53 protein-coding genes (1 of these 53 running past the window's edge) are annotated in these 57,671 nt (G+C 62.3%); 31 read left to right on the plus strand and 22 right to left on the minus strand.

Going from position 1 to position 57,671, the window contains the following annotated elements:
* The 5 genes from HPY64_15970 to HPY64_15990 all read left to right on the plus strand — a co-directional run.
* Positions 1-1,787: ABC transporter substrate-binding protein (locus HPY64_15970; GenBank protein NPV68634.1), on the plus strand; the 1,787-nt coding region annotated here is incomplete at its 5' end.
* A 183-nt stretch (positions 1,788-1,970) separates the two neighbouring features.
* On the plus strand, positions 1,971-3,056 hold the full coding sequence (locus tag HPY64_15975; protein NPV68635.1) for a branched-chain amino acid ABC transporter permease: 1,086 nt from the start codon (positions 1,971-1,973) through the stop codon (positions 3,054-3,056).
* A gap of 9 nt (positions 3,057-3,065) precedes the next feature.
* Positions 3,066-5,498 carry a transporter substrate-binding domain-containing protein gene (locus tag HPY64_15980; protein ID NPV68636.1) on the plus strand — a complete coding sequence of 811 codons (2,433 nt, stop codon included), beginning with the start codon at positions 3,066-3,068 and terminating at the stop codon, positions 5,496-5,498.
* A 3-nt stretch (positions 5,499-5,501) separates the two neighbouring features.
* Entirely contained in the window at positions 5,502-6,302 is an 801-nt protein-coding gene (locus HPY64_15985) for an ABC transporter ATP-binding protein (GenBank protein ID NPV68637.1), read from the plus strand.
* Between the two features lie 65 nt (positions 6,303-6,367).
* On the plus strand, positions 6,368-7,084 hold the full coding sequence (locus tag HPY64_15990) for an ABC transporter ATP-binding protein (protein ID NPV68638.1): 717 nt from the start codon (positions 6,368-6,370) through the stop codon (positions 7,082-7,084).
* Positions 7,085-7,173: 89 nt separating this feature from the next.
* Here HPY64_15990 and HPY64_15995 read toward each other — a convergent pair whose 3' ends face one another.
* Complete coding sequence (locus tag HPY64_15995; protein NPV68639.1) at positions 7,174-7,650, minus strand: hypothetical protein; 477 nt, start codon at positions 7,648-7,650, stop codon at positions 7,174-7,176.
* Between the two features lie 233 nt (positions 7,651-7,883).
* Here HPY64_15995 and HPY64_16000 point away from each other — a divergent pair, with 233 nt between their 5' ends.
* Positions 7,884-8,372 (plus strand): DUF456 domain-containing protein, encoded by a 489-nt coding sequence (locus tag HPY64_16000; GenBank protein ID NPV68640.1) that lies wholly within the window; start codon positions 7,884-7,886, stop codon positions 8,370-8,372.
* 239 nt (positions 8,373-8,611) lie between these two features.
* Positions 8,612-9,235, plus strand: coding sequence for a sulfite oxidase-like oxidoreductase (locus HPY64_16005; protein ID NPV68641.1), 624 nt, complete (start codon positions 8,612-8,614; stop codon positions 9,233-9,235).
* Between the two features lie 47 nt (positions 9,236-9,282).
* Here HPY64_16005 and HPY64_16010 read toward each other — a convergent pair whose 3' ends face one another.
* Entirely contained in the window at positions 9,283-10,272 is a 990-nt protein-coding gene (locus HPY64_16010) for an FAD-dependent oxidoreductase (protein NPV68642.1), read from the minus strand.
* A gap of 426 nt (positions 10,273-10,698) precedes the next feature.
* On the opposite strand from HPY64_16010, the gene HPY64_16015 reads away from it, so the two are divergent.
* On the plus strand, positions 10,699-11,655 hold the full coding sequence (locus tag HPY64_16015; protein NPV68643.1) for a PLP-dependent cysteine synthase family protein: 957 nt from the start codon (positions 10,699-10,701) through the stop codon (positions 11,653-11,655).
* An 85-nt stretch (positions 11,656-11,740) separates the two neighbouring features.
* Here the strand turns inward: HPY64_16015 and HPY64_16020 are convergent, their stop codons facing one another.
* The 3 genes from HPY64_16020 to HPY64_16030 are packed head-to-tail and all read right to left on the minus strand — an operon-like array spanning position 11,741 to position 14,834.
* Entirely contained in the window at positions 11,741-12,928 is a 1,188-nt protein-coding gene (locus HPY64_16020) for a hypothetical protein (GenBank protein NPV68644.1), read from the minus strand.
* Positions 12,929-12,972: 44 nt separating this feature from the next.
* A complete protein-coding gene (locus HPY64_16025; protein NPV68645.1) occupies positions 12,973-14,082 on the minus strand; it encodes a hypothetical protein in 1,110 nt (369 codons plus the stop codon).
* Entirely contained in the window at positions 14,079-14,834 is a 756-nt protein-coding gene (locus HPY64_16030; protein NPV68646.1) for an NAD-dependent deacylase, read from the minus strand. Before HPY64_16030 ends, HPY64_16025 begins: the two co-directional genes overlap by 4 nt.
* Before the next feature lie 255 nt (positions 14,835-15,089).
* Between HPY64_16030 and HPY64_16035 the strand changes: the two genes are divergently transcribed.
* A complete protein-coding gene (locus HPY64_16035; GenBank protein ID NPV68647.1) occupies positions 15,090-16,082 on the plus strand; it encodes a PDZ domain-containing protein in 993 nt (330 codons plus the stop codon).
* 148 nt (positions 16,083-16,230) lie between these two features.
* Positions 16,231-17,010 carry an SDR family oxidoreductase gene (locus tag HPY64_16040; GenBank protein NPV68648.1) on the plus strand — a complete coding sequence of 260 codons (780 nt, stop codon included), beginning with the start codon at positions 16,231-16,233 and terminating at the stop codon, positions 17,008-17,010.
* 148 nt (positions 17,011-17,158) lie between these two features.
* Here the strand turns inward: HPY64_16040 and HPY64_16045 are convergent, their stop codons facing one another.
* The gene (locus HPY64_16045) at positions 17,159-17,806 is read right to left on the minus strand and encodes a protein-L-isoaspartate(D-aspartate) O-methyltransferase (protein NPV68649.1); all 648 of its coding nucleotides are present in this window, start codon (positions 17,804-17,806) and stop codon (positions 17,159-17,161) included.
* A 320-nt stretch (positions 17,807-18,126) separates the two neighbouring features.
* Between HPY64_16045 and HPY64_16050 the strand changes: the two genes are divergently transcribed.
* The 9 genes from HPY64_16050 (at position 18,127) to HPY64_16090 (ending at position 25,851) form a co-directional block, all read left to right on the plus strand.
* Positions 18,127-18,942 (plus strand): class I SAM-dependent methyltransferase, encoded by an 816-nt coding sequence (locus HPY64_16050; protein NPV68650.1) that lies wholly within the window; start codon positions 18,127-18,129, stop codon positions 18,940-18,942.
* A gap of 2 nt (positions 18,943-18,944) precedes the next feature.
* The gene (locus tag HPY64_16055) at positions 18,945-20,027 is read left to right on the plus strand and encodes a class D sortase (GenBank protein ID NPV68651.1); all 1,083 of its coding nucleotides are present in this window, start codon (positions 18,945-18,947) and stop codon (positions 20,025-20,027) included.
* A 40-nt stretch (positions 20,028-20,067) separates the two neighbouring features.
* Positions 20,068-20,343: a hypothetical protein gene (locus HPY64_16060; GenBank protein ID NPV68652.1), complete on the plus strand. Its 276-nt coding sequence runs from the start codon at positions 20,068-20,070 to the stop codon at positions 20,341-20,343.
* A gap of 208 nt (positions 20,344-20,551) precedes the next feature.
* Positions 20,552-21,394: an MBL fold metallo-hydrolase gene (locus tag HPY64_16065; protein ID NPV68653.1), complete on the plus strand. Its 843-nt coding sequence runs from the start codon at positions 20,552-20,554 to the stop codon at positions 21,392-21,394.
* 135 nt (positions 21,395-21,529) lie between these two features.
* Positions 21,530-22,378 (plus strand): DegV family protein, encoded by an 849-nt coding sequence (locus tag HPY64_16070; GenBank protein NPV68654.1) that lies wholly within the window; start codon positions 21,530-21,532, stop codon positions 22,376-22,378.
* 155 nt (positions 22,379-22,533) lie between these two features.
* The gene (locus tag HPY64_16075) at positions 22,534-23,385 is read left to right on the plus strand and encodes a DegV family protein (GenBank protein ID NPV68655.1); all 852 of its coding nucleotides are present in this window, start codon (positions 22,534-22,536) and stop codon (positions 23,383-23,385) included.
* 83 nt (positions 23,386-23,468) lie between these two features.
* Entirely contained in the window at positions 23,469-24,320 is an 852-nt protein-coding gene (locus HPY64_16080) for a DegV family protein (protein NPV68656.1), read from the plus strand.
* Between the two features lie 163 nt (positions 24,321-24,483).
* Positions 24,484-25,332 (plus strand): DegV family protein, encoded by an 849-nt coding sequence (locus HPY64_16085; protein ID NPV68657.1) that lies wholly within the window; start codon positions 24,484-24,486, stop codon positions 25,330-25,332.
* 33 nt (positions 25,333-25,365) lie between these two features.
* Positions 25,366-25,851: a YbaK/EbsC family protein gene (locus HPY64_16090; GenBank protein ID NPV68658.1), complete on the plus strand. Its 486-nt coding sequence runs from the start codon at positions 25,366-25,368 to the stop codon at positions 25,849-25,851.
* 107 nt (positions 25,852-25,958) lie between these two features.
* On the opposite strand, the gene HPY64_16095 is transcribed toward HPY64_16090, so the two are convergent.
* The 4 genes from HPY64_16095 to asnB form a co-directional block, all read right to left on the minus strand.
* Entirely contained in the window at positions 25,959-26,579 is a 621-nt protein-coding gene (locus HPY64_16095) for a threonylcarbamoyl-AMP synthase (GenBank protein ID NPV68659.1), read from the minus strand.
* Positions 26,576-27,436 carry a peptide chain release factor N(5)-glutamine methyltransferase gene (gene prmC / locus HPY64_16100; GenBank protein ID NPV68660.1) on the minus strand — a complete coding sequence of 287 codons (861 nt, stop codon included), beginning with the start codon at positions 27,434-27,436 and terminating at the stop codon, positions 26,576-26,578. Before prmC ends, HPY64_16095 begins: the two co-directional genes overlap by 4 nt.
* Positions 27,433-28,500, minus strand: coding sequence for a peptide chain release factor 1 (gene prfA, locus HPY64_16105; GenBank protein NPV68661.1), 1,068 nt, complete (start codon positions 28,498-28,500; stop codon positions 27,433-27,435). Before prfA ends, prmC begins: the two co-directional genes overlap by 4 nt.
* Positions 28,501-28,651: 151 nt before the next feature.
* A complete protein-coding gene (asnB, locus tag HPY64_16110) occupies positions 28,652-30,631 on the minus strand; it encodes an asparagine synthase (glutamine-hydrolyzing) (protein NPV68662.1) in 1,980 nt (659 codons plus the stop codon).
* Positions 30,632-30,765: 134 nt separating this feature from the next.
* Between asnB and HPY64_16115 the strand changes: the two genes are divergently transcribed.
* The 3 genes from HPY64_16115 to rpsT all read left to right on the plus strand — a co-directional run bounded on the left by HPY64_16115 (position 30,766) and on the right by rpsT (position 32,471).
* Entirely contained in the window at positions 30,766-31,149 is a 384-nt protein-coding gene (locus HPY64_16115) for a hypothetical protein (GenBank protein ID NPV68663.1), read from the plus strand.
* Between the two features lie 67 nt (positions 31,150-31,216).
* Positions 31,217-32,044, plus strand: coding sequence for a hypothetical protein (locus HPY64_16120; protein ID NPV68664.1), 828 nt, complete (start codon positions 31,217-31,219; stop codon positions 32,042-32,044).
* Between the two features lie 160 nt (positions 32,045-32,204).
* Positions 32,205-32,471: a 30S ribosomal protein S20 gene (gene rpsT, locus HPY64_16125; protein NPV68665.1), complete on the plus strand. Its 267-nt coding sequence runs from the start codon at positions 32,205-32,207 to the stop codon at positions 32,469-32,471.
* 89 nt (positions 32,472-32,560) lie between these two features.
* Here the strand turns inward: rpsT and HPY64_16130 are convergent, their stop codons facing one another.
* Entirely contained in the window at positions 32,561-33,250 is a 690-nt protein-coding gene (locus HPY64_16130; protein ID NPV68666.1) for a response regulator transcription factor, read from the minus strand.
* Between the two features lie 506 nt (positions 33,251-33,756).
* On the opposite strand from HPY64_16130, the gene HPY64_16135 reads away from it, so the two are divergent.
* Together HPY64_16135 and HPY64_16140 are read left to right on the plus strand one after the other, a co-directional pair.
* Positions 33,757-34,950 (plus strand): M20/M25/M40 family metallo-hydrolase, encoded by a 1,194-nt coding sequence (locus HPY64_16135; protein ID NPV68667.1) that lies wholly within the window; start codon positions 33,757-33,759, stop codon positions 34,948-34,950.
* A gap of 223 nt (positions 34,951-35,173) precedes the next feature.
* Entirely contained in the window at positions 35,174-36,301 is a 1,128-nt protein-coding gene (locus HPY64_16140; GenBank protein NPV68668.1) for a deacylase, read from the plus strand.
* Positions 36,302-36,410: 109 nt separating this feature from the next.
* Here HPY64_16140 and HPY64_16145 read toward each other — a convergent pair whose 3' ends face one another.
* The 4 genes from HPY64_16145 to HPY64_16160 all read right to left on the minus strand — a co-directional run bounded on the left by HPY64_16145 (position 36,411) and on the right by HPY64_16160 (position 43,096).
* Positions 36,411-36,686, minus strand: coding sequence for a hypothetical protein (locus HPY64_16145; GenBank protein NPV68669.1), 276 nt, complete (start codon positions 36,684-36,686; stop codon positions 36,411-36,413).
* 134 nt (positions 36,687-36,820) lie between these two features.
* A complete protein-coding gene (locus tag HPY64_16150; GenBank protein ID NPV68670.1) occupies positions 36,821-37,975 on the minus strand; it encodes an SH3 domain-containing protein in 1,155 nt (384 codons plus the stop codon).
* Positions 37,976-38,087: 112 nt separating this feature from the next.
* On the minus strand, positions 38,088-40,022 hold the full coding sequence (locus tag HPY64_16155; protein ID NPV68671.1) for an ABC transporter ATP-binding protein: 1,935 nt from the start codon (positions 40,020-40,022) through the stop codon (positions 38,088-38,090).
* A 152-nt stretch (positions 40,023-40,174) separates the two neighbouring features.
* Positions 40,175-43,096 (minus strand): cation-translocating P-type ATPase, encoded by a 2,922-nt coding sequence (locus HPY64_16160; protein NPV68672.1) that lies wholly within the window; start codon positions 43,094-43,096, stop codon positions 40,175-40,177.
* A gap of 188 nt (positions 43,097-43,284) precedes the next feature.
* Between HPY64_16160 and HPY64_16165 the strand changes: the two genes are divergently transcribed.
* The gene (locus tag HPY64_16165; protein ID NPV68673.1) at positions 43,285-44,550 is read left to right on the plus strand and encodes a molybdopterin molybdotransferase MoeA; all 1,266 of its coding nucleotides are present in this window, start codon (positions 43,285-43,287) and stop codon (positions 44,548-44,550) included.
* Here HPY64_16165 and fabL read toward each other — a convergent pair.
* From fabL to HPY64_16190, 5 genes are all read right to left on the minus strand, one after another.
* Positions 44,547-45,314 (minus strand): enoyl-[acyl-carrier-protein] reductase FabL, encoded by a 768-nt coding sequence (gene fabL, locus HPY64_16170; GenBank protein ID NPV68674.1) that lies wholly within the window; start codon positions 45,312-45,314, stop codon positions 44,547-44,549. The genes HPY64_16165 and fabL overlap by 4 nt on opposite strands.
* Positions 45,315-45,319: 5 nt before the next feature.
* Entirely contained in the window at positions 45,320-46,120 is an 801-nt protein-coding gene (locus HPY64_16175; protein ID NPV68675.1) for a hypothetical protein, read from the minus strand.
* A gap of 65 nt (positions 46,121-46,185) precedes the next feature.
* Positions 46,186-47,229 carry a 2-oxoacid:ferredoxin oxidoreductase subunit beta gene (locus HPY64_16180; protein ID NPV68676.1) on the minus strand — a complete coding sequence of 348 codons (1,044 nt, stop codon included), beginning with the start codon at positions 47,227-47,229 and terminating at the stop codon, positions 46,186-46,188.
* 2 nt (positions 47,230-47,231) lie between these two features.
* Positions 47,232-49,061, minus strand: coding sequence for a 2-oxoacid:acceptor oxidoreductase subunit alpha (locus HPY64_16185; protein NPV68677.1), 1,830 nt, complete (start codon positions 49,059-49,061; stop codon positions 47,232-47,234).
* Between the two features lie 10 nt (positions 49,062-49,071).
* On the minus strand, positions 49,072-49,851 hold the full coding sequence (locus HPY64_16190) for a FadR family transcriptional regulator (GenBank protein NPV68678.1): 780 nt from the start codon (positions 49,849-49,851) through the stop codon (positions 49,072-49,074).
* Between the two features lie 213 nt (positions 49,852-50,064).
* Between HPY64_16190 and HPY64_16195 the strand changes: the two genes are divergently transcribed.
* The 3 genes from HPY64_16195 to HPY64_16205 all read left to right on the plus strand — a co-directional run bounded on the left by HPY64_16195 (position 50,065) and on the right by HPY64_16205 (position 53,245).
* Entirely contained in the window at positions 50,065-50,802 is a 738-nt protein-coding gene (locus HPY64_16195; GenBank protein NPV68679.1) for a hypothetical protein, read from the plus strand.
* Between the two features lie 182 nt (positions 50,803-50,984).
* On the plus strand, positions 50,985-52,001 hold the full coding sequence (locus HPY64_16200; GenBank protein NPV68680.1) for an iron-containing alcohol dehydrogenase: 1,017 nt from the start codon (positions 50,985-50,987) through the stop codon (positions 51,999-52,001).
* Positions 52,002-52,120: 119 nt separating this feature from the next.
* Positions 52,121-53,245 carry a hybrid sensor histidine kinase/response regulator gene (locus tag HPY64_16205; GenBank protein ID NPV68681.1) on the plus strand — a complete coding sequence of 375 codons (1,125 nt, stop codon included), beginning with the start codon at positions 52,121-52,123 and terminating at the stop codon, positions 53,243-53,245.
* A gap of 30 nt (positions 53,246-53,275) precedes the next feature.
* Here HPY64_16205 and HPY64_16210 read toward each other — a convergent pair whose 3' ends face one another.
* The gene (locus HPY64_16210) at positions 53,276-54,082 is read right to left on the minus strand and encodes a fumarylacetoacetate hydrolase family protein (GenBank protein ID NPV68682.1); all 807 of its coding nucleotides are present in this window, start codon (positions 54,080-54,082) and stop codon (positions 53,276-53,278) included.
* A 74-nt stretch (positions 54,083-54,156) separates the two neighbouring features.
* On the opposite strand from HPY64_16210, the gene rnhA reads away from it, so the two are divergent.
* The 3 genes from rnhA to HPY64_16225 all read left to right on the plus strand — a co-directional run bounded on the left by rnhA (position 54,157) and on the right by HPY64_16225 (position 57,263).
* The gene (gene rnhA / locus HPY64_16215; protein ID NPV68683.1) at positions 54,157-55,062 is read left to right on the plus strand and encodes a ribonuclease HI; all 906 of its coding nucleotides are present in this window, start codon (positions 54,157-54,159) and stop codon (positions 55,060-55,062) included.
* A gap of 266 nt (positions 55,063-55,328) precedes the next feature.
* Entirely contained in the window at positions 55,329-56,504 is a 1,176-nt protein-coding gene (locus tag HPY64_16220; protein NPV68684.1) for a hypothetical protein, read from the plus strand.
* Positions 56,505-56,621: 117 nt separating this feature from the next.
* Positions 56,622-57,263, plus strand: a complete 642-nt coding sequence (locus tag HPY64_16225) for a deoxynucleoside kinase (protein NPV68685.1) — start codon at positions 56,622-56,624, stop codon at positions 57,261-57,263.
* Positions 57,264-57,325: 62 nt separating this feature from the next.
* On the opposite strand, the gene HPY64_16230 is transcribed toward HPY64_16225, so the two are convergent.
* Positions 57,326-57,671: the 3' portion of an extracellular solute-binding protein gene (locus tag HPY64_16230; protein NPV68686.1), read on the minus strand. Its footprint extends 1,028 nt past the window's final position; 346 of the gene's 1,374 nt are visible here — the last part of the coding sequence; its start codon lies off the right edge, out of view — the gene reads right to left on this strand; its stop codon occupies positions 57,326-57,328.

Below are 57,671 nucleotides of genomic sequence, written 5' to 3' on the forward strand. Positions count from 1 at the left end.
TCCACGAAGATCAGGCCGGGTACCTGGCGGGTGTGCTGGCGGCGCGGCTGAGCCAGAGCGGGACGGTCGCCGGGGTGTATGGCACTGACCTGGTGCCACCGGTGGTGCTGTTCGCCCGTGGCTTTGAAGCCGGGGCGAAGGCGACCAACCCGGACATCAACGTGATCACGACCTTCCATCCGGGCGGGCTGGATGTGGCCTTCACCGACCCGGAGTGGGGTGCGACGACAGCGGCCCAGGCGATTGACCAGGGCGCGGACGTGATCTTCTCGGCGGGCGGGAAGACCGGCAACGGCGGTCTGACCGAGGTAGCCAACCGGACGACGGCGGAGAAGCCGCTGTATTGCATCGGGGTGGATACCGACCAGTGGGAGACGCTGCCGGAAGCACACGCCTGCCTGGTCTCCAGCGCGATGAAGCTGATCCCGGTCGGCATTGAGGAGATTGTCAATCAGTATGTGGCAGGCAACCCGCCGACGGGCAACTTCTACGGCCCGGTGGGACTGGCGGACTTCCATGACTTTGCCGATGTGGTGCCGGACGCGGTCAAGGAAGAGCTGGCGACCATCGCTGAGCAACTGACCAGCGGCGAACTGCAGACCGGCGTGACCCTTGGCGAAGCCCCAGCGGAAGAGGAAGCTCCGGCGGAGGAAGAGGCTGAAGCGGCAGCGGGCGGCCCGCTGGTGGTCGTCGCCCCCGGCGAGTCGGTCCTGCTCGGCTTTGCCGCCGGTCTATCTGGTGACGGTATCGAGCCGCTTGGCGTCGACGAACTGCGCGGCGCTCAGCTGGCCCTGGCCGACAAGCCCACCGTCACCGTCGGCGGCGTCGAGTTCCCCGTCACCCTCGACCCCCAGGATGAACTGTGCTCCGGCGAAGGCGGCCAGACCGTCGCCAACCGCTTCTCCTCCAACGAGGATATCGTCGCCGTCGTCGGCCACATGTGCTCCTCCTCCTGCATCGCCGCCAAGAGCGTCTACGAGGCCGCTGGCCTGACCATGGTCAGCCCCTCCTGCACCGCCCCCACCCTGGCTGACGGCTCCCTGGCCTTCAACCGTACTGTCTCCACCGACGCCATCCAGGGCCCCGTCGCTGCAGACTTCATCTACAACACCCTCGGCGTCCGCCGTATCGCCACCATCCATGACGGCTCCCCCTACGGCGAAGGCCTCGTCAATGCCACCGGCGACGCTTTCCTCGCCCTCGGTGGCGAGATCGTCGCCGCTCAGGCCATCAACGTCGGCGAAACAGACTTCCGCGCTGTCCTCGAAAACATCGCCGCCGCCGACCCCGAACTGATCTACTTCGTTGGCTTCGTCGCCGAAGGCGCCCGCCTCGCCGAACAACGCGCCGATGTCGGCCTCGAGGACGTCTACTTCATGGGCGCGGACGGCATCTACGCCCCTGAGTTCATCGCCCTCGCTGGCCAGGCCGCTGAAGGCGTCTTCGCCTCCGCCCCCATCCCCGTCAGCTCCGCCGCCTTCGACGCCTTCCGCGCCAAGTACGAGGAAACCTACGGCGAAGCCCCCATCGCCCCCTTCCATGGCCAGGCCTATGACGCCGTCAACGTCATCCTCGCCGCCATCGAAAAGGTCGGCCAGCTCGACGCCGATGGAAACCTCGTCATCGACCGCCTCGCCCTCGCCCAGGCCATCCGCGCTACCAAGGACTTCCCCGGCCTCACCGGTACCCTCTCCTGCGACGAAATGGGAGAGTGCGGTGGCGCTGTCATCGATGTCTATAAGGTCGTCGATGGTAAGTGGGTCTCCCAGGGCGTGGCTACGGAGTAACATGCTATGCAATTTGGGCAGAGGAGAGTATGATCTCCTCTGCCCTTCTTTTTGCAGCACAACCACAACACAACGGCTTTGCAACCCGGATGGGAGTGGCACATGGCATCACAGACTCGCGTGCAAACCAGAACCGAATTTGGCGCTCGTGTCACTGAACTATTCAGTATCGTCCGCAGCCCGATGACTGTGGTCGGGCTGATCATGATCGCCGCCATTGTTTACCAGGCGCTGGCCACCATCCTGGCCGGTCAATACACCCTGGAAACGTTCGTCCGCCAGTTGATCTTCGGGCTGGCGCAGGGCAGCATCTACGCCCTGGTTGCGCTGGGGTATACCCTGGTGTACGGCATCCTCTTTATGATTAACTTCGCGCATGGCGAAGTTTTTATGGCCGGTACCTATATTGGCTTTTTTGTCATAGATGCTTTGGATAAAACAGGCTTTCTGCTAGCGCACCCTTTCATCTCGCTGTTTATCGTCTTCGTGGTCTCCATTCTGACATCTGTCATGGTAGCCATCACCCTGGAGCGCATTGCCTACCGCCCGCTGCGCCGGGCGCCGCGCCTGGTCCCCCTGATCACTGCCATCGGCGCCAGCATCTTTTTGCAGCGGGCGTTCGCCGGCCTGTTCGGCTCCAGCCCCAAGGTCTACCCTAACGTTAGTGCTTATGTGTTGCCCGGCGTCTTCCATCTGGAGTGCGAAGTTGTCGACGCCGTTGAGGTCTGCAAAGGTCTGGATGTCATCAGCGGACGCTACCCGCTGCAGATCTTCGGCGTCGAAGTGCTCTTCCGGCCTATCTACCTGCTGGTGTTCCTGGCGGCTATCCTGCTAATGTGGGGGCTGTGGTTCTTTGTGCAGCGTACCAAAACCGGCAAGGCCATGCGCGCTGTGGCCGAGGACAAATCTACCGCCGCTCTGATGGGTATCAATGTCGACAGCGTGATCGTCTCAACCTTTGTGCTGGGGGCGGCGCTGGCCGGCGCGGCGGGTATCTTGTTCGCCCTTTATAACCGGCAGGTGACGTTCATGATGGGCTTTTTGCCCGGCCTGAAGGCGTTCACTGCCGCTGTGCTGGGCGGCATCGGCAACATCCCTGGCGCGGCGCTGGGTGGGTTCTTCCTGGGGATCATCGAGTCGGTAGCGCCTTCATTGCTCGGCCTGCCCACCCAGCTCAAAGACGTGATCGCGTTTGGCATGCTGGTGCTGGTCCTGATCTTCCGGCCAAGCGGCATCCTCGGCGAAGTCCTGACCGAAAAGAAGGCATAAGACGCAATCATGACCCTATCACGCAACTCCCTCCGCAGTGGCTTGTATGTTGGGATTGGCGCCACTTTTCTGGCCATGATCGGGATGGTAACGGCGCTGGCCGGACGTTACATCATTACTGACGTCCTGACCCTGGGCGACACCATCCTGTACGGCCTCTTCCTTGGTGCGGGTGTCCTGGCAGCTTCCCGGACAGGAAGCCGCCGGTGGGGTGATCTGCTGGCCAACGGTACGCTGGCGGCTGTCATTGCCGTTGCCATCCTGGTATCGGCGGTGCTGCTAGCCACCCAGTTGAATCAAGCCGCCACCGGCATCGGTATGGAAACCATCTTTCCCAATGTAACCGATGCGTTGCTGCAAAAGCTGACTTTTACCCAGGAGTCGGCGTTGGCGGGCTATATCCTGCTGGCGCTGGCAGCAGCGCTGCTGGGCGCGCTGGGCAGCCTGGTCCCGATCCTGCCAGTGCGGGTCCGGCGCATCGGGATCACCACGATTATGCTGGTGCTGGTGCTGGGCGTGCTGCAGGATCAGATCAATCGCATCTTTGCCCTGGTGGACGCCCTGTGGATCACTCTGCTGGTGGCAGCGGGGTATGCTAGTGCCGTGTGGCGGCATCAACGCCGGCTGGAAGCCCGTCTGCTGCTGCCCATCGGAATTGGCGCGGTGCTTGGGCTGGGGCTGGCGCTGGCGTTTAGCGCGCTGGGCGCCAACGAGAGCAGGTTACCTCCCGTCCTGGGGACGCCATCCCCGGCGATCTTGGGGTTCTTCTTTGTAGGGCGCAGCCTGGCGCTGACGCTGGCGCTGTTCGCTGTAGTCGGCGCGACTCTGGGAGCGGCAGGCGCGGCACTGAGTTCAACCTCCCGCGGCATTCACCGGGTCGGCGTAACCATTGTCGCGGCATTGCTGATGCTGGGCATCCTCTCCAGCTTCGGGCGGATCACCCTCCCCGCCGCCCTGCTGATCAGCCTGGTGATTGCCGCCAGCCAGGCGCTAGCAGAGCGAACTGCCGGGCAGGCTGAGTCCGTGTATGCAGCGCTCAACCGCGCTGAGAAGCGCACCAGCCGGCTCACCATTGGCCTGGTTGGCCTGCTGTTCGCTCTGGTTATCCCCCATCTGCTCAGCGGCTACATCAACAACGTGGTCGATCTGATCGGCCTGTATGTAATGATGGGCCTGGGGTTGAACATCGTTGTCGGCTTTGCTGGGTTGCTTGACCTGGGTTATGTGGCCTTCTTCACCATCGGGGCTTATACCGTCGGCATCCTGACCACGCCCAACGTCATTACCTGTCCGGTGCCCGCCGATAATGTTGTCATCACCCAGCAGGCCACCGTACAGGATACCGGCTTCACCTTCCTGCAAGGCCAACCGGTAGGGGTAGTGAGTGGCACGCGAGCCGCTTATGCAGCGACGGCGTTGCCGCGCCCAACCCTGGTCACCTTTGACACCCTCGATGAAGCCGTCAACGCCCTGCAGGCAGGTGAAGTCGTGGCGGTGGTGGAAAGCCAGGCCGCCTTGCAGCCTTACTTGAACGACGGCAGGTTTGCCGCCAGTCCACCCTTCCGGCCCCGGGATGATCAGTGGCCGGCTCGCAGTTTCAATGCCAGGGAGCAGGCCGCCTGGTGTCATACGCTGACCTTCTGGACCGCCTGGCCGATAGCTGTCCTGGCCAGCGGGCTGGCCGGTGTGCTGCTGGGCATCCCGGTGCTGCGCCTGCGCGGGGACTACCTGGCAATTGTGACTCTGGGTTTCGGGGAGATCATCCGCCTGATCGCCCTGTCTGACCTGGGCAAGCCGTACTTCGGCGGCGCACAGGGCATCATTGCCATCCCCTCGCCGGTGATTGATCTCACCGGCCTGGCCCAGACTCTTGTCAACACTGACCTGCCGATCCTTAAATCGCTGGGACAGGCGTTCGCCAGGCCGATCGCGCTCTCCCAGCCGCACGAGATTTATTACCTCATCCTGGGAGGCGTGCTGATTACCGCTTTTGTCTCCTATCGTCTGGCGCACTCGCGGCTGGGCCGGGCCTGGCGTGCCATGAAGGAAGATGAAGCAGTCGCGCAGGCGGTGGGCGTCAACCTTGTCCGGACAAAGCTGCTGGCGTTCTCGATTGGCGCGGCATTCTCCGGCATCGGCGGCGCGATCTTCGGGGCCTATATCAAGTCCATCTTCCCCAACAGCTTCACGCTGCTGGTTTCAATCAATGTGCTGAGCCTGATCATCATCGGCGGCATGGGCAACATCCCCGGCGTGATGATCGGCGCGCTGGTGATCTTTGGCCTGCCGGAAGCCCTGCGCGAATTTCAGGATTACCGGCTGCTGATGTTCGGCGCGCTGCTGGTCATCATGATGCTGCTGCGTCCGGAGGGCATCATCCCGCCAACCCCGGCCCGCCTGGAAGAAGAAGCGCAGCGGGCCGCCGCGGAAGAAGGAGCCTGATCGATGGCCGCCAACCAGGAAATCATTCTTGAAACACGCGGGGTTACCAAACGCTTTGGCGGCCTGACGGCCGTCTCGCGGGTAGACTTGCAGATCAGGCGGGAAACCATCGCCAGCCTGATCGGCCCGAATGGCGCGGGCAAGACCACGCTCTTTAATTGCGTCACTGGCTTCTACACCCCTGAGGAAGGCGCCATCCTCTTCCAGGGGAAGCCGATCACCGGCCTGCGCCCTGATCAGATCGTCAAAGCGGGCGTTGCCCGCACCTACCAGAACATCCGCCTGTTCGGGGCGCTGACCGTACTGGAAAATCTGCTGGTCGGCATGCATCCGCACCTGAAGTCCGGCCCGGTAGGCGCCATCCTGCACGACCCGCTCACCCGCCATGAAGAGAAGCGGGCCCTGGCGCAAGCCCACCAGTTGCTCAACTTCATGGGGTTGGCTGGCCAGGGCGATGTGCAGGCAGCCAACCTGCCCTATGGCCTGCAACGTCGTCTGGAGATCGGTCGGGCGCTGGCCAGTGAACCGCAGCTTCTGCTGCTGGACGAACCAACAGCAGGGATGAATCCGCAGGAAACGGAGGAGTTGATGATCTTTATCCGTCGCCTGCGCGATGAACGCGGCCTGACCATCTTCCTGATTGAGCATGACATGAATGTGGTGATGAGCATCTCCGATCAGGTCAGTGTGCTGGATTACGGCCGCAAGATCAGCGAAGGCACGCCAGCTCAGGTGCAAGCCGACCCGCACGTGATTGCCGCCTACCTGGGCACAGCTATGGATGACGACGAGATTGCCGTCTGAGACGCGCGTTTGGAGCCAACGGATGGGGCAACCGTCCCCGCCGCCAGAACACACAGGATAACACCATGACGCTGCTGGAACTCAATGAGGTTCACACCTATTACGGCAAGATTCACGCCCTCAAAGGCATTTCGCTGGCCGTTGAGGAAGGCGAGATCGTCACCCTGATCGGCGGCAACGGCGCAGGCAAGACCACCACCCTCAACACCATTTGCGGCATCACCCCTGCTGCGCGCGGCGCAATCACACTGGACGGGACGGACATCACCCGCAAACGCTCCCATGAGATCGTCGCTATGGGCGTTGGCCAGGCCCCTGAGGGCCGCAAAATCTTCACCCGCCTGACCGTCCGCGAGAACCTGGAAATGGGCGCCTATGCCCGAACGGATGCCTCTGGCGTCGCCAGAGATATGGAGTTCGTCTTTCACACGTTTCCACGGCTCAAGGAACGGGAAAAACAACTCGGCGGTACGCTCTCCGGCGGCGAACAGCAAATGCTGGCTATTGGCCGCGCCCTGATGGGGCATCCGCGTATTCTGTTGCTGGACGAACCAAGCATGGGGCTGGCCCCGCTGCTTGTACGGGAGATCTTCAACATCATCACCCACCTGAACCGCGAGCAGCGCACGACCATCTTGCTGGTGGAACAGAACGCGCACATGGCGCTGGCGATCGCCAGTCGGGGATATGTTCTGCAGACCGGCCAGATCATGCTATCGGATTCAGCCAAAGCCCTCCAGCAAAACGAAATGGTGCGCCGGGCCTACCTTGGCGAACATTAGGCAAACCGGCGGGCTTACCATCCTGATCGCACAAGAACGCCCCGGCTGCTCACCGGGGCGCCCTGCTTGTGCGATCTGACGGGGATAGCCTAAGTGCTGCCCGGCAAATCCGGGTTAGCGCCGGTTTCGTCACCGGCATCCGGCGATTCTCTATCCTCCCAGTAGCTCTTCCACAGCAGATCGCGGGGGATCTCGCCAGTAAAGAAGAAGTCCAGCAACGCCCGGAGCGCCACGTCTCTGGTCACGGTCTTGTATAGCGCGATCTCCAGCGGTTCAGGATGTACACTGATCGGCACGGTCACCGCCGGGTTGGCCGGGATGGCGGGATCGATGAGGTATAGCGGCGGCTCGCGCATATTGTCCGGCAGGTAGGAGACTGTGACCCGCTGGCTGCGTGTTGCACCAACCTCCATCGAGCCAGCGCCGCACAGTTCCAGCCGGACATCTGGAAACAGGTTATCCTCCAGTTGCTCGATCACCGTCTCCAGCACCTCATAGGTGAAGAAATCGATCAACACAGAGGCAAGTTCCTGACCCTGTTGTTCACTCAGACGCAGAATCCACATGGTTTGTCTCAACCGTCTATGGTGGCAGGCCATACCTATTTGCCACTGTGCCCTGTACTCCCTGCTTACACCCGCTTGGCCCGCCTGTCAAGCGAGCGCGATCGCCTGCTCATCCCGACCTATCCAGTGTACGCCACCTGGCCTGCCCTGGCGCCTTCACCCCGGCACACAACTTTGCGGCGCAGCCAGCGTAGACTCTTGTGGTACGGCTGTTGTCACCGACAGGTTGAAGCATGACTGACGCTCTCTTCCCGATCGTCATCCTGATCCTGATGCTGCTGGCGACGGCAGCATCGCTGCTGCCGGTCATCCCCGGCCCGGCCCTAGTCTGGGCAATCGGCATGTTCTATGCCACCCTGACCCGCTTTGAGCAGGTGTCTCCTCTTGCCGCAGTACTGATGACCCTTCTGATGATCCTCGGCTCAACCGCTGGCTGGTGGATGCAGGCCGCCGGGATGAAGGCCCAGGGTGGAAGCCGGGCCGCCATCCTGGGCGGGCTGATCGGCGGACTGGCGGGCACCCTCCTCATCCCCGTCCCCGTGCTGGGGACGCTGGCCGGGGTAGTCGGCGGCACGCTGGTGATCGAATTGTTACGCCTGGGCGAAGCCAGCAAAGCGATTCATTCCAGCCAGATTGCCCTCAAAGCCTATCTGCTGACCCTGCTGACCGAGACCGGCGCCTGTGTGCTCATCGTGATCATCTTCATCATCGCCGTTTTCTAACAGCAGCCGGTCTGGCGGCGCTGACCTCATACCCCAGCAAGCCGGTTGCAGCGCTCCCGCAGATGCGGTTATGCCCCACGCCGCGCAGCCGCCCGATATCCTGCGTTACAACCGGCGCCGCCGATTGTAGCTGCAGCCAGGCGGTGCGCCACAGTCATGAATCCCTCGACTCTGGCAGCCTGAGAGGGCCTATTGTATACTCGCCACCACATTCGGACCCAGCCAGTGAGGGACTCGCCATGCCCACCGATGCCATGAGCCGACGCGAAGACGAGCAGATCATGAAAGATGCCGGCCGCCTGCCGCCCGGCCAGGCGCTGACCCGCAAGTTCCCCGTGCTACACTATGGCCCGATTCCGCCGTTTGACCCGGCCACCTGGACGCTGCGCGTCTTTGGCGAAGTCGAAGCGGAAACACAGTGGACCTGGGCGGAATTCATCCAGCTCCCGACAGTCACCATCACTGCTGACATCCACTGTGTGACCGGTTGGAGCAAGTTCGATACCACCTGGGAGGGGCCGCGCTTCCGCGATTTTCTGCAACTATTCACCCTCAAACCCACCGCGCGGTACGTCATCGCCCACGCCGAGTATGGCTTTACCGCCAACCTGCCGCTGGAGATCATGCTGGATGATGACGTCCTACTGGCCTGGAAATACGACGGCCAGCCGCTGACGCCGGAGCATGGCTGTCCATTACGGCTGGTCGTCCCCAGGCGCTATTTCTGGAAAAGCGCCAAGTGGCTGCGCGGGCTGGAATTCAGCGCGGAAGATAAACCAGGCTTCTGGGAACGGGCTGGCTACCACAACAACGGCGATCCTTTCAAAGAGGAACGCACCCAGCCGCGTATTGGCCGTCTATAGGCGCAGACCGCCCTGGTCGGGCAGCCTGCGCCCGTACACGCCAGGCGCTATGACCAGTCCGGGCGCAACGCGCCCCGCCCACTGAGCAGGCGGTCAATTGCCATCGCAGCGATCACGCCGTCAGCCGCAGCGACCACCGCCTGTTTGATGTGATTGCACAGCAGATCGCCCACCGCAAACACACCCGGCACGCTGGTCTGATAGTGCTGATCGACAACCAGGCAGCCCGTCTCGGTGCTTTGCAGCTCGCCCTGGAGATAATCCGTAATCGGCTTGCTGCCCTGCAGGTAAACGAATGCCCCCGCCACCGGCAGGATTTCCTCCCCGCCTTCACGCGGTGCGATACGCACACTGTGTACCACCCGATCGCCCATGATCTCGCGCAGGCGGGTAGCGTAACGCACCTCGATAGCCGGCGTCGCCTCAACCTCGCGGAGCAGTTCCTCACTCACCTTGAGGTCGGGCGTCTGCACCAGCAAGATAACCCGGCGGGCGAACTTGGCCAGATGTAGCGCTTCTTCCACGGCTTCGTCATTGTTCCCGGCCACGACCACATCCTTGCCCTGGAAGAAAGCCGCGTCACAGGTGGCGCAGTAGCTCACACCCCGGCCCAGGAATTCCTCCTCACCTTTGACGCCTTTGGCCCGGCCCATCGAACCGGTTGCCAGCACCACAGCGCGGGCAGTGTACGTGCCCTCCCCGGCAAAGATCACCTTGGGATCGCTGCGCAGATCAACCGACAGCACCTTATCCTGCACGAACTCCGCGCCAAAGGCGCGCGCCTGATCGCGCATGGTCTGTAGCAACTGGGCACCGCTCACCTCGCCCGCCACACCAGGATAGTTGGCGATCTTGTGGGTCAGACCCAGCGCGCCCGCGGTAAGCCCTTTATCGATCACCAGGGTGCGGTATTTGGCGCGGGCAGTATAGATTGCGGCAGAGGCCCCCGCCGGGCCGCCGCCGATGATGATCACATCGTAGTCTCTGTTCTGGTCGCTGGCATCTTTGCCGCCCAGCGGTAGATTGAAGCTGACCATAGTTTCTCACTCCATCCGGGATATCGACACTACTTCCTGGGGTTGTTCGATGCAGGACAGGGAAAGATCGTCACACCCGCCGCCGATTTCTAACGTGTTTTCTATATGACCTGCCAGTGCCTGCGACTGTTTTTCTAGCCCTGCTCATTGACTTTTGGCGACAAAGACAGTATAGTTTTTGCAGATGTTCATTGGAGAAATTGCCATGTATGCACAATTGACCTGCTTGTGTCTGAGGCGGGGCCGCTAGCCACCTCTTCAGACCAGGTCATCCCGCAGGTGAAAACTGAGGCCAACGGCTGAGAGAGTGGCAGCGTCCCCGCGGCGGTGGAGTTGCGCCCATCGCCAGCAATCCGGCGTGTACTGGGAACGCGACCGCTCTTTTGTTTTGTCCGTTGGACTTTTGTTTTCATCACAGGGATGATCATGACCGTTCAAGTATATGACCCACGCATCACCGTCCGCCCGGAAGCCCGTTCACTGGAGCAACTGGTCGGGAACACGCCCCTGATTGGCTTCCAGCGAATCACCCGTCACCTGCCAGAAACGATCGCCATCTACGCCAAAGCGGAATGGTACAACCCTGGCGGCAGTATTAAAGACCGCGCCGCGCTCAACATCATCCTCCAGGCTGAAGCCGACGGGCAGCTCTACCCCGGCAAGATCATCCTGGAAAGCACCAGCGGCAACACCGGCATCGCCCTGGCTATGTTCGGCGCAGCGCGCGGCTACCCGGTCAAGCTCTTCATGCCGGAAAACGCCAGCCCGGAGCGCATCCAGATTCTGCGCGCTTATGGCGCGGAGGTTGTTCTCACACCCGCTGAAGAAGGGACGGATGGCGCGATGCTGGCCGCCAAAGCTTTACTGGCGCGCCAGCCGGAACGCTACTTCTATGCGGCGCAATACGATAACCCGGCCAACTGGCTGGCCCACTATCACGGCACCGGCCCTGAAATCTGGGAGCAAACCGGCGGGCAGATCACGCACTTCGTGGCCGTGATGGGCACGAGCGGCACCTTCACCGGGGTAACCCGCCGCCTGAAGGAGCTGAACCCGCGCCTCATGGCGATCTCGCTCCAGCCGGATGCCCCCTTCCACGGCCTGGAGGGTATGAAGCATATGCCTTCGGCCATCAAGCCGGGCATCTATGACGCCAGCCTGGCCGACCGCAACCTGCCCATCCGCACTGAGGACGCCCACGCGATGGTATTGCGCCTGGCGCGGGAGGAAGGGCTGCTCGTCGGCGTGAGCAGTGGGGCGGCGATGGTTGGTGCGCTACGGGTGGCGGAAAGCCTGGCAGCCCAGGAAAAGGCAGCCACGATTGTGACCGTCTTCCCGGATAGCGGGTTCAAGTATCTTTCCCGGCCACCCTTCCAGGGGTAGCCCGTCAGCGTTGGCACGAGCGGCACATGTATCAACCGCATGGCCTGAATGAGCCAGCCTGGGGCGGGAAGCGCCACCGGGCTGCTCATGGCTCCCAGCGCTCGGTGACCCTGAAGCCGCGCTCGCGGATTTTCTCCATGAAGCGCGTCGAGGTCACCGCCTTCTCCATCGGCCAGACGCCGGGCTGCACTTCGCCACGGGCGATGAACTCGGCCATGATCGCTGCATGCCAGCCGGTCAGCCGTTCCATGCCGTTGAAGCCGGTCGCCGGGTCGTAGCCGTCAACGAGATCGACGACCAGCGAGATGTCGCGTCCATCCAGCGCGCCGGTGCCCCGCGCCCGCATGACGCAGATATCGATCACCTGTTCAACCTCGATCTGGGGCGCCAGCAGGGTATGATAGAACTCGCGGGGGATCACGCGCATCCGGTCAGGCCCGACCTCGATCGGCTCCTCACTGAACAGGCCAAGGTCCTTGAAGGCTTTGAACTGGGCATAATGGCCTGGATAGCGGCAGATTTTGTTCTCGTAGACCTGCAGCCGGCCCTCGTAAGTATAGGGTACGGTCGACGTACCGCCGGAGGCCACAAACGCTTCCAGCTGGCCAAGGCCGTCGAATTCCAGCATTTCCAGCTCGGTGAAGGTGTCCACCAGCGTGATCTTGCCATCGCGCAGGAAGACGGCCTGCCCGCTGTATTCGTTGGTCAGGCCGTTGATGTGAAAGGACGCCTGGTAGCCCCAGGGCGGCGGCGGGTTTACCGGCAGGCCGCCATCCCAGATGCGCACCTCGCGGGGAACCGCGCCCCGCGCTTCCAGTTGCTCCACGGTGTAGAGGCCCAGCGTGTTGTTCAGGCCCGGCCCCATCCCGCAATCCGGCACGATGCTCACCCCGGCTGAACGGGCCTCGGCGTCGAGCGCCAGCTGCCTGAGCACCGTCTCGGTATGGCCGCCCAGGTCGACCATGCTCGTTCGGGCCTGAATCGCCGCCTGGGTGCATCCGAGAATGAAACGGTACGGGACCGCGCACAGATACACGTCAACCGGCGTCAGCAGTTCGACTAGCGCATCGTAATCCCGCACGTCGATCTGCGCCGCGCGGGCAACATCGCGCCCGGTCAGGCGGTTGATCCGCTCCGCGGCCCGGCGGGCTGTCCCCGCATCCACGTCAGCCAGCAGGACGCTCTTTGCTCCACCGCGCATGACCATATCATAGGCGGCGGCTGTGCCCTGCCGCCCGGCCCCGACCACCGCATACCGGAACCCTTCAGCCATCTGGCAATCCCCCTGGTGTCCACCGGCACAAGCGTATCACCACATCAAAGTGTCGTTTCGTCGCTGATCCTGCCCAGCCACGTCGCCGCCGCTACCTGGCGCACCTCGCCCGTATCCAACGCGATCTTCCAGGTGCCGTCCTGGCGGGGGTTGGTCAGCAGCACACCGCTGCCATCTTCAGTCCAGGCCAGGGGCAGCAACGGCACCAGCAGTGGATTGTAGATCAACTGGCGCTGTTCACCCCGCACTGTATCGACCAGCGCCAGCATAAACCGCTCCCGCCCGCTGGTTGCGCTATCGATGCTCAGGTTGCTGGCCAGGCTATAGACCGCCCGGCGGCCATCGTCCGCCACCAGCACCGCCCCTGCCGCCTGATAGTTGACATTGAGCGACCGGGTAAACACATCAACCCCCGCCGCCAGGTCCCATACCCGTACATCATACCCCCCGGCGGAACTGACCTGTTCCAGGCGGGCAAAATACTGACCATTGGCGGAAACCGCCCCACCGCAAAAGCAATTCGGCTCAAAGGGCAAGAGTTCCGGCCCCGCGCCGGGATCAGCTAGATTCAGCCGGTGCAGAGCCGCATACTGGCGGTAGAAGAAAAAATCGCCCACGCTCTGCGGCTGGCGGTCAAAGAAGAAAAGCCGGTCGGCGACCAGCGCCACCGGTGCTACCCGCATAAAGGTATCCGGCCCATCGGTCAGGATAACCCGCGGCTGGGTGCCATCAGCGCGGGCCAGTGTGGTGATCGTCTGCAGCCCACCGTCCGTTTGGTTGGCCAGCGTCCAGGCGATCCACTGGCGATCCGCCGAAACGACCCAGTCAATCCGGCGCGTCTCCGGGGCCGGTTGAATGAAAGGGTGCGATTCGATACGGCCATCCGGCCAGGCGCGGTAGATCGTCCTGGTGACCGGGTCTTCGTACAGTACATACCCGCCGACGATCGCAAAGCGATCGCCGCTGACATCCACGGTGACAGTCTGGGCAGTCAGGGCATCAACAAAAAACAACCGGGCCATACCGGCGGGTGCGCCGGGAGGCATGCGCATGACATAGACTTCAGTCAGGCCGCTATCCGGCTGGGCCAGCGCCAGCCCACCCACAGCCATCAGCACCGCCGCCGCCAGCCAGACGATCCCGCGCCTGATCATTGCCCCTGTCCCCCTCGCCTGGCCCGGATGATCGCCACCAGCTGCGGGAGAATCTCCCCGGCAGGGCCATCAAGCCACAGCGCGGCCAGCGAGGTGATCGCGCTGGCCGCAGGGTTGATCTCGATCAGGGTTGCCCCGGCGCGGAAGGCCAGCGAGGGCAACGCGGCGACCGGCTGCACCACGCCGGATGTCCCCACAACCAGCATGACATCTGCCTCCTGCGTCACGATCATCGCCCGCAACAGCGCCTCGGCGGGCAGATTTTCGCCAAACCAGACGACATCAGGCCGCGCCAGCGCGCCACAGTAAGGACAACGCGGCAGGCCATCCTCGACCGGCGCATCACCGCTGAAAGCCGTCGGCACTCCCCGGCAACTGGCAGTACACCGGCTGCCCATGATTGCACCGTGCAGAGGGATGACATCGCTGCTGCCTGCCCGCTGGTGCAGATCGTCCACATTCTGGGTGATTAGCACCACATGCGGCAACAGGTCCTCCAGTTCAGCCAGGGCATAATGTCCTGGATTCGGCGCCGCCTTCCGCACTATCTCGCGCCGGTAGGCGTACCACTCCCACACCAGCCTGGGATCGCGCTGGAACGCTTCCGGCGTCGCCAGTTCAGCTGGATCGTACCTGTGCCACAGGCCATCGTCCTTATCCCGGAAGGTCGGCACGCCGCTTTCCTTGCTGATGCCCGCCCCTGTCAGGACGACCAGTCGCTGGCTGCGACCAATGATCGCGGCTGCCTCCATGATCCTGTGCTGCATAACCCCGACTCCTGGATCGATACGCGCCCGCTATTCTAGCACAGCCCGCCCTGCCCCGGCGCAATCCAACCGCTGATTAGAAATCTGACAGAAAAACGGAGCCTTATTGTCTGCTAATAGCCTTCCGGTCTATAGTGGGTTTACCGCGGGCTGAAGAGACTCCTGCCGCAGGAGCAGCCTGGGCAGGGAGTGCGTTGCAGCCGCGGGAATCGACCGTAGAGGTTCAAGGAGTACATTACCATGACCGATCTTGAATCGGCCCAGGCAGTGCTGGACGCCCATAGCCGGGCGATCCAGGCGGTGGTGGCGGCAGTAGCGCCGGCCGTCCTGCGCGTGGAAGCGACGCGGGGTGGGCGCGGGCGTGACTGGCCGCCAGGTCGTGCCCGGACGGCTTTCGGTTCCGGGTTCGTGATCAGCGCGGAGGATGGGCTGGCAGTGACGAACTTCCATGTCGTCCGCGACGCCCGTCAGGTGATCGTCCACCACCACGATGGGACGTCAACACGCGGCGAAGTCATCGGCGCCGACGCTGACGTTGATCTGGCGGTGATCCGCGTCAGAGGTGAGAACCTTGCGGCTGCGCGGTGGGGCGATTCGACCGCCCTGCAGGTGGGCAGCATGGTGCTGGCCCTCGGCAATCCGGATGGCGACTGTGTGGTGGCCACCAGCGGCATCGTGAGCGCCTTGGGGCGGCAGTTACGCGGCCCTTCCGGCAGGCTGCTGGATGACCTGATCCAGACCGATACAATCTTCAACCCCGGCATGAGCGGCGGGCCGCTGGTCAACAGCGCCGGGCAGGTGGTCGGCATCAACACCGCCAGCCTGGTGGAAGCGCAGGGCATCAACCTGGCGATCAGCAGCGTCAGCGCCCGCCCGCTGGTGGACGATCTGATTCGCTTCGGCGAGATCCGGCGGCCGCTACTGGGCATCGCCGGAGAACGCCAGCGGCTATACGGCGGGCTGATCCGGCATCACCAGCTGGGGCAAACTCACGGTGTATACATCCACGAAGTGCGCCCCGGCTACCCGGCTGCTAAAGCCGGGATCCGGGCCGGCGACATCCTGATCGAGGCTGATGGCCAGGTCATCGAAGGTCTGGACGATCTGCATCGTGTCCTGAGCGGCAAAGCGTTAGGGGCGGAAATGTCCATCCGTTTGCTGCGCGATCTGGATCTGGTAGAGGTAACCGTCACGCTGGACGCCCCTGCGGCAACTCCGGCATCCGAATCCTGAGTAGGTAGCCGCCCCGGTCTGCCATGGCCGGGGCGGTCTCCCGCCTGCTGCCGTTCGCCGCGTCGGGCAGACGCAAATTTCCCGCCCCGCCGCATCACAGGTATGATGATCTCGGTCAGCGTATACGATTACCCGGAGGTAGGAAGCTATGCAACAGTCGCTGCAGGATAGGGTCGCCCTGGTTACCGGTTCGGCCCACCGCGTGGGCAAAGCGATCGCCATGGCTCTGGCCGCTGAGGGTGTGCATCTGGTGGTGCATTACAGCGGCGCCGAAGCTGAAGCGCGGGAGACCGTCCGCGAGATCAAGAGCCTGGGTGTGCAGGCGATCAGCTTTCGTGCCGATCAGGCTGACCCAGCGCAGGTGAGCGCTCTGTTTGACGCTATTCGGGAAGCGTTCGGGCGGCTGGACATCCTCGTTAACAGCGCGGGTATGTTCAAGAAAACGGATTTCCTGGAGCTGAGCTATGAGGAATGGCAGCGCGTCCTGGCCGTCAATCTGACCGGCCCATTCCTATGCAGTCAGCAGGCGGCGCGCCTGATGCTGGCTCAGGACCCGCCCGGCGGTGTGATCATCAACATCATCGATAACAGCGCTCTCCAGCCCTGGCCGGACTTCCCCCATCATAGCGTCAGCAAAGCCGGCGTGCTGATGCTGACCCGGCTGCTGGCCCGCCGGCTGGCCCCCGCCATCCGCACCAATGCCATCGCCCCTGGCCCCGTGCTCAAAGAGCCAGGCCGCACCGATGAAAGCTGGGCGCAGGTAGCCGCGCGGGTGCCCCTTCAGCGCAACGGCACACCGGAAGATGTCGGGCGGGCGGTAGTCTACCTGGCGCGGGAGGACTTCCTCAACGGGGTGGTGCTGAACGTCGACGGCGGCGAACACCTGACCGATTCCGGCTCCCCGCTGAAGCCGCGTGCCGCCGGTTAAGCGCCGGGCCACGCCGGGGCACAGGAGAAGTCAGCAGGGGATTCTGTGAGCAAAGCGGCAGGTGAAGGAAGGGACCAGAGGCAGGAACCGGATTCGCGCCGCCACCCGGTTCTGGCCAGCCAGTGGTCTCAGGCCATTCCGCCCGGCGCTAGCGTTCCTTACGGAAACCATAGCGGCCATAGAGCAGCACAAACATCACCGGGGCCAGGTCCTCAATACGCCACGATTCGCCTTCCCGCCGGACGCGCACCAGCATCTGGCTGGTGCGATCGCCCACCGGCAGCACCAGCCGGCCACCCTCAGCGAGCTGCGTGCGCAACGGGCCAGGTATGGATGGCGCCGCCGCCGACACAAGGATAGCGTCAAACGGGGCCATGTCCGCCAGCCCCTGGCTGCCATCGCCGACATAGACCTCCACGTTGGTGTACCCGAGGTCGGTCAGCCGGGTAGCGGCGCGGCTGGCCAGAAAGCGATCGCGTTCCAGGCTGTAGACCTGCTTGCATAGCTCGCAGAGCACGGCGGTCTGGTAACCCGAACCCGTGCCTACCTCCAGGACCGTCTCATCTCCTTTGAGTTGCAGGCTCTGCGTCATCAGGGCCACGATATACGGCTGGGAGATGGTCTGGTCATGGCCGATCGGCAGGGGGCCATCGTGGTACGCCAGGTGTTGTAGTTCCGGCGGCACAAACAGGTGGCGCGGCACCTTGCGCATGGCTTCCAGAACGCGGGAATCGACGATATCCCGCGCTTCCAGTTGTTCTGCTACCATCCGCTCGCGCAGCGCTGTGTAATCCATATCCATGTTGCGCATTCCCCGCTGCCCCCATTATACCAGTAGCCGCCCGCGAACAAGATCGCGGTACGGTCAGGGTTCCGCTGCAAGCAAAGACCTCAGGCAAGCGGGCGCCGGGCAGTGGAGAGCAAGCACCGCCTAGCAGCCAGACTTGACCTGCGGCGGCAGCGCCCACCCGTGCCGCCTGTCTACCCCCGGCCTCTGCTTTCAGGCGTCGCCCCACTGCCGGAAATCACTGATATCGATGTTGGACAGCCCCCCTCCTCCTCTGTATAATCGCCCGTTGAACACCGGCTTGAACACGTCCTGCGGGAGAACCACGGTTGCCCGAACATAATCGCCCTACTGTAGCGCCTGAGCTATACACCGAGGAGTATTTCCGCACGGCCTGCGAAGGCTACGACGAGTTTAACCGGAGCGAAGGTGAGCAGCTCTCGCGGCGCTTGAAGGCGGCTTTTGAGCTGGCGGCAATCCGCCCCGGCATGCTGGTGTTAGATGTCGGCTGCGGACGCGGCGAAATCCTGCGCCACTGCGCCGAACTCGGCGCACACGCCTACGGCATCGACTACGCACCGGTCGCCGTGGATATGAGCGCCAGTGTGATCCGCCGCAGCGCCAGCACCAGCGGCAGGATCGGCGTCAGCCAGGCCAATGCCCGCCACCTGCCCTTCCCAGACGCTACCTTTGACCGCGTGCTGATGTTTGATGTGGTCGAGCATCTGTACCCCTGGGAACTACAGGAAGCCCTTCGGGAAGTGCATCGCGTGCTCAAAGCCGATGGGCGATTCATCGTGCATACCGCGCCTAACGCCTGGTATGATCGTTACGCCTACCCGGTCGTCCGCGTGGTGCGCACACTGATGGGTCAGGGCAGCCGTTACCCGGCCAACCCACGGGAATTCCTGGTGGGCGTTAACGCCCACGTACATGTCAACGAGCAGAGTTTGTTCAGCCTGCGGCGGGTCCTGCAACAGGCAAACTTCGATGCTCATGTCTGGCTGGATAGCCCACCCCAGCGATGGGGGCGCGATCCAGTGGGCCAGCTGCGCCGCTTGCTGTTTCACATCCCGCCGTTCCGCTGGTTCTTCCAGCGGGAAGTGTTTGCCGTCGCTGCCAAGAGAGTCCAAAGGATCGGCTGACGATGCGTGACAAGCGCCCTGTGGACGAACTCTCAATCGAGGAACTGGAACGCATCCTGGCGATTCGCAAGCGCGAGGCGCGGCTGGAGCGTCTGCGCCGTCTGGGTCTGGAAGGGCGCCGCGCCCTGCCAGACCGTGAATCGCTGTCCGGCGGCACACCGTCTGAAGCCAGGTTGCCGGAGACAGCCACACCGGCCCGGGTTCGCCCGACTGCGCCAGACCCTGGCGGCGCCGATACCCTATCACCGGCTAACATTGCGGCAGCATACACCGATGCCGCGGCGGATGGCCTTCCTCGCTTCGAGGAAGAGCCTGCCTGGATTTCACCGGCCAGCCAGGCGCCGGTTACCAGTTCGCTACAGAAAACGATCTGGAATCGACTGCTGCTGCTGGTCGAGGTTCTGGCGGTCATCGGCCTGCTGATCATCGGCGTGGAGTTGTTCCAAGCCCTCCAGACTCTGCAGGAGGAAACAGCTGCGGTTCAGGCCCAGGCTCAGGCGGCGGCGTTCGCCAGCCTGCCGACTCCGACTGTCACGCCGGAGATCAGCCTCAATCGCATCGTGCTGCCCAGCGGCCATACACCGCCCACCGCCGCCGGAGGCGCGCAGTTCAACCTGAACGAAATCCCCGCCCACCTGCGCCCGATCGTCCAGCAGCAACTGGCCGCGCCGATTGTGATCCCGACACCCGGCCCGGAAAGCCCGGTGCGCATCCAGATTCCGGCCATCGGTGTTGACGCTCCGATCGTCAGCGGCACGGACTGGGAAGCGCTCAAGCGCGGCGTTGGCCACCAGCCCAATACTGGCCTGCCAGGCCAGCCAGGCAATATGGTCCTTTCCGCCCACAACGACATCTACAGCGAAATCTTCCGCCACCTGGATCGGCTTTCGCCCGGCGACCAGATCACTGTCTATACTCTGACGCGCAGTTACACCTATGTCGTGCGGGAGACGCAAATCGTATCACCGTACGCCGTGCACGTCATGGACCCCACCCGTGAACCAACGGCGACCCTGATCTCCTGCTATCCGTATCAGGTGGATAACCAGCGTATCGTCGTCTTCGCCGATTTGCAGCAGGGCTAGCGCCCTTCGCTGCCCGATAACCACAGCCAAAGGAGAACCTATGGCCCGCAAGAAAGCACCCCGTCGTACGAATATTGCTCAGGAATCTCTGGAGCGCGCCCGACGCGAAGCCAACGGGCAGCTCTATGTCCCCCCTGCTCCGCGCCTGGAAAGCACCCCCGCCCGCAGCGGCAAAGCGCCGGTCGCCGAAGTCCGCAAGACCACGGTCGAAGATCTCGCCGCCGAGTACGCCTACGTGTTGACCGACCTGCGCAATATGGGCGCCCTGGCGCTGGCGCTATTCGCCGCGCTGATTATCGCATCGTTCATCCTCTGATCGTCGCGGCACACCGCTGCAGCGAATACCAAAGCCCTCCTGCTGCGGAGGGCTTTGGTGTTGACTTTCCCACCCTCTGCCTTCTTATTTGTGAAAACTATCACAAATCTTGACACCCCTCTGCGTGCTGTCTATACTCTGCCCACTGGCTGGATCTTCCCCTCTGTAACCGGTACGTGTTGCCTTGTCACAGTGATCGCCCAGAGCCATGCAGCGTGAACGTGTAGCCGATGACATCTATGTGTTCACCAGCGAGCTGTATGCCCAGGTTACCGCTGGCGCCATCGTGACTCCTGAGGGCGCCATTCTCATCGACACACTGGCCTACCCCGAAGAAACACTCCAGATCAAGAACTTCCTGGAAAAGCGTCTCAACTGCCCGGTACGTACGGTCATCAACACCCATTACCACGCCGATCACACCTTCGGCACCTACCTCTTTGAGGATGCGCTGGTCGTTGGCCATGCCCTGTGCCGCGACCTGCTGGATACCCGCGGGCGCAGGAGCATGGAAGAAGCCAGGCGGAGCAGCTCCGAGTTTACTGATGCCCGCATCGTGCTACCTGCAATGGTCTTCAAGACTGGCACGCTGGCCGTTCACCTGGGCAATAAGACGGTTGAACTGTGGCATTCCCCCGGCCACAGCCCGGATTCGGTGGTAGCCTACGTGCGCGAAGACCGTATCCTCTTTGCAGCGGATACGATCATGCCCATCCCATACTTTGTAGACGGCAGCTACGCTGACTTCATCAGGTCGCTGGAGGCCCTGCGCGGCAAGGGGTTTGAGTGTGTTGTCCAGGGGCACGGCGAGGTTGTACTGCGCGGCGAAGTGGAAGCCAAACTGGATTCAGACCTGGAATACCTCAGGCGGATCAGGCAACAGGTGGAAAAGGCGCTGGACCGTAAAAGCCCTGAAAAATACCTAGAGAAGATCGATATTGAAAGCTGCGGCAAAAGCCGCATTGCCCTCAACGGCGCTGTCCAGGCCCTCCACCGCGCCAATGTCCGTCTGCTCTACAGCCAGGTGCGCGCAGAAACGGTCCGGGCCTGAGATGCCGTTGCCAAACTGCATCTTTGTACCCTATACTCTGGTCAAACCGCCTGCTGCGGAGTCACGCTCCGCGCGTTTTCGTTCTCTGATTGCCCTGCGCCGTGAGTCCTATCACCTTCAGGGAAGGAGCTGCCTGTGACGCCGCGATTTGCCCTGGTTACCGATACCACTGCTGACCTGCCTACCGAACTTGTCCGGCAACACAACATCTATATGATTCCGCAGATTATCGTCTGGGGCCGGGAAAGCCTGCGCGAAGGCATCGATATCACCAGCGCTGAATTCTTTCAGCGGCTGGCGACGACTACCGTCATGCCTACCACCTCACGCCCCGTACCTTCCGATACCGTCGATCTCTTTAAGCGTGCCATCAAAGAGACCGGCGCGGAATCGGTGGTGGCCGTGGTCGTCTCCAAAGACGTCAGCGGCACCGTCTCGTCCGTCGAACAGGCCATGAAAGAGGTCGATTTCCCCGTCCACCTGGTCGACACCCGAACTATCTCGCTGGCGCTGGGCCTGACCGTCCTTAAAGTGGCCGAGGCGCGTGACGCTGGCGCCAGCCCGGAGGAAGCCGTCGCTCTGGCCAGAGCTACCGCCGCCAACAGCCATGCCATCTTCACCCCCGGCACCCTGGAATTCCTGCGCCGTGGCGGGCGCATCGGCGGGGCCAGGCATCTCCTGGGCACGGCCCTTAACATCAAGCCGATCCTGACCATCCAGGACGGGCATGTTGAACCACTGGAAAACGTGCGCACCCGCAAACGCGCCCTACAGCGACTGATCGAGTTGACGGGTGAACGGATCGCACCCGGCAAGCCAGTTCAGCTTGGCGTCGTCCATGGCGCAGTGCCAGAGGAAGCAGCTGAGGTCGCCAGCGCGTTGGAACAGCTCTATAAGCCAGAACGCCTGCTCCAGAGCTGGATCGGCGCATCGATCGGTGTCCACGCCGGGCCTGGCGTACTGGGTATCATGATCGTGCAGTGATCGCCAACCGTATATCAGCGCAGCCAACCGTGGTAATCCTGGCCGGTGCAGGATAAACAGGTCTCTTGCCCGGCCTGTTTTATCTGTGGCAGTAACACTTTGCTGCTGAAGGTGTTTTAGCACTTGAATAAAACACTATTGTGAAGGAGGACTTCGTGGCTCGCTTTGCCCTGATCACCGACAGCACCTCTGATCTGCCACCCGCCATTGCCCGCGAGCGGCAGATTCACGTGGCGCCACTGTACATCATCTGGGGCCAGGATAGCTTGCGTGACGGCATCGATATCACCCCGGAACAGTTCTATCGTCGCCTGGCTATCGACCCTGTGCTGCCAACAACATCCCAGCCAACCCCCGCCGATTTTGCCCAACTGTACCGGAAGATCCATGCCGAAGACAACAATATTGAGGGGGTGTTGGTCACAACGATCTCCGCCGATCTGAGCGGGACCTATGCTTCAGCGATCCAGGCCCGCGACATGGTTGACTTCCCGGTAGAAGTCGTCGACCTGCGCTCGGTAACGCTGGGCACTGCCATGCCTTTGCTGCAGGTGGCCGATGCCCGCGACCAGGGTGCCTCCCTTCAGGAAGCTGCTGCCCTGGCCCGATCGCTGGCCAACCGGACGCACATCTACTTCACGCTGGACACCCTGGAATACCTGCACAAGGGTGGCCGTATCGGTGGCGCCAAGCGTCTGATCGGCACCGCCTTCAACATCAAACCCGTGCTCCAGATCGCTAACGGCAGGGTTGAGGCCAAAGAGAGCATCCGGACGCGCAAGCGCGCGCTGAGCCGGCTGGTTGAGCTATTTGAGGAAACCGTCGATCCCACCAAAACGCTATACGTTGGCTTGCTGCATGGCCAGGCCCCGGCGGATGCCGACTGGCTGGAGGCAGAAATCACAGCCCGCTGGCAACCCGCCCAGCTGATCAAAGCCCAGGTCGGGGCGGTGATCGGCGTGCATACCGGCCCCGGCGCCGTGGGTTTTGCCCTATTGCAACGTTGAGTATCGTCCGGCCAGCCCGGCGCAACAGGTAGGCCAGCATCCTCAGCCGGGCTGGCCACCAGAACAGGAGAAGGAGTCATCACGTGCCCCCGCAAATTGCGATTGTGACCGAAAGTACAGCGGATATCCCCCGCGACCTGGCCGCCGAACGCCAGATCTTCACCACCCCCATGCACATTTTCTGGGATGGCGAGGATTTGCGCGATGGCGTGGATATTGCGCCTGTCGAATTCTATGAGCGTCTGGTCACTTCGCGCACACATCCAACCACTTCGCAGCCCACAGTGCCGGAATTCGCGGAAACATTCGAGCGCGCTCGCGCGGCAACAGGCGCTGTAGCGGTCATCGTCATGACGATGTCCGCCAAGCTGAGCGGCACTTACAACGCTGCCTGCCAGGCTGCCCGCGCGGTGGACTTTCCTGTGCACGTTATCGACACCCGCACCGGTTCGCTGGCGCATGGTCTCGCCGCGCTGGCCCTGGCCGAAGCACGGGACAACGGCATCAGCCCACAGGAGGCGGTCCGGCTGGCCCGCGAGCTCGCCGACCGCACCAAGATGATCTTTGCGCTTAACACGCTTGAATATCTCTATCGCAGCGGACGGGTGAGCAACCTCAAGCGTCTGCTGGGGGCAGCACTTCAGATCAAGCCGATCCTGCACGTTCAGGATGGCGGTATCACCCTGCTGGAACAGGTGCGCACGCGCCATCGCCAGATTGAGCGATTGTTCCAGATCTTCGAAGAAGTGGCCGATCGCACCAAGCCGCTGCGCGTTGGCGTGCTCCATGGCAACTCCTTCCAGGAAATGCAGGAGTTCGTGGAGAGGATTCGCTCCCGCTGGAATCCAATCCAGCTGGTCACTAACACAGTCTGTGCACCCGTCGGAGTTCACACCGGCCCAGGCTCGCTGGGCTTCGCTATCCTGCAAGTGTAGCCGGGGCGCCTGAGCCACAGCGAGATTTGAAAGTAGAGTAGATAGAATATTTGCAATATTTGGACGTAATATGTACAATATATCTACATAACGTCCATTTATTCAGGCTTACCTGCCTGCCAGCCCAGGGATAGCGTCAGTAAAAGGATTCTGGAATCCGCTCATGAAACCGAAGATTGCCATTGTGACCGATAGCACATCTGATATCCCCGCTGCCCTTGCCGCCGAGCGCCAGATCTTTGTTGCCCCGTTGCACATCCTGTGGGGCGGCCAGGACTTACTGGACGGCGTCGACATCAGCCGGGAAGAGTTTTACCGGCGGCTGACGACCGATCCCCACCACCCGACTACATCTCAGCCCGCTCCGGAGGAATTCGCCGACCTGTTCCAGCGCGCCCGCGATGCCACTGACGCCAGCGCTGTGCTTGCCGTGACCATCTCCGCTGCCATCAGCGGCACCTACAATTCTGCCGAACAGGCCGCCAGGCTGGTTGACTTTCCGGTTCATCTGGTCGACTCACGGACAACTTCCGGCGCGCTGGGCCTGTTGGCCCTGGCCATTGCCGACCTGCGTGACAGTGGAGCACCGGTCGAGCAGATCGTCCAGCAGGCACGCGAATACGTCAGCCGGACCCGGGCTATCCTGACCATTGATACACTGGAATTCCTGCACCGCAGCGGGCGTGTCAGTGCCGCCCGGCGCTGGATCGGCGTACTGCTACAGATGAAGCCGATTCTGTATGTCAACAATGGACGGCTGGAGGCGCTGGAGGCCGTGCGCACCCGCAATGCCGCCCTGACCAGGATGCTGGAACTTTTCAACAGCTGGGTAGATCCCCATCGCCCGCTGCACGTGGCCATCCTCTATGGCGACACACCGCAGGACGCCGACGCCTACGAGGCTGCGCTCAAAGAACGCTGGAATCCGGCTTTCATCATGAAGGTGATTGCGTCTTCAGCGGTTGGTGTGCATACTGGACCCGGCGCAATGGGGCTGACCCTGTTTCAGTAAAGCCCCCTGGTTAGGACACAAGCGAGGAGCAGTATGGAGCTATTCACGCCGGAGCATGTCCAGGCGGCGCTGGATCGCTTTGGCCTGGGGCTGAAGATTCGCCTGTTTGAGCAGTCCACCGCAACCTCTCAGGAGGCCGCCGACGCCATCGGGACGGCGCTCGGTACCATTGTCAAGAGTCTGTGTTTCATGGTGGATGGCCAGCCGGTTGTCGTCCTGGCAGCGGGAGACCAGCGCATTGATGACCGCAAGCTGGCCGCGCTCTACAACACTTCCCGCAAAAAGGTCAGGATTGCCACCGCGGAACAGTGCATTGCCATCTTCGGCTACGCGCCCGGCAGCGTCCCGCCGGTTGGCCACCGCACGCCCAACCTGCCGATCTACATCGAGGATTCGCTGGGGCGCTTCACCCAGCTTTACGCTGCTGCCGGCGCACCAAATGCCATCTTCCCGGTGACCTACGAGCAGTTACAGCAGATCACCGGCGGTAAAATCGCCGACCTGAAGCGAGAAGGCTGAACGCTTTCATCGATGTGGTGTGGCCCTATCCCACATTTTCCCGCCGGATAACCCACCTTTTCCCACATTATCCCGCACGGAATCCCACCCGTGCGGGATAATGCGCATCAGTAACCCAGCACCACCCGGATTTGCCCGTCCGTGATCGGCCCCTGCCGGAAGATCACCGGCGCACCAGCATCATCAAACCCAACCACGGTCGAAGGCGCGCCGCCCGGCGCCGGGCCGTCATCCATATAGTAGGTTACCGCTGCCCCAAGCTGGGCATAAGCCTGTTGAACGCTGAGCGGATTCGGCCCGCCGGAGCGATTGGCGCTGGTCACAGCCAGCGCCCCGCCCATCAAGCGGATGACCGCCCGTGTCAGATCATGATCCGGCACGCGCACGCCCACCGTCGGCAGGGTCGTCAGGTTTTCCGGCAGGTCAGGCAATTTGGGCAGCACAATCGTCAGCGGCCCAGGCCAGAACGCTTCTGCCAGCAAACGCGCTGCACGCGGCGCCTGCTGACAGACGCGCTCGATTCCATCAGGGTCACTGAGCAAGAGCGGGATCGGTTTGTCCTCGGCGCGGCCTTTTGCGGCATACAGGCGGTCAATCGCCGCCACCGAATGGGCGGAAGCCGCCACGCCATAGACGGTATCCGTGGGAAGGACAACCAGCTGCCCCTCCCGCAACGCCTGGTAAGCCAGGGGAACGGTCTTGGCGTTGAAAGGGATAATGCGACTCATCGGGTTACCTCCACGATGCGATCGTGACCGGCATAATCCGGCAGCACCCGCACCCGCGCGCCGGGGAATGCCCGCCGGCAAAGGGCGCTTACCGCCCTGCCCTGCCCTGCTCCGATCTCCAGCAGCAGGGCAAAAGTGGGTGGCACGCGGTCAGCTGCTTCAGCCGCCAGGCGACGTATCACATCCAAGCCATCCAGCCCGCCATCCAGCGCCAGACGCGGCTCATGGCGGGCCACAGCCAGGGCCTCCAGATCGGCAGAAGGGATATATGGCAGATTGGCGACGATCAGATCGGGTTTGACGCCGTCTGGCAGCGCGGTCAGCAGATCCCCCTGGCCAAACCGTACATTGGACACGCCAATCTGGATAGCGTTGCGACGGGCGACCTCCAGCGCCACAGCGCTGCAATCCAGCGCATAGACGGTCGCCCCTGGCAACGCCGCCGCCAGCGATAGCGCGATCGCCCCGCTGCCAGTCCCTACATCGACGATGGTCAACCGCTGTTGCGGCCACGTCTGCGCCCAGGCCAGCGCCGCGTCAACCAGATGCTCGGTCTCCGGACGCGGGATCAGCACATCCGGCGTCACGATAAAGTCATGATGGTAAAAAGCACGCCAGCCGGTCAGGTACGGAATCGGTGTCCCCTCCGCCGCCCTGGCGACCAGTTCCGCATAGTGCGCCGCCTGATCGGGCGTCAGCAGGCGTTCCGGGTGAGCCAGCAAAGCCGTGCGCTCCACGCCCAGCATCGCCGCTAGCAGCACACCGGCGTCAAGCTGCGGCGAGCCAGACACTGCGCCGAGCGCCCGGCTGGCCTGGCGTAAAGCCTCACCCACCATTTGCCCGGTTTCCAGTCTCATGCCTCAGCCAGTCGCTCCGCCTGCTCGCGGGTGGCCAGTTCGTCGATGAACATATCGATCTCGCCGGCCATCACTGCGCTCAGGTTGTAACTGCTCAGGTTAATGCGATGGTCGGTCACCCGGTTCTGTGGGAAATTGTAGGTGCGGATCTTCTCGCTACGCTCGCCGGTGCCCACCTGACTGCGCCGTTCCAGCGCCCGTTCTTCCTGCAGACGGCGCTGCTCCATGTCATACAGCCGCGCTCGCAAAATGCTCATCGCCCGCAGGCGGTTCTGGGTCTGGCTGCGCTCGTCCTGGCAGGCCACCACCAGGCCGGTTGGCAGATGGGTGATCCGGACGGCGGTCTCATTCTTCTGGACGTTCTGGCCGCCAGCGCCGGCGCTGCGATAGGTATCGATCTGCAGGTCGTTAGGGTTGATGTCGATCTCCACCTCATCTACTTCAGCCAGGACAGCCACCGTCGCCGTGCTGGTATGGATGCGTCCCTGGCTCTCCGTGATCGGCACCCGCTGGACGCGGTGTACCCCGCTTTCGTACTTCAGGCGGCTGTAAGCGCCCCGCCCCTTGATCGTGAAGATAATCTCCTTGTACCCGCCCTGGCCAGTTTCGTGAGCGCTGATCACTTCGGTCTTCCAGTTACGCGCCTCGGCATAGCGCATGTACATGCGCGCCAGGTCCGCGGCGAAAAGCGCTGCCTCATCGCCGCCCGTCCCGGCCCGGATTTCCATGATCACATTCTTGTCGTCGCGGGGGTCCTTGGGTAGCAGCAACAGACGGATCCGTTCCTCCAGCGCATCACGACGCTGAACCAGACTGTCGATCTCGGCCTCGGCCAGTTCAGTCAGGTCGGAATCTTCTTCCGCGGCCAGCAAGGCGCGGGCTTCCTCCAGTTCTCTGACCACGCGGCTGTATTCCCGCGAGGCGGCCACAATCTCGTCAAGCTCGGCCTTTTCCTGGGCCAGTTCTGCGACCCGTTCGTAGTCCACAATCACTGCCGGATCGGCCAGCAGCTTTTCGATCTCGTTATAGCGCGCCTCGATGCCCGCCAGTTTCTTCTGCAGCATACATCCTGCTTCCTGAATTTAGTCGTTCGATCAACACACAAAGCCCCCTCAATCAGCGGGGGGCAGCCAGCAACCAGATCTGTCACCAATTTGAGTATAGCGCAGCCCGCCACCAGGCCGCAATACACGGAATCAGTGCTAATACCCCCCCTTAGTCGCGCCGCTCACCGTCCACAAACGCCCGCTGCCATAGCTCCAGCATCAGCAGGCGCAAAACCAGTTGAATGTGATTCTCCCGCCCGGTGAAGTGGCGTTCCACCAGGTCAACCACCGCCTGCCGCTGGAAGTAGCCTCGCTCCAGCGTACGGCGATCCAGCAGAATCGCCTGCACCCGATCACGCAGCGGCCCATCCAGCCAGGCCTGTACCGGACTGCCAAACCACTGCTTGGGGCGTTCCAGCGCCCAGGGCGGCAGGTATGGCCGCATTGCTTCCCGCAGGAGCCACTTATTGCCGCGTGTCTTGAGGTGCGGTGGCAGGCGGATGGCAAAGTCCAGCAGCGGGCGGTCAAAGAAGGGCACGCGCAGTTCCAGGGAATGGGCCATCGTCACCTTGTCCGCCACCAGCAGGGCATCTGCCGGGAGCCACGTCAGCGCCACCAGCGCCTGGACGAGATCGACCGGATCATCGCTGCGGCGGCGTGCCTCTGCCAGCAGGTCGGCGAAGGCGGCTTCTTTGTGGCCTGCCTGGCGGCGCAGGGCGTTCAGATCAGGCGAGTACAGGCGTCGCCGCAACCCTTCCGAAAGGGTATAGCCTTCATAGGAGATGCCGCGCCGCAGCGCTTCTTCCACCGGCAGCAGCGGCATCTGCCAGCGTGGCAGGTAGTACGGCAACGCTCCCAGCACCGGGTAGCGTTTGAGCGTCGCATACCACGGCTCCAGCAGGCCCAGTGGCCGGCCTACCAGCTTCGCCCGCCACACTGGCGCGAGCAGGCGGTCCAGACGCGCCGACAGACGCAACAACAACGGCCAGACGGCGTGGGATTGATAGCCGCAGAACAGCTCATCCCCACCGGTACCGTTCAGCACAACCTTGACTTCCTGCGCGGCGAGTCGGGCCAGCGCCTGCAGGCTAACCGCCGAAGGGTTATCAATTGGCTCGTCGGCATGGTAGACAAACGCGTCAAAGTGCTGCCACCAGTCTTCCGCGGTAATGACCAGTTCCCGGTGTCTGGCCCGAAAATGTCGGGCAACCCGCCGCGCCTGTTCAAGCTCGTTGTCGCCGGTGGGGATGTCATAGCCGACGGTAAAGGTGACGACGCTGTCCGGCTCGCAGGCGCTCATCAGCGCCAGCATGGTCGCCGAGTCAATCCCCCCGCTGAGGAACAGGCCCAGAGGCACATCGGAACGCAGGTGCAGCCGGACGCTGTCCTGCAACAGAAGGCGCGCCTGATCCACGGCTTCTTCCGGTGTGACGGGCACAGGCCCCCCGGCCAGCGGGTCCTGATCAGCATCTGCCCAGTTCCAGAAGCGCCCCTGCTCCACAGAGCCGGTCCGCGTATCGACAACCAGAAAGTGGCCGGGCATCAGGCGGCGGATGCCTGCAAACAGAGTCCGTTCGCCCAGCATGTAGCCAAAGGTTAGCGCCGTATCCAGCACAGCAGGATCAGGCGTCGCCTGAACCTCAGGATCGACTAACAACGCTTTGATCTCGCTGGCGAAGAGCAGTCGCCCGTTGCATTGTGTCAGGTACAGCGGCTTCATCCCGATATGATCGACGGCCAGCACCAGCCGGGCGTGAGGTGCATCCCACAGTGCGAAGGCGTACATGCCACGCAGGTGATCAAACAGGGAGAGTCCGTATTGCTCATACAGGTGGACGACCGTCTCGGTATCCGTCTGCGTGGCGAAGCGGTGGCCCAGCGTACCGAGCGCCTGGCGCAGTTCGATGTAGTTGTAGATCTCGCCGTTGAAGGCCAGCGCCAGCGTACCATCCTCGTTGAAGATCGGCTGGTCGCCACCGACCACGTCGATGATGCTGAGCCGCCGCATCCCCAGGGAGATGCCGGGTGCGTCGAAGAAGCCCTCGCCGTCCGGCCCGCGATGGGCGATTCGCGCGGTCATGGCGCGGGTCAGGGCCGGGTTCACCCGATCTCGGCCCAGGAGGTCAATGCTGCCTGCTATCCCACACATGGCGGGTCATTATACCATGCCGGTATTCGCTGCCAATGTAGTAGGCTACATAGTGAACACCGGTGATAAGGGTGCATTCCAGATTGGGGGCAAGAAAGGGGTAGACTAGGGGGACGCTGAGGAGGATAAGCCAAATGGGACAATCAGACGGGGCGTTGCGGGCGGCGCTGCAAGCGCAAATGAGCGAGATACTCGATGCTTTACTGGCCGAGAAGACGGCAGCTGAGCAGATCACCTTGAGTGAGATAGAGCAATTGGTGACGGTGGCAGGGAAGAAGATGCAGGCGGTGTTGACGGCGGGGTTGGTGGAGCAGGCGAGCGAGGAAGACCGGTCAGCGGCGGGGCCAGTGTGTGCGCATTGTGGGCAGGCCATGCACTACAAGGGACAAAAGGGGAAGTACGTAGTCACGGCAACAGGGGGAGTGCAGGTCAAGCGGGCCTATTACTACTGCAAGACCTGCCGGGCGGGTGTTTTTCCCCCTGGATCAGCGATGGGGACTGGGAGCGAGCCAGTATAGTGAGCGACTGAGCAAGCAAATCGTGTGGCTGAGCAGCCTGTTGCCCTATGCCCAGGTGAGCCAGGTCATGGCGTGCATTGGGGGGCAGACCATCGGTCAGACCAATGCCTGGCGTGAGACCCAGCACCGGGGGGCACAACTGCAGGCGGAAATGGCCCGCCGACAGGCTGCCCTGCGGCCTGAGCGCATCGTGCCCAGCAATGCTCGCCAGGACCATCAGCGGCTGAAAGGGGTGAGCCTAGATGGCGGGATGGTGCATGTGCGTGGCGAGGGCTGGAAGGAGTTTAAAGTCGGGGTAGTCTATGATCTGGGCGTCCGTGATGGGTATGATGTGCGGAGTGGGGAAGCCGCTGCGCAGCCCTGCGCGGAACAGAGCCACTACACGGCAGTGCTGGGTGACGTAGCCCGCTTTTCCCCGGCTTTGTGGGAACTGGCCGCAGCTCATGACCTGTTGAATGCCGCCCGCAGCAGCGTCACCGCTGACGGGGCCGAGTGGATTTGGAACCTCTGTGCCGACATATTTCCCGACAGTGTCCAGATTGTCGATTGGTACCATGCCACCCAACACCTGGCTGAGGCGGCGCAAGCCCTCTTCCCTACCGCGGAGGCCCAGGCGATAAGCTGGTATCACCAGGCCCAGGACCTCTTGTTCTACGGCCAGGCCTGGCGCATCGTTCAGACCTTGCACCAGGCGGGATTACCAGACCTGGCGCTGTATTTCGAGCGTCACCAACGTCGCATGCGCTACCACGAGTTTCGCGAAGAAGGCTGGCTGATTGGGTCTGGCCCTGTTGAAAGCGGCATCAAACAATACCGAACCCGCCTGGCCGGTGCGGAATGCACTGGTCCCGCCCAGGTGTGGAGCGGATGCTTGTCCTGCGTTCTGCAGTCTTGAGCCACGACTTCGATGACCTCTGGACTGCCGCGGCTTGACCCTGCCCCCAATCTGGAATGCACCCTGGTGATAACTGCCGCTGGACAGTCAGACGGTCATCTGGTAAAATGCGGCGACAAGAATGAGAACAGGCACGAAAAGTTCGGGAGAGGGTTTTCCGTTGGCTCACCACAAGTCTGCACTCAAGCGCATTCGGAGCAACGAACGCAAGCGGATCGCTAACCGCATTATCCTCGTGCGTTCGCGCACATTTGTCAAAAAGGCCACGGCGACCATCAGCGGCGGCGATGCCCAGGCAGCCCGTGAAGCGACACTGGCGGCCATCCGTGAACTGGACAAGGCTGTGACCAAAGGCGTGCTGCACAAGAACACCGCTGCCCGCAAGAAGAGCCGCCTGATGAAGAAGCTGAACGCCCTCAGCCGGTAACCCGGCGCGTTCGTTTGCTGGAACAAATCGACACAGCCGACCGCATTGCGGGTCGGCTGTGTGTTGTTGGTTATGGCTGCCAGCCCGCTTCAGGGTGCGGGTGGTACCAGCCGGTAGCCCACCCCGCGTACTGTCTTGATAATGCGCGGATGGGCCGGGTCTTCCTCAACGATCTCCCGCAACCAGCGGATGTGAACGTCCAGCGTGCGCGTATCACCCATATAGTCGGTGTGCCACACCTGCTGGATCAGGGTCTTGCGGGCGATCACAGTATTCGGATACTTCAGGAAAAGTCCGGCCAGTCCGGCGAGCTTCGGCGTTAGCGGCTTTTCCTGCTCACCAACCAGGAGCGTCCGCTTGGCCATATCCAGCCGGAGCGCCCCTGCCTGCAAGACCTCACCCTGCCGATCCCTTTCCTCAACAAAACGCCTGATGCGGTTCACCAGTTTACGCCAGGTCAGCGGATGACACAGCACCACGTCAGCTTCACTGGGCCCTCCCTGGCCGTCAGACGACGGGCGAATATGAATGATCGGCGTCTCCGGCAGGGAAGCGCGCAGTGTTCGACAGATCCGGTCGCCGGATGTGCGCATCGACGCCGCATCCAGCACGACGACATCCGGCAGCATGCTCTGGGCGAGACTGATCCCCTGCTTACCGGAATACGCTAACGCCAGGTTGTACCGCTTGCCCAGCGCCGTCGCAAAGGATTTGCCGTTGGCCCGTATACTTTCGATCAACAGAACTTTCGCCGCGTCGGACATCGTCAGGAGATTCACCCCTCACTTCTCTCATCCGGGATGACCGCTTTCTCGATTGCGCAAGTCAGTTGCGCACAGCCAACAGATCGCTCGCCGGATGCCTTCTCCTTACATAGGCGATTATAACTGCCAGGCACTCCGGAGCAACGATGTATTGCTTTAGACGGTCACACTTGCCGAAACTTTCCATAGGCTTCCTCAATATTGTCATCGATCCCCTGCTGGTGGGGGTGGAACACTTCATGGAAGCCCATAGATGCGGATCACTGAAGAGACAGACCAGGTGCTGGAATTTAACATTTGGCGCCTGCACCCGGTGACGCCGGGCAAAACACCTTATCCCCAACCGGAGCGCCAATAACCCAAGCCAGATAGCCATTATCCCATACCGTCCGGTCGGGGCCAACACGCCGCCAGCGCCTGCCGCAGCAATATCAAGCAGGCGCAAATCGACAATGACCGGTACAATAGATGCCAGATTTTCCGCCGCTTTCCACCAACCCGGCATGAAGGGCAGGCTCGGAATGGACCTCCAGGAACATGTTGTATGGCTGAGCCGTCAGCCGCGAGTCCAGGATATCTGGCGTTACCTGGACAAAGTGTTGGCCGACATTCTTGCCTCGGCGGTGCTGATCCAGCAAATCCCCGCGCCGACTTTCCGCGAGCTGGTGCGGGCCAACCACGTTTTGAGCTGTTTTGGCTCCTGCGGGCTGGTCGATACCGGGATTGACAACCTGTACAATGTCTATGGGCGGCTGCCCGGCAAAGACCCCTCCGCCCCGGCTCTGCTGATTTCCGCCCACACCGATACTGTCTTCCCGGAAGGGACTGACCTGGCCCTGCGCCACGAAAACGGCAGCCGCATCGCCGGGCCGGGCATCGGTGATAACAGCCTCGGCGTAGCGGCCCTGGTGGCTATCGCCGATATCATGCGCCAGTTCCGGGTTAAACCTCACCGCGATATCTGGTTCCTGGCCAACAGCCGCGAAGAAGGGCTGGGCGACCTGGGCGGCATCCGTGCCTTCTACGAGCAATACGGCCACCGGTTGGGGCGGGCGATCGTTATCGAAGGTCTGACGCTGGGGCGTGTTTATCATCGCGGCATCGCTGTGCGCAGGCTACATGTCGCTACTTACGCGGAAGGCGGTCACTCCTGGCAGCAGTTTGGCCGGCCCAGCGCCATCCATCATTTGCTGCTGCTGGGGGCCAGACTTGTCCAGCTCAAGCCGCCGGAGAAACCGCGCACCACGTATAACATCGGCATAATCCAGGGCGGCCAGTCGGTGAATTCGTTGGCCACCAGCGCTAGTTTCTACATGGACCTGCGTAGCGAAGATCCGCAAACCCTGCGCGAACTGGAAACCACCGTGCGCGGGATCATCGCCAGCGAAAGCGACCGGGTCGAAGGCATCAGCGTCACGGTCGATGTGGTCGGCGATCGGCCCTCCGGGGGTATCAGCGCCGATCACGAACTGGTGCGCGGCGCAGCGGCGGCCCTGCAGGTGGTTGACCTGGACTGCCAGCTTCAGGCGGGCAGCACCGACGCCAACCTGCTGCTGGATAGGGGCCTGCCCGCGGTGACTATCGGCCTGACCACCGGCGGTAACACCCACCGCCTGGATGAGTACATCAACACGGAGCCGCTCGTCAAGGGCATGCGCCAGCTCATCCTGCTGGCGCTGGCCGGGGCAGGCTGGGAGCCACCACCTGAGCTATGACTACCGCTAACTTTATAGCCGGGCTAGCCCTGTAGCAGCAGTCGCAAACGGTCTCTGGCTGATCAGCTACAAAACCGGCAAACTCGCCAGACGTACTCTGCTCGTTCCAGTGTCTGCCAGCCGTGCCTGATCAGGGTTGTCACGTGGTCGGGGATAGCGCTTGCCCCCGGCCCTTAGCGATACTGGTTGCCATGCTCAGGACATGGCATTCGAAGGGAGCACTATGAGTCACTCAGTTCACGTTGGTACCGCTACCGCCATCCCCGGCCAGATCACCTACGGGGTCTTTGAGGGCGTTCCCTTGCCCACCGGTGGCTCTGACCCTATCCCGGTGATCATTGCGCAGGGCAAAAAGGAAGGGCCTACCCTGTGGATCACCGGCAGCATTCATGGCAATGAATACAGCGGGATGGCCGTCATCCATCGCCTGCTGGGGCCTGGCGGCGTGGACTTTCCGCTGGCCGGGCTGGCCGGGACCGTGATCATGATCCCGACGCTCAACCCCGCCGGGTTACGCACGGAAGCCCGCGCCCCTTATTACAGCCACGGCTCAGACCCGAACCGCCTGTTCCCGGCCCCCAGACGCGCCAACAAAAATCCTTCCTCAATGGAGGATAGTGTTCCCACGCCGTTGGAGCGGGTCTATGAGCGCCTTTTCGAGCGGATCGAGGCACATGGCGATTATCTGATCGACCTGCACAACGCCGTGATCGGCTCGCTGGCCTTTGCCTTTCGCGATCCCATCTACTACGACGGCGCGGAAGACAGAGCAGCGGCCCAGAAGCTCCAGGCGCAAAATGATCAGATGCTGGCGGCCTTTGGCTTCCCGATCATCAACGAGTTCCCGTCAGCCGAGTACCTGAAGAAAAATCTGCATCGCTCGGTCAGCGGAGCGGCGCTCAACCGGGCGCGCCGTCCGGCGTTCACCGTCGAACTGGGCAGCTACCTGCATGTAGACACGCGTGTGCGGGACGCAGCCGTGACCGGCCTGCGCAACGTCATGCGCTGGGCCGGGATGCTACCGGGCGAACCAGAAGCGCTACCGGATATCCCTCGGCCCCAGGTGAACTTCCCGGTACGCCGCCTGATGCATCCGCGCGTTCCCACCAGCGGCATTGTCACCCATCTGGTCGACACCGGTGATACGATCCGCACCGGTCAGGCGGTCGCCCGCCTGACTGATATCTTTGGGCGGCCCATCGGCCCCGATAGCGGCCTGTTGCGCACCGAGTTTGATGGCTATGTCGTCGGCCGGATGCAGGGGATGGTCTACTACGAAAACGATCCGGTGCTATGGCTGGCCGTTCGCGATGATAGCGATCTGCTGGTTCCCTACCCGGACGACTATTGATCCTGCACCGCACCCGGAGAAACAAACAGGCGGCATGGATGGTCTCCATGCCGCCGTTGATTCGCTTCCTGCTGCCAAAAACCGGCCAGGACCGTATTAACGCCGCAGATCAGGCTCCACCATTGCGATACATGTCCGGCAGAAAGGGCACAAAGAAGCTCCAACCCTCTTTGGCTGCCTGCAGGCGCTGCTCTTCGTTCAAGACCAGAACTGTATGATGTTCCCCGGAATAAATCTCGATCGTCAGGTCTTCCTGACCGTCATCTACAATCTCTTCAAAACAGTGGCGCTCATAGCCCATCGGTTCCCGCAGGAACTTGCCAAGACAACGCTCACAAAAGGCAAGCTGGGCGGTGCAGACATCGCGGTTGATCTTGACGCGCATCACGGGTGGCCTCCCCAGCCTATCATCTCCGATGTTGCCTATCCGCAAGGTACAGGATAACCGTAACGCGATATAGTGGCAAATGTCACCTGATGGCAGGGAAAACGCATACCTGCCGCGCCGGGCCAGATTTTCTAGCGTACCTCAAGGATGCAACGCCCGGATTCCGACTCGCGATCGGTTCCCGGGCCGAACTGCTGCTGGCCATCGAATATCGGGCTGCGCCAGCTCACGCGGTAGGTGATCGTGTGCTGTCCCCGGGTTAGCGGTTCCGTCACCGGCACATACCAGTAGACCGACCAGTTGCCGTCAGGCTGCTGGGTGATTTGCCCCTGGAACAGGCGCCAGTTGTCCAGCAGGCGGCCATCAAAGCGCACCTCATAGATCACGTTGTTGATGTGCTGGAGGACGTATTCCCGTGTGCTGGCGATCCACCCCCAGAAGATATCAATGGTGGAACCAGCGCCCAGCGGTGGGGGAACCTGGTTGAATTCCTCACAGTAGGCCAGCACATCGTACCTGGCGACAACCGGAGCCGTTGCGCCATCTGAAGGCTGCGCCGGTGGGGTCGGGCTGGCCGGAGGCATTGTGGTGATGACGCTCAACGGGGTAACCGTAGGAATATTCAGGCCGCGCGGCGGCGTCAGCGTGGCCGTTGGCGTGGGGGAGACGGTTCCCGGCGTGCGTGGTATGACGGTGCCAGCGGTCACCCCCTGACTGGCTGGCGTGAAGCTGGGCGTGGCGGTGACCGGCAACCCGCCGAGCAGGGCCGTGGCCAGCGGCGTGCCGCTGATCTCCACCACCACCCCCGGCGAAGTCGGCGTCGGCTGCGGCGTCGGGCTGGGGAGCACGAAGATCAGATTGGCCGCGATCCAGCCTTCGGTGCCATCTTCCAGCCGCACGTTGTACCACGTGCGATCCTCGTTGGCGGCCAAAATGATGACATCGGTATTGTTGACCACACCTACAATGGCCGGAAAGGTTACTCCCGGCCCCTGCCGCATATTGACCGCCTCCTGCACGGTGGATACCCGGCCAATGACCGGCGGCGTAGGAGTCGGCGTGGGGGTATCGGATGGGGTAGGCGGTATGGGCGATGGCGATGGCGTCTCTATGAAGGTAGGTCGCGGGCTGGCGGTGGGCACCGGTGTGGCGGTGTAGCGTGGCGTGAAGGTCGCCAGCGGCGGCAGAGTGGCCGTGGCCAGACCGGGAGTCGGCGCATAGATAGTGGTGCACCCCGCGCCAAGCAGCCCCGCGCACAGAGTCAAAGCCAGCAGTGAACGCCTCACGAGAGTCACTTCCTCTCCCCCAGGGTAACGCTGCTCTGCTTCCCAGGACCGATGTGCTGCGGTTGAGTATAGTCGGCCCGGCAGGATGCGGCAAGAATGACCCGGCTCCGCCTCAAAGCGTCGCTGGCTGCTCCCGCTTGAACTGGGTCTTATACAGACGCGCGTACAGCCCTCCCCGCGCCAGCAGTTCGCTGTGTTTCCCCTGCTCCACAATCTGCCCCCGGTCCAACACCAGGATCAGATCGGCGGCCAGAATCGTGCTCAGCCGGTGGGCGATGACAATGCTCGTCCGCCCGGCCATGACGGTTTTCAGCGCCTCCTGAATTAACGCCTCGGACTGGCTGTCCAGATGGCTGGTCGCTTCGTCCAGCACCAGGATACGCGGATCTTTGAGGATGACACGGGCGATGGCGATCCGCTGCTTTTCACCTCCGCTCAGCCGGTAGCCGCGCTCGCCCACCACGGTATCGTAGCCATCCGGCAGACCCATGATGAAATCGTGGATGTTGGCCGCGCGGCAGGCGACCTCCAGTTCGTCCCGGGTAGCATTAAGCCGGGCGTACAGCAGGTTGGTGCGGATGGTGTCATGGAACAGGTGCGTCTCCTGGGTGACCATCCCGATCTGGCGGGCCAGCGATTCCAGCGATACCGTGCGCAGATCGTGGCCATCCAGCAGAATGCGCCCCTCAGTCGGATCGTAAAGGCGAGGGATCAGGTAGGTCATCGTTGTCTTACCTGCCCCGCTGGGACCGACCAGCGCTACCAGTTGCCCCGGCTCAATATGGAACGATACGTGCTCCAGCGCCTTTTCGCGGGCCTGACTGGTCGGCGTGTCGCCATCATGCGGGCGCGGGGGCGCCGCCGCAGCGCCAGAGAGCGCCGCGCCAACCGCATCCATCTGTCCGTAGCGCGGCACGTCGCTCAAGAGCAGGTGCTCATTGACACCGTACTCAAACGTGACATCTTCAAACGTGAGCGCACCTCGCACGCCGTCCAGGACCACGGCATCCGGACTTTCGACAATATCCAGCGGCAGATCAAGCACCTCAAATACGCGCTCAAAGCTGACCATCGATGTGGCAAAAGCAACCGGCGCATTGGTCAGCCCCTGCAACGCGGCATACAACTGGCCGAGATAGGCGGTAAACGCCACGATCGTGCCGACGGTGAACACCCCGCGCAGGACCAGGTGCCCGCCCAGCCAGTACACCAGCGCCGTGCCCACCGCTCCAACCAGGCCAATGATCACAAAGAACTGGCTACCCAGCACGGCGCGCCGCACGCCAATATCGCGCACCGCAGCGGCGCGATCCCGGAAGCGGGCAATCTCCACACTGCTACGCCCGAAGAGCTTGACCAGCAACACGCCGCTGATATTAAGTGTTTCGTTCATCATGGCGTTCATCTGCGCATTGTATTCCATCGCCTGACGGGCCACACCACGCAAGCGCGCCCCCAGGCGACGTGCCGCAAAAATGAACAACGGCAGTACCAGCACAGAGACAAGCGTCAGGCGCCATTCCAGCGAGAGCATCACCACCAGCGTCGCCGCCGTCTGAATCAGGTTGGTCACGATATCCACAATAGTGCTGCTGATCGCCCGCTGGGCATCGATGACGTCGTTGTTGAGGCGACTCATCAGCTCACCAACGCGGGTGTTGGTGAAGAACGCCAGGGACATGCGTTGCAGGTGGGTGTACAGACTAACGCGTAGATCGTAGATCACACCTTCGCCGATGGTCGCGTTGAACTTGCGCTGCGCCACCCGGATGCCGCCATCCACCAGTGGGATGCACACCAGCGCCAGGGCCAGCAGGTTGAGCCGCCCGGTATCGCCAGCGGGAAGCGTATGGTCGATCAGGTCGCGCAGGATCAGTGGTATGAGCAGGCCAAGCACTGTTGTCAGCAGGATCGCCCCCAGCAATGCCCCGATATGCCCCCAGTAGGGACGCGCATAGACCAGCACACGCCGCAACAGCGCCGGTGTGACCGCCCGCGCCTGTTCCGGCTCATCACGCAATAGCGAGAACCACCCGCTGCCGTGCATCCCCACCGTTTCCTCCAGTGCTACAACTGTTTGACCACCTCCAGCCTTGCCGATTATAACAGCCTTACCTGCTCTCGCCTGGCCGTTCCCTGGAAAGGAAAGAGCGACGGTGGGCGCCGTCGCTCCTCCCAACTCATCTATAGGCGATCCAATCAGGCCACGCTACGATGTTTGCGCCGCCGGATAAACTTCTCAATCTCAACCGCGAACAACACCAGTGAGGCCAGTATCAGAGTCACCAGAAGCTGCTCACCAGTCAAGGCAACAGTGTCAAAGGCCGCTTGCAAGAATGGATCGTAGATGACTAACAACTGCAAGACAAAGGTGAGCACCACTGCTCCAAAGAGCAGCCGGTTCCGGCGATACCAGACTTTGAAGAAGGAGGTATCCCCGGCCCGAATCGCCGAGACTTCAAAAATCTGGGATAGCGCCAGGATACTGAAGGCCATGGTGCGGGGCATGGCCAGCGCCAGGCTGATGATATCTGATCCGGCAGCCCCATGGGCGTCACCGCTCTCTGTACGGGTCAATTCCTCAGCCCGTTCAGCCACTGACCAGCTGTCCCATAGCTCCGGCACATTCTCCCCACCGATGATCTGGCCAAGCTGGTTGGCGGTGAGTTTCTCCAAACCCAGCGTGGAGCTTAGCGGGGACAGCCCTAGGGACTGTTGTGCCCATATGTAACCGGCCAGCGTAATCACGCCAAGAAACAGCCCAACCCAGATCACATGCAACCCCACCCCCCTGGCGAAGATACTCTCCTTCGGGTGGCGCGGCGGGCGCTTCATCGTATCTGCTTCGGCGGGTTCAAAGCCCAGCGCAATCGCTGGCAGGCCATCGGTCACCAGGTTGATCCACAGGATCTGGATCGCCAGCAGCGGTGACTTCAGGCCAATCATCAGCCCGACGAACATTGTGATGATTTCACCCACATTGGTGCTCAGCAAATAGCGGATGAACTTGCGGATGTTGTCGTAGATGGTGCGACCTTCTTCCACCGCCGCAACAATGCTGGCGAAGTTGTCATCAGTCAGCACCATATCCGCTGCGCTCTTGCTGACTTCTGTCCCGGTGATACCCATCGCCACACCGATATCTGCCTGTTTGAGCGCCGGGGCGTCGTTGACGCCGTCACCCGTCATTGCCACAACCTCGCCATGCCACTGCAGGGCGTTCACCACACGCAGCTTGTGTTCCGGGGCAACACGAGCAAAGGCCGAGGTTTGCTTGACGGTTGCCCGTAACTCCTCGTCGCTCATGGCCTGCACTTCTGAGCCGCTCACCGCATACTGGCCTTCCTGGAGGATGCCCAGCTGGCGGGCAATCGCTTCCGCAGTGAGCTTGTGATCGCCCGTGATCATGATCGTGCGGATGCCGGCCTCGTGGGCAACCTTAACTGCGCGGGCTGCCTCACTGCGCGGCGGATCCATGATCCCGGCCAGACCCAGCAGAAACAACTCCCGTTCAATAACCTCCGGCTTGAGGTCCTCCCCGTTCGGAACCTGCGGAAGCGGGCGATAGGCTACCCCCAGCACGCGCAGCCCCTGTGCCGCCATCTCATCGATCTTGGCCAGCCAGACGCTCCGCCGTTCCTCGGTCAACGGAATCGGCCCTTCCGGCATGGTCTCATGCGTCGCCCAGTCCACCAGGCGATCCGGCGCACCCTTGACGAAAGCCACAGCAGGCGCATGGTTGAAGAGCGCCGTGGCAAAACGTCCGCGCGGCTCATGGATGGTGGTCATCGCCTTGCGCTCACTGCTGAAGGGAATCTCCGCCACACGCGGTAGATCTTCCTGGAGTTGCTCGCGGCTCCAACCCGCCTTGCGGGCGGCCACCAGCAACGCTCCTTCGGTCGTATCGCCCACGACCGTCCAGTGGCCGTTTTCACCCTCCTGCTCCACGTAGGCATCCGTGCACAGAGCGGCAGCCTTCAGGAAGCGGGCCAGCGCGTCATCGTTCATGGCATGCAACCGCTTGCCATCCACAAAGAACTCACCCACTGGCTGGTATCCCACCCCGCTAACAGTCACATCATCATGGCCGGGCAGGGCCACCAGCGTGGTTGTCATCTCGTTGCGGGTCAGGGTGCCAGTTTTGTCGGAGCAAATCGTGGTCACCGAGCCAAGCGTTTCCACCGCGGGCAGGCGGCGGATAAGGGCATTGCGCCTAACCATGCGGCTGGCCCCCAGCGAGAGGCTGATCGTGATGACCGCTGGCAACCCTTCAGGAATGGCAGCCACCGCCAGGCTGATCGCCGTTAGCAACATCTCCTGAACCGGATTGCCGCGTAGCACGCCGGCCACAAAGACGATCACCACCAACACACCGGCCGCCCCCGCCAGGATTTTGCCCAGCCCTTCCAGCCGTTCCTGCAGCGGAGTCTTGCCCTTCTGGACGCCCTGGAGCAGGGTCGCGATGTTGCCCAGTTCCGTCCTGAGACCCGTACCGGTGACCACAAACTCGCCGCGGCCATAGGCCACCGCGGTTCCCATAAAGACCATGTTATGGCGTTCGCCCAGCGTTGCCTGGTCAGCAATGACCGCTGTGTCCTTGTCAACCGGCACCGATTCGCCGGTCATCGCCGACTCCTCGATCTGCAGGTTGACCGCCTCGATCAGGCGCCCGTCCGCCGGGATGCTATCCCCGGCCTCGATCAGGACGATATCACCGGGGACCAGTTCAGTCGCGCTGACCGGGTGCACATGACCACCGCGGCGCACCCGCACGTGCGGCACCTGCATCGCGCTGAGCGCCGCCAGCGCCTGTTCCGCCCGGTATTCCTGATAAAAGCCCAGCAACGCATTCAGAACCACAATCGCCAGGATAATGAAGACATCTTTGATGTCTCCGAGCACCGCCGAGACGACCGCCGCCCCGATCAGGACCAGCACCATGATGTCGGTGAACTGGGAGAGCAGCAGCTTCCACCAGGGCAGGCCGCCCTCCGCAGGCAATGTATTCAGGCCATACTGTGCCTGTCGTTCCCTGACCTGGGCCTCGGTCAACCCGACAGCCGCCTCTACTCCCAGTTCGACCAGCGTGTCATGAATTGACTTTCGGTAATATTCTGTCATCGTACGTGGATTCCTTCCCAACCTTTTTCTTGCGCTATGGGCTTCAAAGCGTATTCAGAAAGATGCCGCAGTCAACCCCGCAAAATTCGGGTGTTATTTAGTTAAAGAGTCCGAATTCACCGCCCGGCAGTTATAATACCGGACATCAGAATGATTGTCATGAGCACAGAACAGGCAGGTCAACCCCAATGCCCACACTGTTGAATGTTGACGAAACCCTGCGCCTGATCCTGGCCGAGATCACCACCCTACCCGCTGAAGAAGTCGCCCTGAGCGACTCCCTGGGCCGCATCCTGGCGATTGATATCTCCGCTGCAACCCCGCTGCCTCCCTTTGCCAATAGCAGCATGGACGGCTTCGCCGTGCGTGCTGCAGATACCGGCGCAGCCACACCGGATCATCCGGTCACGCTGCCGGTCAGCCTGGACATCGCCGCCGGGGACGCGCCGATGGCAACGCTGCCGCCCGGAACCGCCGCCCGGATCATGACCGGCGCGCCGCTGCCTCCCGGCGCGGATGCTGTCGTGCCGCTGGAAGCCACGGATGCGCACTGGGCCGCCGGGGACTCTGCCAGGCCGCCAGAAACGATCCGCATTCATCAACCTGCCCGACCGGGCGACTACATCCGGCCAGCGGGAGAGGACATTCAGGCCGGGCAGATCGTGCTTCGCGCCGGTGCCGAAATCGATCCGCCGGCCATCGGCGTGCTGGCGGCGCTGGGCTGGCCACGGGTGCCGGTCATCCGCCAGCCGCGCGTGACTATCCTTTCCAGCGGGGATGAACTGATCGGCGTTGAAGAGCCGCTGGCGCCGGGCAAGGTGCGGGACAGCAACAGCTATGTGCTGGAGGCGCTGGTGCGCCAGCACGGCGGGCTTCCCCGGCGCATCCCGGTAGCGCGGGATACCCTGGCCGACGTGCGGAGACGTTTGCAGGAGGCGCTGGCCTGGCAGCCAGACCTGCTGATCAGCTCAGCCGGAGTTTCTGTTGGGGCGCATGACATGGTGCGCACCGCCCTGGACGAACTGGGTAAGATCCGGCTGTGGCGGATTAACCTGCGCCCCGGCAAGCCGCTGGCCTACGGACGGCTGGCGGACGTGCCGTTTTTTGGCCTGCCGGGCAACCCGGTCAGCGTGCAGATCACCTTCGACGTGATCGTGCGGCCGGCATTGCTCAAGATGGCCGGACGGCCCGACGTGGTGCCGATGGCGCAAGCGATTCTGGAGGAAGACATCGCCGCTGACGGGCGGCTGACCTACTTTCGCGTCCGGCTCAGGCGCGGCCCCGATGGACAGCTTTACGCCTCCTCCACCGGGACGCAGAGTTCCGGCGCCATGCTCTCGATGGTGCTGGCCGACGGCCTGCTGATCATCCCGGCAGGGGTTCACAGCGCCCGCGCCGGGGAACAGTTCCCCGTCCGTCTGCTACGAACGCCTGGCTGGTTGCCGCCTGCCTAGAACCCCAGCGTAAAGCCGCCGTCTACCAGCAGCACCTGCCCCCGGATCATGAAGGCATCCGGTGAGCACAGCCAGGCCACCACTGCGGCAATATCCTCTGCGGTAACGATGCGCCCGGCAGGAGTGCGCGCGACGATCTCGGCGATGCGCTGGTTAAACTCTTCCCGCCACTGAGGAAAATGCTGCAGGGCGTCGGTCTGCACCACGCCCGCCGAAACCGCATTGACCACGATTCCCAGCGGCGCAAGCTCCACCGCCAGGTAACGGGTGATCGCTTCCAGGGCTGCCTTACTGGCCCCCACCAGCACGTACTCCGGCAGCACGCGCTGGCCGCCAAAGCTGGAGATATTGATGATATGCCCACCGCCGCGGGCAGCCATGATCGGGGCAGCCAGCTGCGCCCCGAAGAGCGCCGCGCGAGCATTGATGTTCATCGTCCACTCCCAGCCCTTGACCCGCTGCTCCATAATCGGGCGGTTGTAACCGCTGGCCGCATTATTGACCAGGATGTCCAGCCCGCCCAGTTCCTCATTGGCGGTCCGGATCAGGGCCTCCAGTTCGTCGATCTCACCTACATTCGCCCTGATGATTGCGGCTCGCTGGCCCAGGGCTTTGATCTCTCGCGCCGTTTCTTCCGCCGGGGCGCGATTGCGAAAGTAGTTGATCGCCACATCCGCCCCTTCCCGGGCCAGCCGCAGGGCGATCGCTTTGCCGATCCCCCGTCCACCGCCGGTCACCAGCGCGATCTTATCCTTCAGGTGCATCACGCTCACTCCTCAGCCGGTATCACCTCAATTGAGAAGTTCTGCAGTTCCAGCCATTGCCCGCCACCGCCAACCAACCCCCAGCCAAAATGTCCCTGTGGTGTGACGATAGCGTACTGATTGTCGATCCAGGCGATGAATCCCAGCGGCCCGCGCGGGCTGCGATCGGTGTCCAGTACCGTCCGGCCGTCTACGGCAAAGCGCACCCGGCGAGGGAACCAGTCGATGGTATAGTCGTGCGGCTCCGCCAGCCATTCGCCGGGCAACGCCGCTTCCGCCACCCCCAGCGCCCGCTGGCCCAGCGGCCACAGGGCGCGGTGCAGTACCGGCAGACGCATCAGCAGGAAGCCAGGCAGGGCCAGCGGCAACAGACCAAAGAACAGAGGCCGCACCGGGTCGAATGTGGCCGCCTTCCAGCCGGAGGACGGTTGATCCAGAGCCAGGGCCATCCGGCTCTCCACCCCGCAGAAGAAAAACCACAGCGCGCGCGGCAGGCGCGGGAATCTCCTCCGCCCTGGCGCAAAGGGATCGTTCCAGAAACCGAAGCCGGCAGTGCCATGCAGAGTCCCCGCCGGGCCAGAAGCCCGTCCCCGGACAGAGAGGCGCAGCGGCGGCTGCCAGGGAAAGCGTCCCCCGGGGCGACTATCGCTGATCTGGGCGTCAGCGTAGACCTCTGCCGACGCCTCCTGCAGCGCCAGCCGTAGTGCGCCATCAACAATGGACACTGTGCCGCCGCCGGTCGCCCAGGGCTGCCAACCGGCATCCAGCGTCTGGCCGTCAAAGGCCCGCCGCGCTGCACTATCCACCACTGATCGCCCCCTGACAACCGGGCGGCCCGGGAGGGGGCCGCCCGCATCGTCCCAGATACCCCTTACAGGCTGGCCATCACCTGCTCCAGCGCTTCCCGGCTGGGGCGCATCTGAGCCTCGCTCAGGTGGGCCAGCGGTGTATCGACCATCTGCAGGCTATCGATCATGGTGGGCCGGCTATTGTCATAGTAGATCAGGCCGGTCAGCAGTTCCTGCCGCAGGTGTGCCTCTTCCAGAACCCGCATGGCCGCCATCTTGTCGGTCGGATCATAGTCCATCGCCAGCGGACGCAGGCGGATCCATGTTCCGTCATGGAGCTGGACCTCCCGCGGCTTCTTGCCGTTGCTCTCCGCTTCCTCGTAGTCGTCAAGGATGATCTCATCCGCCAGGGGGATGAAGGTGATGTCGTGCAGCGGGTTGGCGTGTTCCTTGCCGTAGGAAAAGCTCTTGGTCGAATCCGGGCTATTGTTGAACGTCACGCACGGACTGATGATATCCAGCACGGCAGTGCCATTGTGATGCAGCGCCGCCTTGAGCAACTCAACCACTTCTTTGACCGAGCCAGAAAATGAACGGGCCACAAACGTCGCATCCGCCGCCAGTGCCTCCAGACAGATGTCAATCGGTGGCAGGTCATTCGTGCCGATCTTCTTGATCGTCTGGCCCAGATCAGCCGTCGCTGAGAACTGGCCTTTAGTCAGCCCATAGACGCCGTTGTTCTCCACAATGTAGACAATCGGCAGGTTGCGCCGCACCATGTGCTTGAACTGGCCCAGGCCAATGCTGCCTGTGTCGCCGTCACCGCTGACGCCGATCGTCGTCAGGTGGCGGTTAGCCAGCACCGCGCCGGTTGCCGCGGAGGGCATGCGCCCATGCAGGCCATTGAAACCATGCGAACGGGAGAGGAAGTAAGCCGGGCTTTTGCTGGAGCACCCGATGCCACTCATCTTGACTACGGTATGCGGGTTGATGCCCAGCTCATACGCCGCTGTGATGATCTGGTTGGAGATGGAATTATGACCGCAGCCGGGGCACAGGGTAGACTTGCGCCCGCCGTAATCGGCTTTGGTCAGGCCAATCGCGTTAGTCGTCCGCACAACGCCCATGGTTACTTACCCTCCTGTTCCAGCACACCCTCAACCACAAAATTAGCCGTCAGCGGCAGCCCATCCAGGTGAGCTACCGATACCATGCGAGCGGCATGTTCTGGCATCTCAATCATCATGATCTGCCGGAGCTGACCTTCCATGTTGTTCTCAACCACATAGAGACGGTCATGAGCAGCCACAAAATCAAAGACCTCCTGCGATAGCGGCAGGGCGCGAATCCGCATGTAATCGTACTCGCGGCCATAGCGGTCGCGCAGAATGTCCCGCGCTTCGATAATCGCCGGTTCCACCGATCCGTAACATACGATCGCCTCCCGGCAACCGTGATGCTCAATCACCGGCTTGGGGACCATCTTACGGGCGGTGTTGTGCTTGCGCAGCAACCGCCGGGCATTTTCGAAGTAATCCTCAGGACGCTCGCTGTAGTTGGCGTATTCGTCATGGCCGGTACCACGGGTGAAGTAAGCGGCCATCGGGTGGTCAGTGCCGGGCAGCGTCCGGTAGCCGATGCCGTCCTGGTCAACGTCTTTGTAGCGGGCAAAGGATTGAATCCGATCCAGGTCTTCTTTCGTCAGCACCTTGCCCCGGTTGATCGGCTCATCCGGATAGTCGAACTTGCGGCTCATCCAGATGTTCATGCCCAGATCGAGATCGGAAAGCACAAACACCGGCGTTTGAAGGTACTCGGTCAGGTCAAAGGCGCGCCAGCCGAACTCGAAACACTCTTCCATGTTGCCCGGCAGGAGCACCACATGCCGCGTGTCGCCATGGCTCAGAAAGTAAACAAACATCAGATCCGCCTGGGAAGTGCGGGTAGGCAGGCCGGTGCTTGGCCCCACGCGCTGCACATCCCAGATCACGCCCGGCAATTCAGCGGAATAGCCCAGCCCAGCGTACTCCGCCATGAGCGAGATACCAGGGCCAGAGGTAGCCGTCATCGAACGCGCCCCGGCCCAGCCCGCACCCAGGACAATCCCGATGGCAGATAGCTCATCTTCCGCCTGGACAATCGCGTAGGTCGCTTTTCCGGTCTCCGGATCGCGGCGCAGCAATGCCAGGTAATCACGAACGGCATCGATCAGGCTGGTCGAAGGCGTGATGGGGTACCAGGCCACCACACTCACGCCGCCAAAGACTGCCCCCAGCGCCCCTGCCGTGTTGCCATCGATCAGGATCAGGCCATCCGTTTTGTCCATCGGCTCGACGCTGTACAGATCGCGCTTGGGCATGTGCTCGCGGAAATGGCGGTAAGTCGCCTCTACCACATCCATATTGAGCTTGATCGCTTTTTCCTTGCCGCCCAGGAAGAAGCTGACCGCCTCACGGATGTGCTCCAGCGGGATGCCCAGGACAGCCGCCACCGCGCCGACATAGACCATGTTCTCGATGTAATCTCGCAGGCGCGGCGCCACCTCGATGTCCTTGAGCAGGCTCTTGACCGGCATCGGGTAAAACACAAGATCGTCCCGGCCAAATTCGATCCGCCAGTCGTCCGGGTAAAAGACCACCCCGCCCGGCATCACCCCGGCGATATCTTCTGCCACGGTCGCCATGTTCATAGCCACCAGCACCGCCGGATGTTCCTGCCGGCCCAGATAGCCATCTTTGCTGACCCGGATCCAGTACCAGGTGGGCAATCCTTTGATGTTCGAGGGAAACAGGTTTTTGCCGCTAACCGGGATGCCCATCTTGAACAGGGCGCGCAGGATCACACTGTTGGCGGTCTGGCTACCGGACCCGTTGACCGTCGCCGCGACGATTGAGAAATCGTTGACAATCGGGTGTCCCTGGGCTTGTTGCTCAGCAGTTTTCGACTCAAGCAAGCTCATGGCAATAACCTCACTCCAGAATAGAACCCACCTGTTCAGAAAGATCGCCCGTGTCGTTCGTCGAGGAGGCATAAGTGTGCTGGGCCAGCGCATGCACCTCCACTGCCGCCGCATGTTCGCTACCAGGAGTGTTCCGGTAACGCAGCAGCCGGGTATGTTCAACAAAAGCGTTCAGGCTGCCATCGATATCTCCAGCGCAAATCGCGGCAGCGATGCGTTCGTGGTACTGCCAGACCTCGCGCAAATAGCGGTAATTAACGTACGTGTTGAACTCCACAGCTTCATAAGCTTCCCAGAAGGATTCCAGCATCCCGGTGACAAACGGGTTTTCCAGCCGGGAGAAAATGGTCAGGTGAAACTCGCGGTGTTCTCCGTGCGGTATGCGCGCCGGTGTCTCCTCCAGCATGGCCCGCGCCCGCCTGACCAGCGCCGTCAACTTCTCGTGATCTTCCGGCAGCAGGCGCGAAACCGCCTCCCGCCAGAAGCCAACTTCGACGGCGACGCGCAGATCAGCAAACGGTTGAAACGCGCTACGATCCTGGGCCAGCGCATAGAGCAGGCTCAGGCGCACCGCCGGCGCGAAGTTGAACACCCGGATGCGGATACCGGCACGAGGACGCACGTCGACCAGGCCCAGCGCACGGGCGACCTCAAGCTGTTCGCGCAGCTTGTTGACGCTGATACCCAGTTCCTGGCTGAGGTCAGTCAATGGGGGGAGTTGGTCGCCGGGCTTGAGTCGCCGCTGAACCATGTAGACCAGCAGATCAGAGGCCAGATCCTGTGGAAGCATAACAATCCTCTGATTGATCGGATTAATCCAACTTTTTAGTACTATAGCACATCACGGGGAAGATGCAAGCAGATTGCTTTGGCGCGCCGCAGAGAGCGCGACCTGATCCCCCGGAAACTGGGGTGGTCTGCTGTACGTATACACTTTAAACTGATGGCAGGAAGAGGTTATACTCCTGGGTCGGCAGGCGATTCCAGCAAGGGGAAAGCGGTGATGACCGAAGACGAACGCCATGCTTATAGCCGTGTCGAGGAAGAACTGATGCCCGGCGAAGAACTCCTGTGGGTCGGACGGCCAGCCTCCCGCTGGCGTGGCCCCGCTGGCGGCGCTGGCTGGCTGTCCATCACTGCAGTGATCGGATTCCTGGTTGCGCTGGGGATCATACTGGGGTTCTTCCCGCTAGCGCGGGGGATGGCCATGGCCCCGACCATGTTCTTCTCGCCAATGTGGATGCCGATGATCCTGATCTTCCTGCTGATGCTGGTGATGGTCGCCGTCAACCCGCTCAGCAGGATGCTGAACACCCTGCGCACCACCTATGCCATCACCAACCGCCGCATTCTGATCCTGGACGGCATCCTGGCCACCAAAGTCACCTCGTACGGTCCTGACGATATCGAGCGTATTGAACGGCGCAGCTACAGCGGTGGCCGGGGCGATATCATCTTCCGCTACGAACCGCGGGCGTACCGGGCCCGCCGTGGCAACTGGTGGCAGACGCAGTATACCAGCGAACCGATCGGCTTCTTTGGCATCCCGGACGTTCGTGATGTCGAGCGCCTGCTGATCGAAACATTCATGACCAACGGCGAAGTCTATGCCAAACCCAAGCGCAAGCATGACGCCCTTGACGACCTGACCGACCCCCTCTACAACGAAGGCGAAGTCGACCTGAGCGACCTGCTCCCGGCACAGGACCCCGACGAACTGGTCGACTCCTCCAGGGAATGAAGCGCCACTGCCCCGCTAACCAGCCACAGCAGGGGGAAAAGCGGTTATAATTCCAGCAGACCAAGTCGCCAGTAACCGGCACTGGCTCAAAAAGACAAACCGCATTACACTGGTGGCAATAGGCTGTTTGCGTCACCGGGATATCCTGCGCCCCACATGGCACTGGCTGGAGTCGGATACGTATGAATACCGTATGGCCCCTCCCCCGCATCTCGTTTCGGGAGCTTGCAACAGTCACCGAGACGCGTCCTGCTGCGCTGCTGACCAGCAAAGGCGTCTGGGCGATGGTCAGCCCGTTGCTCAACCTGCCTGTGGTCATCCAGGCAGAGCCAACCAGCGTCAACCGGGCTTACCTGGAGAATCTCGCCAAAGGCTTGCCACAAGAGGTGGAAGTGGTCTATGGCGTCGGCGGCGGGCGGGCCATGGATGCCGCTAAGTTCATCGGCTGGTGGAATCGCAAGCCGGTCATCCTGATCCCGACTGCCCTGCCCGGCGACGTGATGTTCACCTGGGTAGCCCGTGTCCGCGATGGAGGCGGAGTCGTCGACATCGAAACCGGCGTGGCGCGGGAATGCATCATCGACTGGGAAGTGATCCGGGCGGCGCCGCCGCATCTGCGCGGTGGGGGCATCGTCGATGTCCTGAGCATTGTCACCGGCTTGCTGGACTGGCGCTATGCAGCGGAACGCAACCGCAACAGCCCGGCCCAGCGCTTTGTCCCCTGGGCAGCGGGCATCGCCGCCGCCATCGCTCAGCAAGCCTTCCGTATCGCTGAGGGCATCGGGCGGGGTGAGGTCGAATCTCTCAAACTGTTGCTGGACTTCCTGGGGCTGGAAGTGCAACTCTGCAACCAGCTTGGCCATTCGCGCCCTGAAGAAGGCGGTGAACACTACTTCGCCTATGCAATCGAAAACTACATGCCACGCCGCACCCCGCATAGCGACATGGTCGGGCCGGGTATCCTGTTCGCTGCGGCGTTGCACGGCCAGGATGTCAAGCCCCTGCGGGATGCCCTGCTGGCCGCCGGTCTCCGCCTGGATCGTCTCAACCCGCAGGTGGTCCGCCAGGTCGTGCAGACCCTGCCGGAGTATGTGGTCACCCATAACCTGCCCTATGGCATCCTGAACGACATCGACCCCGCTTCTGAGAAGGTAACCAAGGCGCTGATCGCCAGCGGCCTTGAAGTCGAACCTGCCTGAACTATACGAGCCGGCAGCAGCCGGCTCTTTTTTCGGCTCGCTGACGCGCCATCCGGCTGGCAACAAACCCTGCGCCATGTTACAAACAACGCAGGCGCGACGAGCAGGTAGAAATCGGCATGACCAACGGCGAGCGGCATATCCTGTTTGTAGATGATGATCCTTCTATGCAGAAGATCATCCGCCACCTGCTGGAATCGCGGGGGGTGCAGGTGACCACCGCTGATGACGGCCGTATGGCCCTGGAGATCATGCAGGCCGGGCTGGTGCCGGACGTCATCATCGCCGACCTGGAAATGCCGGGCATGAACGGCCTGGAACTCTTCCGCGCTATACGCGCCAATGACACCTGGATCGCTATCCCTTTTATCGTACTCACTGCCCACGATGAAAAGCCGGTAATGCGCCAGGCCCTGCGGCTGGGCGTCGATGACTTCCTGACCAAACCGGTCGATGGCGAACGCTTATTGCTGACGATTTACAGCAAGGCCAAACGCGCCCAGGAGCTAACCGGCTATACGGAATCCGTCCACCGCAAGCTGGAATACACCCAGCGCGATATAGCCCGTATGTTCACCCATGAATTGCGGACGCCGCTGGTTTCGCTGAACATGGCGCTCGAGTTGTTGCGCCGCGGCGGTAATAGCCTGAGCAGCGAAGAGGTCCACGAACAACTGGAGACCCTTCAGTCAGGCGTTACCCGGCTGAACCGGCTGGTAGAGCAGATGGTCCTGCTCATCCAGTTGGACACCGGCGAACTGCAGAAACTGATCCAGAGCGCGGGAACCCCCGGAATCCTGTGGGAGGCTGTGCAGGCGGCCACCAATCAGGCGCGCGCGTTCTCACATCACCGGCGCGATGTCGAAGTCGTCTATAACGACGGCGGCGTCACCGGCGAGATCAGGGCTGAGTGGCGCACGCTGCGCCACGCCCTGGCCGAACTGCTTTCCAATGCGATGGCCTTCTCCCCGCCCGGCGAGCCAGTCCTGGTCACCCAATGGCGGGATAGTCGCTCGATTGCGATCAGCATTGTCGATCACGGCCCTGGCATCCCGCCAGAGATGCAGGGCGATCTCTTCCGGCGCTTCAAACAACTGGAGCGCGAGAAACACGAACAGCAGGGCATCGGCATCGGCCTCTACCTGGCACGCAATATCATCGAAGCCACCGGCGGCGAACTGATCCTGATCTCCGACACCGGCCAGGGTACATCCGTGATTGTGCGCTTCCCGCTGCTCTCCTGATCCGGCGGGGTTACCGCCGGGCAGCAGTTCCTACTCCGTGATGCAGGGGTTTTCCAGCCGCCCGATCCGCTCGATTTCGACCACGATCACATCGCCGTTCTGCAGGAAGATCGGCGGTTTGCGGAAGACGCCCACCCCATCCGGCGTGCCGGTCAGGATGATATCCCCCGGTTCCAGGGTGAACGCCGCCGAGGCAAAGGCGATCAGGTGAGCTACAGAGAAGATCATTTCTCCCGTGTGGCTGTCCTGCATCACCCGACCGTTAAGTGTGGTGCGGATCGCCAGCCGCTGCGGATCGGGGATATCAGCAGCGGTTGTCACCGCCGGCCCCAGCGGGCAGAAGGTATCCAGGCTCTTGCCACGCACCCATTGTTTATCGCCGTACTGCAGGTCGCGGGCGGTGACATCATTGGCAGCCGTGTAGCCAAAGACATAGCTCAGCGCCTCAGATTCAGGCACGCGGCGGGCCATCCGCCCGATCACAACTGCCAGTTCGGCCTCAAAATCGACCTGGCTGGTCAGCGCCGGTGACCAACGGATCGGGTCACCGGGATTGTTGATCGCGGTAGTGAACTTGGTGAAGATGATCGGCCATTCCGGTGCGGGCTTGTTCTGTTCCCGGCAATGATCCCAGTAATTCTGACCGATGGCGACGATCTTGCCGGGCCGCTCCACCGGACTGAGCAGCCGCGCCCCGGCCAGCGGGATGGTAGCCACGCGGTCCGGCTGGCGTCCCGCCAGCACTTCAGACCAGCTCAGGGAGGTCAAGGCAATCCGGTCGCCATCCACGACACCGAATACCGGCTTGCCATCGTGCATCACCCGTACCCACTGCATTGGATATTCTCTCCTTGGGGATTGGCGGCTCACGCCTCTATAATATACCCCGCACCAGGAGAACGGGAGCACGTATGTCCACCCTGCCCAGAATCGTAATCTACACAGACGGAGGTTGTTCGCCGAACCCCGGCCCCGGCGGCTGGGGCGCAGTTCTGGTGCACCCTGACAGGACGTTGGAGCTATCCGGCGGCGACCCGGAAACCACCAACAACCGCATGGAGTTGACCGCCGCTGTGGAGGCGCTCCGGGCGCTCAAGCGCCCCTGCGCCATTGACTTCTACACCGACTCCGAGTACCTGCGCAAAGGCATCACCGAATGGATCGATCGCTGGGCGGCTAACGGCTGGCGTTCCGCCTCCGGTGGCAAGGGCCACCCAATCGCCAACAGCGATCTCTGGCAGGCCCTCCACCGGCTGGCGCGGCAGCATGAAATCACCTGGCACTGGATCAAAGGCCACCAGGGCGATCCCCATAACGAGCGGGCTGACGCCCTGGCCAGCGCCGCGATCCCCCGCCCACAACTGGCGGTTGATCCAGCCGCTACGGCGGTATATCTGCGCGTTTCCGGTACCCAGCCACGCGGGCCGCACGGAGCTGCCGCGGCTATTGTCCGCGATGGGGATACGAGCGTCTTTCAGTATAGCCAGCCAGACGCCACAACCAATGGCTTCACGCTCCAGGCAGTTCTTGCCCTGCTGCAACAACTTCCTGCTGGCGAGCCACTCCGCTTCTATACCAACAACAGTTATCTGCACGATGGCATCACCCGCTGGGTGGAAGGCTGGCGCAACACCGGCTGGGCCAGGCCGCAGAAGTTCCGGACCGAATGGCAGGCGCTTGACCGCCTCAACCGGAGCCGCCGGATCACCTGGGTTCGCTTTGACAGCGATAGTGAGCCGGAGGTCTTCCAGATACTCCGTACGGCGGCGGAGGAAGCCCGACGCCAGGCCGCCGGCGCCTCGTCACCGGAGAGCTAGGACCGCGCAGCGACACGTCTGCACAACGGCGGTGTTCTAGTTGTGGGAGGGTCAGCCTGTTACCGGCCCTTAAACCGGCTGGCGACAGCAAGCTGATAGCACTCCCGCCGGACTGGCGGTATGATCATCTGTAGCAACACGCTGGCATGCAACAGGAATCACAGTCGCAAACGTATCGTAACCAGAGCTGATCCAGTACCGTCATCGATGACCTGAGGCCTAAAGCGAGAAAGCGACACCTGAACATGAAGCGAGTCATCTTTTTAATGTCAGACACAGGCGGCGGGCATCGCGCCGCCGGGCGGGCGATTGAAGCAGCGCTACAGATCCGTTACCCCGACCAGTTCGAGACCCACTACGTTGATGTCTTCCGCGAATACACCCCCGCCCCGATGAAATATGCGCCGGAAATCTACCCCAAATGGGTTAAGCACAGCATCAAGACTTACGGCTGGTACTTTCAGTTCTTTGACCAGCTGATGCAACTCCCCCTCACCCGCAGCACATTACCCATGCTGATCGCCGAAGATGCGGTCAGGAAGCTGCTGTCAGACTACGATCCCGATATTCTGATCGTGCTGCATGGCGCGTTCTCTCGCTTTGTGGTGGGGGCGCGCAACCGGTTGCGGTTCAACATCCCGATCATGACCGTGATCACCGATCTGGCCCGCCCGCATGTCGCCTGGTACCATCCCGGCGTGGATCGCTGCCTGGTGCCCTGCCAGGCCGCGTTCAGGCGGGGGGTCAAGCTGGGCGTCGCGCCGGGCAAAATGCGTGTAGTCGGTCATCCGGCTCATCCCAAGTTCACCCTTTACAAAGCTACCAAGCAGGAAGCCCGCCGCACGCTGAACTGGGCGCCGGACCGCCCGACGGTCATGCTGCTTGGCGGCGGGGAGGGCATGGGCGACATGGAGGAGATCGCCGATGCCATCAACCGCCGCGCCCTGGACGCCCAGATGGCGATCGTCTGTGGCCGCAATGAGGCGCTGCGCACAGCGTTGCAGGCGATGGCCTGGAACCTGCAGACCTATATCTACGGCTTCGTCGACAATATCGAGGTCATGATGCGCGCCGCCGACGTGCTGGTCACCAAAGCCGGCCCGGGCACTATTGCCGAAGCGGCTATCAGCGGCCTGCCCATGATCCTCAGCGACGCCATCCCCTACCAGGAAAGCCCGAACATCGGCTTCGTGGTCGATAATCAGGCGGGCGTCTTTGAACCCTCGCCGGAAGGAATCGCCGCGCTGCTGGCTCAGTGGTTTACCCCCGGCGATACCACTCTGCAGACGCTGGCCAGGAACACGCGGCGCATCGCCTATCCCAACGCGACCTTCGACATCGCTGACGAGATCGCCACGATGTGCGCGCAACCGCGTGTCAGCGTCCCGCTGGAGAAGCCCAAAGTCGCCGACAAGCTCTTTAGCCTGATCGATCGCCTGTGATCCCGGCCTGGCAGGCTGCTTTTTCACCGGCAGCGGCGGCAAGTCCGGGCTGGGAACGCCGTATCGCTGCACGGTAACTAGGCGTGAAGGAGACACCCGGTGGAACGAAATGCTAGCCTGCACCCCCCGACCAAGTACTTTGTCGGCGTAGCGGGCAACATCGGTGTGGGCAAGAGCAGCCTGACCGGCCTGCTAGCCCGTGCACTGGACTGGGAACCGTTCTTTGAGGCCAACGCTGAGAATCCTTACCTGGCTGATTTCTACGAAGACATGCAACAATGGAGCTTCCATTCGCAGGTCTTCTTTCTCAGCCGCCGCCTGCAACATCACCGCCAGCTGGTCGATCACCCCGGCAGCGTGATCCAGGATCGCACGGTCTACGAAGATGCGGAGGTCTTCGCCCGGAACCTGTACCGCCAGGGCCATATGAGCCAGCGCGATTATGAGACCTATCACGCCCTGTACCAGGGTATCTCGGCCTTCCTGCCTGCGCCAGACCTGCTGATCTACCTGCGAGCGCGGGTCGGCACACTGGTGGAGCGTATCGCCATGCGTGGCCGGGCCTATGAGCGCCAGATCTCGATCGACTATCTGGCCATGCTGAACACCCTGTACGAGGAATGGATCAGTAGCTGGAAGGCCTGTCCTGTCCTCATCCTCTCCGCCGATGACCTGGATTTCGTCCATCATGACGCAGACTTCCAGCTGATCCTCAACGACGTCCGCGCCCACCTGGCGGCCCTCCAGCCTGGTTCCTGAGACCGCCAACAAAAAGGGCGGCCACACCGGCCGCCCTATCAGCGCCGCCAGACCCATCGCTTTCAGGGGGCGAACTCGGTGTGGTAGAGCAGGTTGGCATGCTCGTTGGCGGCACGCAACGTTGACTCGACCCGGGCGCCATCGAAGATGGGCAGGATGCCCTCCTGCAGGATGATATCCCGCACGGCGTCATACCCGGCCAGCGGCGGGACCATCCGTGTGGCATCCAGCAATTCGACCGCCGCTGCATAGCGCGGGTTTTCCGCCAGATTGTCCTGCAGCAGCGAGAGCGCTGAACGCCGCACCGGGAAGAAGTTGGTGATCCGCGCCCAGCTGGCCTGCTGCTCCGGCTCTGCCAGCCAGCGGACAAACAGCCAGGCCGCCAGTTCCGCCTCCGGCGTGGTCACG

It is taken from the genome of Anaerolineae bacterium, from assembly GCA_013178165.1.
Taxonomy (GTDB): Bacteria; Chloroflexota; Anaerolineae; order Aggregatilineales; family Ch27; genus Ch27.

Coding starts and splice junctions, on each gene's coding strand:
- HPY64_15975 (NPV68635.1), top strand. CDS start 1,971: ATGACTGTGGTCGGGCTGATCATGATCGCCGCCATTGTTTACCAGGCG.
- HPY64_15980 (NPV68636.1), top strand. CDS start 3,066: ATGACCCTATCACGCAACTCCCTCCGCAGTGGCTTGTATGTTGGGATT.
- HPY64_15985 (NPV68637.1), top strand. CDS start 5,502: ATGGCCGCCAACCAGGAAATCATTCTTGAAACACGCGGGGTTACCAAA.
- HPY64_15990 (NPV68638.1), top strand. CDS start 6,368: ATGACGCTGCTGGAACTCAATGAGGTTCACACCTATTACGGCAAGATT.
- HPY64_15995 (NPV68639.1), bottom strand. CDS start 7,650: ATGTGGATTCTGCGTCTGAGTGAACAACAGGGTCAGGAACTTGCCTCT.
- HPY64_16000 (NPV68640.1), top strand. CDS start 7,884: ATGACTGACGCTCTCTTCCCGATCGTCATCCTGATCCTGATGCTGCTG.
- HPY64_16005 (NPV68641.1), top strand. CDS start 8,612: ATGCCCACCGATGCCATGAGCCGACGCGAAGACGAGCAGATCATGAAA.
- HPY64_16010 (NPV68642.1), bottom strand. CDS start 10,272: ATGGTCAGCTTCAATCTACCGCTGGGCGGCAAAGATGCCAGCGACCAG.
- HPY64_16015 (NPV68643.1), top strand. CDS start 10,699: ATGACCGTTCAAGTATATGACCCACGCATCACCGTCCGCCCGGAAGCC.
- HPY64_16020 (NPV68644.1), bottom strand. CDS start 12,928: ATGGCTGAAGGGTTCCGGTATGCGGTGGTCGGGGCCGGGCGGCAGGGC.
- HPY64_16025 (NPV68645.1), bottom strand. CDS start 14,082: ATGATCAGGCGCGGGATCGTCTGGCTGGCGGCGGCGGTGCTGATGGCT.
- HPY64_16030 (NPV68646.1), bottom strand. CDS start 14,834: ATGGAGGCAGCCGCGATCATTGGTCGCAGCCAGCGACTGGTCGTCCTG.
- HPY64_16035 (NPV68647.1), top strand. CDS start 15,090: ATGACCGATCTTGAATCGGCCCAGGCAGTGCTGGACGCCCATAGCCGG.
- HPY64_16040 (NPV68648.1), top strand. CDS start 16,231: ATGCAACAGTCGCTGCAGGATAGGGTCGCCCTGGTTACCGGTTCGGCC.
- HPY64_16045 (NPV68649.1), bottom strand. CDS start 17,806: ATGGATTACACAGCGCTGCGCGAGCGGATGGTAGCAGAACAACTGGAA.
- HPY64_16055 (NPV68651.1), top strand. CDS start 18,945: ATGCGTGACAAGCGCCCTGTGGACGAACTCTCAATCGAGGAACTGGAA.
- HPY64_16060 (NPV68652.1), top strand. CDS start 20,068: ATGGCCCGCAAGAAAGCACCCCGTCGTACGAATATTGCTCAGGAATCT.
- HPY64_16065 (NPV68653.1), top strand. CDS start 20,552: ATGCAGCGTGAACGTGTAGCCGATGACATCTATGTGTTCACCAGCGAG.
- HPY64_16085 (NPV68657.1), top strand. CDS start 24,484: ATGAAACCGAAGATTGCCATTGTGACCGATAGCACATCTGATATCCCC.
- HPY64_16090 (NPV68658.1), top strand. CDS start 25,366: ATGGAGCTATTCACGCCGGAGCATGTCCAGGCGGCGCTGGATCGCTTT.
- HPY64_16095 (NPV68659.1), bottom strand. CDS start 26,579: ATGAGTCGCATTATCCCTTTCAACGCCAAGACCGTTCCCCTGGCTTAC.
- prmC (NPV68660.1), bottom strand. CDS start 27,436: ATGAGACTGGAAACCGGGCAAATGGTGGGTGAGGCTTTACGCCAGGCC.
- prfA (NPV68661.1), bottom strand. CDS start 28,500: ATGCTGCAGAAGAAACTGGCGGGCATCGAGGCGCGCTATAACGAGATC.
- asnB (NPV68662.1), bottom strand. CDS start 30,631: ATGTGTGGGATAGCAGGCAGCATTGACCTCCTGGGCCGAGATCGGGTG.
- HPY64_16115 (NPV68663.1), top strand. CDS start 30,766: ATGGGACAATCAGACGGGGCGTTGCGGGCGGCGCTGCAAGCGCAAATG.
- HPY64_16120 (NPV68664.1), top strand. CDS start 31,217: ATGGCGTGCATTGGGGGGCAGACCATCGGTCAGACCAATGCCTGGCGT.
- HPY64_16135 (NPV68667.1), top strand. CDS start 33,757: ATGGACCTCCAGGAACATGTTGTATGGCTGAGCCGTCAGCCGCGAGTC.
- HPY64_16140 (NPV68668.1), top strand. CDS start 35,174: ATGAGTCACTCAGTTCACGTTGGTACCGCTACCGCCATCCCCGGCCAG.
- HPY64_16145 (NPV68669.1), bottom strand. CDS start 36,686: ATGCGCGTCAAGATCAACCGCGATGTCTGCACCGCCCAGCTTGCCTTT.
- HPY64_16155 (NPV68671.1), bottom strand. CDS start 40,022: ATGCACGGCAGCGGGTGGTTCTCGCTATTGCGTGATGAGCCGGAACAG.
- HPY64_16160 (NPV68672.1), bottom strand. CDS start 43,096: ATGACAGAATATTACCGAAAGTCAATTCATGACACGCTGGTCGAACTG.
- HPY64_16165 (NPV68673.1), top strand. CDS start 43,285: ATGCCCACACTGTTGAATGTTGACGAAACCCTGCGCCTGATCCTGGCC.
- fabL (NPV68674.1), bottom strand. CDS start 45,314: ATGCACCTGAAGGATAAGATCGCGCTGGTGACCGGCGGTGGACGGGGG.
- HPY64_16180 (NPV68676.1), bottom strand. CDS start 47,229: ATGGGCGTTGTGCGGACGACTAACGCGATTGGCCTGACCAAAGCCGAT.
- HPY64_16185 (NPV68677.1), bottom strand. CDS start 49,061: ATGAGCTTGCTTGAGTCGAAAACTGCTGAGCAACAAGCCCAGGGACAC.
- HPY64_16190 (NPV68678.1), bottom strand. CDS start 49,851: ATGCTTCCACAGGATCTGGCCTCTGATCTGCTGGTCTACATGGTTCAG.
- HPY64_16195 (NPV68679.1), top strand. CDS start 50,065: ATGACCGAAGACGAACGCCATGCTTATAGCCGTGTCGAGGAAGAACTG.
- HPY64_16200 (NPV68680.1), top strand. CDS start 50,985: ATGAATACCGTATGGCCCCTCCCCCGCATCTCGTTTCGGGAGCTTGCA.
- HPY64_16205 (NPV68681.1), top strand. CDS start 52,121: ATGACCAACGGCGAGCGGCATATCCTGTTTGTAGATGATGATCCTTCT.
- HPY64_16210 (NPV68682.1), bottom strand. CDS start 54,082: ATGCAGTGGGTACGGGTGATGCACGATGGCAAGCCGGTATTCGGTGTC.
- rnhA (NPV68683.1), top strand. CDS start 54,157: ATGTCCACCCTGCCCAGAATCGTAATCTACACAGACGGAGGTTGTTCG.
- HPY64_16220 (NPV68684.1), top strand. CDS start 55,329: ATGTCAGACACAGGCGGCGGGCATCGCGCCGCCGGGCGGGCGATTGAA.